Source organism: Chryseobacterium antibioticum, from assembly GCF_012927325.1.
Classification (GTDB): domain Bacteria; phylum Bacteroidota; class Bacteroidia; order Flavobacteriales; family Weeksellaceae; genus Chryseobacterium; species Chryseobacterium antibioticum.
The window spans coordinates 1-57151 of sequence record NZ_JABBGI010000001.1 but is presented as its reverse complement, the minus strand read 5'-3'; the positions used below and the strand labels follow the sequence as shown (position 1 = coordinate 57151).

Here is a 57151-nt window from a genome sequence, read left to right as displayed (position 1 = left end):
GTTTAAACTGTTCATCACTCATTGCTTTCAATGTATTGATGGTTGAGGTACAGTCATTATTCTCCTTAGACTTAAAATTGGGATCCGACAGTGCAGCCAGACACGGAAGGGCGTCTACAACAACTATTTTTGAAACCAATTCAGGATAATCTGCCGCTAATGCCATAGCCAGGCTACCTCCCATACTATGTCCGATGATAATAGGGTTTTCAATTTTCTGATCCTTTATATACTCAGCAATTCCTTTTTCCCAGTCTTTAAAATTGGCATCTGCCAATGGTTTTACTCCGGCAAACCCTTTCATTGTTAATACATAGCAGGAGAATTTCTTGTCAAACTGAGTGACGGTGTCATTCCATACCTCTCCGGAAGAAGCAAATCCAGGAATAAAGATGATAGACTGGTTACCTTTCCCTGTCTTTTTTACTTCAAAAGGATAGGTTTTTGTTTGTCCAAATATATTGCATACGGCTGCAAAAACTAATACCAGAATAAAGAAGATTTTGTATTTTTTCATTGTATAAAATTTTAATGTGAATCTGCCTTTTAGAGACGGTCTTTTTTAAAATGTTACAAAATGTTTTAAATTATTTTATAAAAGTATGTTTAAATATAATGGGACAAGAGTTTTGTTATTTTGAAACTGTCGCTAATCCACTGTTATTGCAAGGAACGAAGTGATCCACAAAGATCAATTTCAAATCCCGAAAATCACCATCAATATTTTTCTTCCTCTTGCTGAAAATTTTTAATTTTCTTGTGCTTCAAAACGCGATACCATGAAAAATCATTGCGACATTGCGCCATTTCAGCAAATTTTCCATCAATTTTCCTGATCATATTGAACTAAAGCAACATATCCCAATGGTTTATCCTGTTCAAAAGAAGATTTGTTTTTTTCGATTGTTTTTCCTGAATTAATCGGCTTTTTAACTAGATTTTCTCTACAATTTTATTAGCTTTAATTTATTTTATTATTCTCAAAAAATGTAAAATCCTTATGAAAATCGAAAATTTGATAAAAAAATAGCATTTACCTGATGGTTATATTGAAAAATTCACTAATTTTATTATAAATTTAGAACATGCCCCAGGCGAATGAAGGGTGTAAAGTGTAAAGTTGAATTTTTTAACTAAAAATCCAAAAATATAAATGAGCAATATACAAGATGAATTTAAAGTCTTTAAAGACGAACTGAAAAAACTGAATATCGATGTACAGAAAGTAGTGAAAGTAGGAAACGGAAGTATGGATTTCCATGAGGTTTTTTACAAGTCACCAAGATATCAGGATGTGAAGAGTGTATATGTCCAGCGTCATAATCTGGATAGCATGGTGGAGAAATTTAAAAAGGCTTACCATTAAAAATAAAACTGGGCGCCGCAGATTTTCTGCGGCGCCCAGTTGTTATATCTATTAACCTGATTAAATTTGATAGATTAAGGTTAAGAGAGTTTAAAGTCGGAAGAACGGTGAGGTTGGACGTTCCTGTTGATATCCTTGTCAAGGTTTTAAACCTTGACAAGGATATTCCTCGATACTTTCCTGGGAGTCATTATCAAACTTCCTGACATGATTAAAAATAGAAATATCTTATCATGAACTCAGGTTATTTATTTTAATCTTTATCCAGTGAGGAGTTGTCTTTGGTATCCTTCATCCCGGCATACACGATCAGAGAAAATAAAATACATCCCGTGATATACCAGTAAAAATATTGTTCTGTTCCTGATTGTTTGAACCATAGAGCGATATATTCTGCCGTTCCTCCGAAAATAGCTACCGTAAGAGCATAGGGAAGGCCTACTCCCAGGGCCCGTATTTCAGAAGGGAAAAGTTCTGCTTTTACAACGGCATTGATGGAAGTGTAACCGCTGACAATGATCAGGGCTGCCATGATCAGGAAAAATGCAGTCCACATTGAAGTTGTGGTACTTAAAGTCGTAAGAAGCGGAACCGTACATAGCGTACCCAGAATTCCAAAACCTAAAAGTAACGGTCTCCTTCCGATCTTATCAGACAGTGCTCCGAATACAGGCTGCAGGCAAGCAAATATAAATAATGAGATAAATGAAATAAGGGTAGATTGCTCTTTGGTAAGATGCACGGTGTTCACTAAAAACTTCTGCATATAGGTCGTATACGTATAAAAAGCCAGAGTTCCACCTAGTGTCAGGCCGATTACGGTAAGCAGGGCTTTAGGATGCTTGAGAAGTTCTGTAACCGTTCCTTTTTTCTTATCGCTCACCTCTTTTTTGTTCTCAAAAGCTTCCGTTTCATGAAGGTTAGCTCTTAAATATAGGGCAATCACAGAAAGTAATGCTCCGATCACAAAAGGAATTCTCCAGCCCCATTCTTCGAGCTGAGTTTCCGTTAAAAGAAGTTTCTGTAGAATCAACTGAATTCCCAATGCAATCAATTGCCCGCCTATAAGCGTTACATATTGGAAGCTTGAATAAAAACCTCTGCGATTTTCGGATGCCATTTCGCTCAGGTACGTTGCAGAAACACCGTATTCTCCGCCGACACTTAGTCCTTGTAATAATCTGGCAATCAATAGTAATGCGGGTGCCAGAATCCCTATGGTTTTATAAGTGGGAGTCAGTGCAATAAGAAGAGAACCGAAAGACATTAACAAGACTGAAAGGGTCATTGCTTTTTTTCTTCCGACCTTATCAGCAATGCTTCCGAATATCCAGCCTCCGATAGGACGCATCAGAAAGCCGACTGCAAATATTCCTGCGGTATTCATCAGCTGGGCATTCAGATCAGAATCCGGAAAAAATGAATTGGAAAAGTAAATAGCAAAAGCAGCGTAGGCGTACCAGTCGTACCATTCCACGAGGTTTCCTACGGAACCGCCCACAATGGCCTTGATCCTTTGAGCAGTTGTAATTTGAGTAGTATTCATATGAGTAAGATATTAAATTTTTTAAAGTACGATTTGAAAAGACAGCAAAAATTCACCTTTTCTGTCAAAAACTGTTTTGGATGCGGGATCATAAAGCGGTCTGCTGCTGTATTGAGCAACGATTCTTGCATTTTGACCATACAGATAAAAATTGGCGCCGATGTCATAATAGCTTCCACTTTGATTGAGCGCTTTCATATCTTTAAGTGCATAATTGAAAAATGGCTGCACCTTCAGGATAGTACTGAATTTCGGAAGAACAAAACCCACCTGCGAGAACCATATGTTTCCTGTTCCCATCAAAACCCTGTTATTTCCGGCTCCTTCAAGTGCTTTTTGTCCCGTAAAGTCTGAATCCGGAGTACCGGGATTCAAAAGACCGCTTACTCTTAAATAGTCTGGGCCATAGTTGTAATTGTAATAAACGGAATACAGCGTAAGCCCCATTTCTTTACTTTTATCTCCTACCGGAAGTTCTGTATAAACATCTGCTCCAAAAATATTGACATCATGAGATTCAAAAATATTTTCCGACGGCTGAGATTGGGTGCCATTTTTGTTTGTGTAAAAACCCGCTCCCAGATTCAGAACTTTTTTTGTAGCTAAATTATTTCCGGGAAGGAAGGAAGTCACCGTCGTTTCTTTGTTAAAGAACTGATAGAATGCATATCCGGAATAAGATAGTTTTCCGCTTTGGTTATTGTCTACGGCTGCACCTCCTACATTAGGTTTTAAATTGGTGGCAAAAGGTTTGTTGACACTGAAACGGTAATTAATCCGATCCAGTTCTCCATGTACAAAAATTCCCAATTGTCTTGAAAACTGGTCGGCTATTTCTATCGTTGGAAAATTAAAAACAGGAATATCACCTGCAAGCATTTTGGTGGTACTTGCATTGGTTAATCTGCTTACCCCATTCCATGAATGCAGTCCTGCTCCTAAGTAAAGGTTATTTTTGTTCGGTTTTCCCGTCTGAAAATCATTTCTTGGAATAATGGCCAGTTCATTATACGCATCATGAAAAAAGAAAGGCGCTTTTTTTCCGGCTCCATTGTTTCCGGTACCCGTTCCACCACCTGAAATAAAACTCTGATTATTAATTCCCACCTGTAAAAAAACAGAATAAAAAGGCGTAACCTGGCTCTGAATGATTAATCTCATTCTCCGGATCCCGGCATCATAAGTTTGTTCCTGAGGAACTCCGTTAACCAATGTTCCGGGGTTGTTATCCATACTGCGGAGCCAAATCTGACTGGAAATCCCGAATTTAAGCCATCTGTCCCCTTTAGAGTTGAGGTTTATTTTAAGTTCTCCCACATCTAAAGGATTTTTTTCAGAAGAAACTTCTTCAGGGCTTTTATTTACATGTACGGTATCCTGTCCGTATGCATATTGTATAACTGCTAAACTGAAAATAATTAGTAATTTTTTCATTGGCGCTTTTGTTTGCACCTAAACAATACATAAATTCTGAAGAAATTCTGAAGTTTTCATGAAATTGAAACATTTGATGTTATGTTTTTGAATTTCAATGTTTTATTTTATGAAATTGATCCTTATAGTGTGTATATTGTTTTCAAATTGATAGAAGATTTCGGTGTCATAAATCTCCAAAATTTTCTTCACGAGGGCCAAACCTATTCCAATGGAGTTTTGGTTGGGGTTTCCACGCTTGAATCTTTTGAATAATTCTTCAGTAGGAATAGTGGGAGGATTGCCCGTATTGGAAATTTGGAAGTAGCTTTCTGTAAGCGTTACAGAGATTTTTCCGTTTTCTATATTGTGTCTTTTGGAATTATTGATGAGGTTATTGATAACGATCGTTGCCAGGTTTTTATCAAAATTAAGATAGATCTCCTCTTGAATTTCTTTTGTCACCATAAGATTCTGAATTTCAAAAATATCCTCAAAATAATGAAGCCTTGCCTGAAGTAAGTCAGAAAAATTAATAAGCTGTGAATCGTTTTTTTCAAAATGTTCCAGCTTGGCGAGGAGAATAAGGGATTGATTAATCGATGAAAGCCTGTCCAGTTCATCATTCATTGAAGAAAGAGTGATCAGTTGGTTTTCCGAAAGCTCACTGTCCATCAGCAATTCTATTTTCCCTTTGATGGAAGCTAATGGCGTTTGTAATTCATGAGACGTGTTTTCCGAAAGTTCCTCTAAGAGGTTGTAGTCTTTTTTGGAGCTTTCGGTCATTTTTAGTAAAAATGTATTCAAGGATTTGAATTCTTCGGTTTCTGTTTTCATCAGATCCATGGAACGGTTATCTCTCAGACTGAATTTCTTTATTTCGTCTATCGCGTGGTAAAATGGGTCAAGAATTTTTTTAGAAACCAGAATACTCACGATAATGGTCAGAATGATAAGAAAGACCATGATCCAGGCAATGACCATAATGATGCTCATCAGGAAATTATTTTCAATGATCGTAATGTATCTTACACTGGTGATGGCATACCTTTTCTGCTGAATTAAAGGATACGTGGTTACTGTGATCCTGTTCATGTGTGACTGGATGCTTTTATTCCAGATGTATTTCTCTTCAATGATTTTTTCCTTAAAATTTTTAGAATCTACAGGAAGAATTTTCACCTGAATCTGCCTGTGGTGAAATTTTAAATAATCATAAGCGGAATCACTTTCCAGTCTACGTGCTACGTAACTGTTTAAATCCTCAAGTTTGAGAATGGCAGAACGCATCGTTGCCCTTTCAAACGCGAAATAGAGAATAGCAAAACCTGTGATAAGAACGAAAAATACCAATACAGTGAATGCTCGGGCAAAACGGAAACTTAAATTCATTTATCAATCCATTTATAGCCCAATCCATAAACGGTCTGCAGATAATCTTTTCCACCGGCATCTATAACTTTCTTTCTCAAGTTTTTTAAATGCTGATAAACGAAATCCACATTGTCAATGCTGTACGTATAATCACCCCAAAGATGACTTGCAATAGCCTGCTTGGAAAGCATCCTGTTCTGATTGTTGATAAAGTAGATCAGCAGGTTCAGTTCTTTTTTGGTAAGATTGATCAGTTGGTCGCTGATCCTGCATTCTTTAGATTCCAGGTCGATTTTAATTTCATTAAAGCTTAAAATACGGTTGGCTTCAGGTGTTTTTCTTCTGAGAACCGCTTTTATTCTGGAATGAAGTTCGGGTAAAGAAAATGGTTTGGTGATATAATCATCAGCTCCGTCATCTAATCCAGTCAGTTTTGTATCTAAAGAATTTTTTGCTGAAACAATAATGACACTTGCTCCGGGAGTATAGTTTTTAATATGCTTCAGAATGTCCAGTCCGTTTCCGTCAGGAAGCATAAGATCCAGAAGAATACAGTCGTACTCAAAAAGTTCTATTTTTTCTAAAGCTTCTTTCGCATCAGAAGCTACTTCACAAACGTAATCTTCCTTTTTAAGGTAGTCCGTGATGTTGGCTGCAAGGTCTTTATGGTCTTCTATGATGAGAATTTTCATGCGAACGTATTAAAACCGGATAACAATTTATCCGGTTTAAAGATATAAAAAAACCGTTCAGAAAATCAAGAATGGTATTTTTTAATGATTTAAAACCTGTACCCAATCGACAGGCCGCTTCTGAAACCTGCCCAGGGCCCGTCTACTTTTACTTTAGCACCATTGGCATTGGTTTCTACTGTGTAATCTACAAAAGGGATGTCCAGATTTTCAATTTCTTTCTTAAGCTGAGCCTGCATTTCCGGTGTCAGGACATAGTCGCTGGTCATCGTGAAGTCGCCTTTTCCGCTTCCGTAATGAGCGCCGGCGATCCAGAAATCAAGGACCAGATTCTGGCTTCTGGTCAGGAAAAACTGTACACCCACCATCAGCCCGCCGCTGTTTCCGCTGGTGCTTCCCTGTCCTTTAAGGGGAATCTGATAGGTATTTCCGTCAATGGCATCGTAATCGTAATAGAAATCAAAGCTGTTGGAAGAAACATCGGAATACCGGTAATATGGGGTAAAATAAAATCCTTTTCCGTAGCCTTTCCCAATGTAGAATCTGGGTTCAATGGTGAAGTTCGTGGCCTTTACCTTTAGGTTCTGGAATCTTTTCTCATCTTCATCTTTCAAAAAGGCATTGATGAAGGGTACTTTACCCTGCGTCATAGTTCCGAAACCTATATTTACTGAGAACCATTGGTTAATCGCTCTTTCATAAGACAGGTTGATGTTTCTGAATGCATAAGCTGTAACGTTGGTTTTAATGATATTCATTTTATCGACGGGAACAGCCTGGACTTCCTGTGCGTCTGCCTCTGAAAAGAAGAAACAGGGTATTAAGATGAGGAGCTTTTTCATGATGTTATATTTTGTGGTGTAGAAAGGTATCAGCAAAAAGTGGGCAAAAATTTAATAATATTTCAATATGAATTGATTTTTAACTTAAAAATAATGATATGGTTGTTGTTTTTTTTTTTTTTTTTCTGTTGTGGATGGCGAAATATTGTTATTCTAAAAAAAAATCGGAATGTAAAGTGATTGGAGTACTATGCAAAATCAGTGAAAGATGCACATTATTGTATACAAAAAGCCGTCCTGACGCAGGACGGCTTTCTTGGTTATTGATAAAAAATTACTTTTTGATAAACTTAGTATTTTTCTTTGTTTCAGAATTTTTTCCTTTAATTTCTATAAAATAAGAAGCTGGCGGAAGTTCCGAAATCTGTACGTTCCCTGCTTGTATATGTGATGTTTTGATCAGTTTTCCATCTAGGCTATAGATATTGGCAGTTGTATAGTTTTCTGTATTTCCTTTAAATCCGATAAAATCCTTTGCAGGATTAGGATAAACCATAAAATCTTCTTTTTTTGTAGTGTTGGCAGTTGCTAAAAAGGTTTCACCCAATGCTGCTGCACTTGAACTAGACTGATTGATTCCCAGTAAAGGAACTGTGATATTTCCACTTGCAGAACTCAGCAATGCGTATCGGTGGCTGCCATCATAATAAGAATAGGCGGTATTGGTAAAAGTGCCGATAGGATTTGAATATGTGATATCAAATGATGAGTACAAATTAAAATTTTGTGTAAATTTTACTCTCAATACATTGGTGTAAGTCTTGTTGCCGATGATCAACGTTCCGTATGCATCAGCCAGTGTGCCCATTGTTCCGCTGAAAAGCCCATTGGCAACTGATGATGTGAAAGTTCCTTTAGCGTTATCACTTTGAAGTACTCCGAAAGCGGTAGGATAATTCATATAAGTCCCATTATCTACAGAAAAATTTAGTGTAGCTTCAGGGTTTATTACTCCGGTGATTTCCAGTTTTGTAGCAGACGTTTTATAAAAAATAGTGGTTCCTCCGCTGCTCATTTTGATTGTAGAGCCTGGAAATGTTGTGATTTCAGCAGAAGAAGGTGTTGAATAAGTCGTTGGAGAAGCTGCTCCCTGTGCCAAACTACCATTTGAAAAGGTAGCATTAGCTCCTGTAGCAGAATTGTCTACCGTTCCTGTTATCGTGTAATTGTTTGCAGTGTCACCGGCTAAAGGATCGTTGGCCCCTTTGGTCAGTGTGATTTGTGCGGAAAGTACGCCGGAAATACCCAGCAAAAAAAGTAATGATTTTTTCATAATCGAATTTTTCACTAATATAAATAAAAAATCATTAGTTTTTAACGTTAACTTATTTTTAATGAATTATTTAAATAAGAAAGCCGCCCGGTATGATCGGACGGCTGTTCTGTGCGTTATATATAATTTTTTAGTTGCTCATTATTTTGCGGTAGGCATAAATATCTTCAATCGTTACCACGCTCATTTCTTTGAGGGACGCAAATTTCACGATCTCCGGAAGTCTGGCCATAGAACCATCTTCATTGGTTAGTTCGCAAAGTACGGCATCGTCACCGAGATTAGCCATTTTCACAAGATCTACACTGCCTTCCGTGTGGCCGCGTCTTTCGAAAACACCGCCTTCTTTGGCAATCAGTGGGAAAACGTGTCCCGGACTTGCAATATGACCAGCCTGCGCATTTTCTGCCACGGCAGTTCTTATCGTTGTTACACGGTCTTTAGCAGAAACACCAGACTCAACGCCTTCTTTGGCTTCGATAGAAATGGTGAATGCGGTTTGATTTTTAGAGTTGTTGTTTTCCACCATCGGACGCAGATTAAGGTGCTTGCTTTTCTCTTCGGAAATGCATAGGCAGACGATGCCGCTGCATTCGCGGATCAGCAGTGCCATGTCCTTTTCTGTAATGGTAGATGCGGGAAAGATGATATCACCTTCGTTTTCTCGGTTTTCATCATCTACTAAAAGAATACCTTTTCCCTGTTGTAGTTTTAGAAGTGCATTTTCTACACGTTCTGTGGAGGTTGCTCCAAATTGTTCTAATAATTTTTCCATGTTATTTTACTTTTAAAAGTTAAAATAGTCTTCGGTACATGGAAATGAAACACGGCACAATAAGCCCGTAAGGAATCTTACTGACCGCTTCATTTTCTTCTCCCATCCAGACTTTAACTGTCGGTTTTGGAATTCCACCAAATCAGTCCCTTCCGAAGAAAGGAGTCGCGGACTGTAACCGCCGGTAGGGATTTTCACCCTGCCCCGAAGAAAACTTATACTAAGTTTTACTGTATGTTTTGATTTAAAATTTTATTTCATTGATTATATTTAACGCACAGATGGCAAATTTCGGGAAGTTTTTTGAATTGGAAAAGGGATTTTTGATCGTTTTTATTGATTACTTTACAAATTCAAAAATAAACGACTCCGATTTGAAATGACTTTATTTTTTGTGAGATTCTGATAAGCTTAACTTTTGAAAACTATAGATCTAAAGAATTTGTTTTCCGTCCTTATAGTTTTGAATTGTTTTTTCCTTTCCATCTTCATTATACATTTCCCATCTTCCATCATATACTCCATTTTTCCAGTTTCCTATGCTCCGAATATTCCCGTTTTCATACCAGTATTCATGAGTTCCGTTTGGTTTACCGTTTATAAATTCTCCTTTACGGGCTTTTTGACCGTTTGGATGCCAGTATTCCCAAATTCCGTTTTCTTTTAAATTTTCCATCTTCCCGCTTGAGTATAATGTTCCATTTAAATAATAAGCCTTTTTAGGTCCATTAGTTATTGGTTTAAATTCAATTGTTTTTGCCTGATTTTCATTTAAATTCTGACCATTTTTAATGAAGTTATGTTTAGCAATCAAGGTATTTCCAAGATAAATTTCATATTCGTCTAAGTTTACATTTTGGGAGTGCAAGTTTTTGTTTACAAAAATTATTAGAAATAGGGTAAGGAGTATTTTATACATGGGATTATAATTATTTTCTTTTAGAACCTTTCAAACAATTAGAAGGTAGCAGGTTTTAAATCTTATGATTCGTATTCGTTTAAGTACGTTACCATTTTTTTCTCTACAAAATCAGATAATGAGTTCGCGATTTTTATCACTTTTGGAGGGCTATGTTCATGGGCAAAAATATAGATATTTTGATTTTCCAAACTGTACAGCAATTGGTCTCCATCGCCATACAGCCAGAATTCTCCAAGGATCAGGTACTGCTTTTTCTCAATTGTTTCCGTACTTAATTCCTGAAAATCGATGTCTATACCTTCCAGCTTTAGGATGGATACATTTTGGTACCATGTTGTCAGATCTTCAGGGATCTTCATAGAAAGTTCTTTTTCTTTATTCAGAATAAATTCCTGCTGTACGCCCGCTTCAATAATGTCAGAATCACTGTACGATCTGGTTAATTGCCTGAAAAACTTTGGATAGTGGTCTTTTAAATATCCGAATTTCTTTTCAACGTCTTTCTGAAGCTGTTTTTCTTTTTGTTTTTCGGCTTTACAGAAATCTTCAAATTCTTTTTCCCAGCCTTTTTTATAGAGGTCAGAAAAAGTAGTGTTGATTTTCACAGATTGTAACCATTCAAAAGCGCCCAGTTGCCCGATGTATGCATTTCTAATAGCACTGAAACTTTCTTTGGTTTTTATTTTAAGAAAGGCAGTTCTTCCGCATATTTTTTCTACCGTATCTTTATGATCCGTGAACCAGTCCATCCATTCCTGTGCGGTGAGTTTTCCTTCTGAGAGGCTGATGAATTTTTCAATAAGTTTTTGTAGTATCATCTATCAAACGGATTATGTATCACATGAAACATCATCCCAATCCTGATCCATATAAGTGATCAGCCAGTTTAAGGCATAATGTCTTTCATAAACGATGCCGGGATCTATCGTGGTCATTTCAATACTGTTGATACGGGCATCAACACACGCCCAGTCATATCGGTAATACAGGTCCGCTGCATCAAGTATGTCTGATTTTGAACGGAGTTCATGAGGGGCATGAATGAAATCATTAGGATCAACATCTCCGGCAACAGGATAGTTTTCTGTCGGAATGTCATTCAGGTCACACAGTTCATTAGGAAAGGGTAGGCTATCTACTTTTTTTAATGCCCATAATAAAACCCAAATACATTCACATTTCCAGCTTTCCTGGAATTTTTTGTATTCTGTAGGATCATTTAAAAAATCTTTTTCACCAGGAGTCACATAGTCCCAAAGATTACAGTCTTTAAGATAATCAATAGCTTCTTCCGGTTCCATGGAATCAAAAGCAATAAGGTTGGTCACAGCAAGAACAGTGACTCTTCTGGCTATTTCTTCAGCGGTCCGAATTGTCGTTTCCTCCTCAGTTTCTATGTGGGGGAGGTTGAAATTAATCTTTATGTCTTCTTTTTTGAGAATTTCTTCACTTTTTTCTTTTCGGGAGAACTCTTCCTTTTTGGTGGAAATATTCAGCATGATAATGGATAATTGTGAATCGTCTAGATAAGTTCTTTGATCGTTTGTTCAAGTAATTGATTGAATTTTTCCGGATTTTCCAGCATAGGATAATGACCTGTTCCGGCTATTTCAACATAATTATAATCTTTTAAATACTTTCGGTTGTTGTCGGCATTGGTAGGAAAGTTATCTGAATTGATAGCTCTTACCGGTACCTGAACTTTTGATGCGGCTTCCCTGAAATCTGTTTTATACAAAGGTCTGAGCAGTTCAATGGCTGCTTGTGATGTGTTTTGAAGGAATTCATTCTGTAATTGCTCTCTTACGTCCGATGGTGTTTTTTCCGTGAAAAGATATTGAGGAAGAATATGTTCAACCGCATTTTTAAAATCATTACGGTAATGCACAAATAAATATTCCTCGGCTTGTTCGTCCGTAAAGGTTTCATCGAGATCTTTTATCGTGTCTATCAGAATAAGAGCCTTTACCTTGGGGATTTTCAACGAGGCTTCAAGAACGTAGGCTCCCGACATCGAGTGTCCTACCAGAATAATCTCCGATGAATCGATCTGATCTGCTACCGCTTTGATATCCTCTGCGTATAATTCGCTTGACCATTCTTTTCTGGAGGCATCCGATTTTCCGTGTCCAGCGAGACTCATTTGTACAATCTGATATTTTTCTTTGAAATATTCCTGCTGGTTGTTCCACCATTCTGCATTACCGAGCCATCCGTGTACGAATAGGATAGAAGTACTTCCCTGACCGTTTTCTTTATAGTGAATGTTCTGTCCGTCTAAAGATTGTGCGTATTTTTCCATGAGTTATTTTTATCCCGATTTATAATTGTGATTTTTGTGAAACTAAAAATACAAAAAGTACAGTGAATACTATTGTATTTTCTTCATTTTCACTTAATAAAAAACGTCCTGAAACTAGAACGTTTGTAAATTATTTTATGATCTTACCACTTCCATATCTGAGGTTCATCTTTCCATATCAGCAACCTGAATTCCTCATAATGATTTCCGTTTCCGATGGTGTGAGTATCTCTGCGGCCCTGGTCTAATTTAAGTTTGTGCAAAATGCCTGAATGAGCAGCTACCCAAAGTGTTTTTCCATCATCTGAAAGGGTCATTCCGGAGATGGTGGAACCTAAAAAGTGTCTCCAAAGTTGCTTTCCTTCTTTATTGAAGGCTTTGATGTATCCGTAAGCATCCCCCAAAATGTAATGATCTTCTGTGGCTGTACCTGCGTACACTCTCATTTCTTCATCGATAATAGTATAATCATTGCTTTCAGTATAGGCTTCAATATCAGCACCTACATATTGCTCAGCATGGATTCCAATGGTAATTCCGTTGTAGAAATGGCAGGAATTGGTGATCAGCTGGCTGTCATCTTTAGCAAACAGGCAGAAATGCGGGTATGAGGACTGTGCTCCGATGGAACCTAAAGTATTGCCTTCCGGATCTAAAATCCTGTGGTCATAACTCTGATCTCCTACCAAGATATAGGAATTGTCATTGGAAAGCGTGGCGTTTTCCATATCGATATCCGGAGTCCAGTCTTCCTCATTATCTTCATTGAGAGGATGAATGAGTTTTTCCTCATTTTTAGAAATCAGATAAATCCCGAATGAAGTAACCAGAAGGACTTTGCTGCCATCGTTGAACGGAATAAGCTCTGTAATTCCTAATTCTTTGATTTGCTCGAGCTTAAATTCGTTGATGAGTTCTCCGTCCCAGCCTTTATGAACGGATATTTTACCGGGAGTCGCCATGGCAAAAACAAGGTTCTGTTTTGATTTTCCAATGGCCTGAATCGTTTCGTCTAGTGGGGTCACCTGATCATGATCCAGCAGATAAGCCTGTCTTTTTTCATAGGAAGTACCGGTCATGAAAACCATCTTTTCACCAGAAATGAAGTGAAGCTGTTCGATACTTTGGGATCTGTTTTCCAGTAAAGGAATGATAGGCGTGTGAGCTGGCGGAAATTCTGCTCTGAAATTTTCTGTATCTCCGTTCTGGTTGGCTGTTTTAAGCAGGTTGAATACAGCTTCAGCAAGATTGGATCTTGTATCTTCAGGCTCTTTGCCCTCCCAGTTTCCCCAACCGTTCTTTTCACCGAAATCAACCATTTCATTAATTTCTTTAGCATACTGTTCTCCTTTTGAGAACCATTCTTTCTGGATTGTTGTGTTTTGCATAATTGATGATTAAATAAAAATTGAAATATTCTTCACAGGAATATTCTATTTAAAATTAAGTTTAACGTATTATTTGAAGTTTACATGTTCGTCGTGATAGCCATTGATCTTGATGCTGCTTCCTTTCAGCAGTTGAGGATTCACGGTTCCGGTTTTTTCTGCAGTGAATTCAAATCCCAAGATACTAAGTGTTTCGCCGGGTTTGGAGAAATTTTCTTTTTTTAAGGTGTAATTTCCTGTAGGTCCAATTTTTATGGTATCTCCTGGCTGTTCCATAAATGTCTCAATATTACTTTTCTCTTTAGTGTTTACTTTAACACTTTTGGATAAATACAGCCTATTGACATCCTGAAGACCGGACCAATGGATGGAAAAATCCTTGCTTAAGGGGGCTTCTTCGTCATAGATAATATTTCTGGAACTGCTTAGTTTAAGAGAGGGAACGCTGCCCAGAAAAAAGTTTTTCCCGTTGGCCAGTTGGATCTGAAATTCGTACTTATTATTTTCCGGAGCTATCTTCTCTGTGTGGTACAAATAGCTTTTGGTATAATATAATCCTTGTATAATTCTGTATTCTACTTTTTTGCCATTGACAGATATCTTCACTGAATCATTGCCAAACATTTTGCCTTTTCTGTCATACAAGCTGACAGAAATACTGTTGTCATTTTCATCCGTTAAGCTCTGATAAAGATCAATTTCAGCTTTTATATCGGAAATATCTGTAATCCTGGATGCAGGAACGGGTCCTGAACAGGAAGTGAACATAAAATAGAGACAGCATAGCATAACAGAAAGCCTTGTTTTTATGGAGCTGACGATTTTCATAAGGTGATATTTGGTGTGGCGGAACTCTTTTCCGGTGTGTTAAATTACAAAAAGAAATAGAATAGGGGTATCTGTGATAAAGGATTAATTTGCAAAAAGTAAAATGTATTCATGTAAAATGACTTCATGAATACTTTATACAAAATACACTAAAATATTTAAAAATGATAATAATTCCTGAAGTCTTTTTTTTCAATGATCTTCCAGTTTTTAGCAGTAAAATGCACCGCTGCGCCCTCACTTATTTCACCATCTACATTGAGTTCATAGAAATCACAGCCCCAGCCTTTATTCATCATCGTATAATGAGACCTGACAAGATATTTAAACCCGTAAATCTTTTTTGCAGGCTCATTTTTTATTTTTACAAACACGGTATCTGTTAAAAGCATTTCATTTTTCACCAAATAATTTCTCTGGTTTCTTAAAGAATCAAAAATAGCGGTGGGTATTTTGTCATGATAATTTTGAATGATCTGATTTCCTCTTTTTATCTGAATATGGACAGAGTCTGCATCTTTTGGAAAGTATCCGAAGAAGGAGACATTGAAGCCGTCAATTTTAGTTTTAGTAGCACATTCTTTTTCAACTTTTGCTAGTTTTTCTTTGTCGCTTTCGCAGGAGATTAAGCAAAGAGCCATTAATACAAAGATCAGATTTTTCATATCAGTTTTTGAAGCAAGCTTCATCGATATTTCCTTCAAATTCATTGGAAATTATTTTTTTAATTGGTATCTGAATTATCTTTTAATAACTTGTAAAGGCCTTTTTTGGGATAACGACCAATGCATCATTTCAGCATCCTGCTTTGTTTCTATAAAGCTTAATTTTTTCAGAAAGTTAATGGAATTGGTATTTTCCAAGAGACATCGTGCTGTAATTTCAGATATAATCCCGGTAGAAAAAGCCCAGCGTATCAATTCTGTCACGGCTTCTTCGGCATAACCCTTTCGTCTTTCTTCTTTGGAGATTCCATATCCGATGTCGATGTTTTTTTCATCATCATTATATCCTTTAAATCCGGCATCCCCAATGATTTCGAAAGTGTCATTTTTAATAATCATCCAGGATTCAAACCCTGTAGGTTCTTCAACTTTTGAGAGATTATCGATGATCCTTGGCAGTGTCTCTATCACATCGGGATAGGGCCAGCCTTTTCCCTTTTTTAATCCCATGGCCAAAAGACCGCCGAAATCATCTTTCAGAATATCCTCACAGATTTTTGTTGTAAACGGAACAAGAATCAACCTTTCTGTGGTAAGTTTGTCAATGGATAGTTTTTGAGCTTTCAAAATGATTAGTTTTTTATGGAGTAAATCCTGTACAGTTTTTATTCAATCAGTTTTTTTGAATAATTATACACAGATTTATTATATCTCGGTAAATGTTTAGATAGTGATTCAAGAGCTAATGATAACGCTTCTTTATCATTGTTGATCGAAGACAATGACAATGCAAGAAAAGCATTGACAGCATCATCCAGTTCATCAGAATAGTTTTTCTTTTCTTCTCTCAGGATCTCAATACTTTCATGTATTTTGCCATTATTCCGCAATGTACTTGCCAGCTGGATTCTTGCTCTTCTTCTACGCAATCCTGTAAGACCTAACTGTAAAGAAGATCTGTAAAGGGGTTCTGCATTTTTTTCAAAACCAGTTGAATCATAGGCGCAGGCTCTTTCAAAATCTGCAATAGCATTGGGTTTTCCAGCAGAGCTCGTTTCTGTATGTACTTTTATCTTTTCAATGAAATCATCGTTGGAAATGAGTCCCAATTGATCCCATATTGTTTTTAATTCTGTCTCCCAAAGTTCAAAATCTGTCATCTTTAATTGTTGGTTTTATCAGTCTTCAATGGCTTCGATGCCTTGCTGTTTCAGCTTTTCAAGATGATCTTTCATTGTTTTCAGCTGCTCCGGTGAATGTCCCTGCCAATCTGTAACTTCCCCAACTACTTTAAAAGGATGTTGAGAACGGTAAGATTTTGTAGTATTACCGGGAAATTTTTTGTCTGTTAAATTAGAATCATCTTCAATTGGGCCTGTAGGTTCTACGATATAAATTCTTTCTTTTCCCTCTCCGAAAGCCAATTCTGCGCCCCATGTTGCTGCTTCTAAAGTAGCCGAAAGATAGATGTATTTCGCTTTTCTCTTGGTGCCATAGTTGGAACTGAAACCGACTTCGATGAGGTCTCCTGTTTTGAGATCTGCTTTAGTACCATGGTAATAGATAGGAGCTTCTTCAATAGGGTCTGAACTCATGATGTTGTACTTTTTAGTAAAATATGGATGATCTTTATTTTCTTGTTAATTTAAAACTTCGTTTGGTATTGTATATAGATTTACATACTCCAGATACTCCATTTTGATTGTATGGCAGAAGGGTTTAGTTCTTCAATTTTCCGATAAAATTCAAGAAAATTTTTATTCCAGATGGTATAATTGTGTGCAAATTTGAAGACAACTTCTTCGTTGTTGTTATTAATTTTTACCTGCCAGATGCGACTGTTATTAATTTGAACAGATGTTTTACTTATTTCACTAATATCTTTTAAATTGAATTTTGCTGTCTGATGATTGGTATTAATGGCGTAAAAGTTTTCATGATCAAAATAAAATTCATGATCTGAAATTATTTTCTTTTCAAGTCCAAACAGAAATGGTTTTGTTGAGATTTTATTTAAATGTTGAAAATTTAAGTTTCTATAATTCAACTTATTATTTTCTTGTTTGATCCCGGAAATGTTTTTTTTGTAAACTATACGAACAACCAGAAAAGTAAAAATGAGGCTTAAAATAACTATTACAATCAAACAACCATCATCTTTCTGCGACATTGTCAAAGTAATTGCTGTCATCAAAAATGCATAAATAACAGATAGTATAAGTATATTTTTTATCATCTATTGATTTCTAAGTTAAATTTGAAGCCTATTTCGTTCCTCAATTTTATTATGCTTTTGAAGCTTTATCTACATTCCAGAAATTGTAATCCGTCATGGGAGCATCAGTAATTCCAACATTTCGCCCCATTGTTACAATTTGTCCTCTGTGATAAGTTCCATGCACGATCACATGCTGGATGTACTCATATTTGGAGAAATCACACTGGAACCAGGGAGATTCAATTTTTACATTTTTTATTAAATCCTCTTCTGATAAACTTTCTACGTAATCCATCAGCTTCTGAGAATTGTTTTTTATGCCTGCGAAAATTTCGTCTTTAGTGGCTGCAGCAGAAATTTTATCAAAATCAAAATCGGAATTTTCTGCAATATAGCCCCACCAGTATTCCTGCGTCTGCCAGATGTGGTGCAGGGTTGCTAAGATCGTCGGGAAGCTTGAAATAACTTCCTGGTTAAGCTGTTCATCAGACTTGTTTGAAAGCCAGTCAATGTATTTGTTGACCACCCAATTATTGTACTGAACACTGTGATTGATTAATATTTTTAAATTCATGATGATTCATATTTTGTTTAATGATTTTGGTGATATAAAAATAAATAAAATATGAATTGCTTCAGAAAAAATGATACTCTCCAAAAATAAAATGCTCTTATATCTAAACTGACTGGAAATAAAAAACCACTCTAAAATATAGAACGGTTTATCTATTTTATAAAAATATTTACCCTTAAACTGATACCGGATTTTTTTTCTCAGTGGCTTTTACATTGCCTTCCGGATCTATCATTTTTAAAATAAAGGTTCCCCATTGAGATCCGTCGTCAGCACTTCACTCATATAATCAAAAAATGGTCGCATCGCTAATAAAGTGAGAACGGCTTCTTTTTGAAAACTGGCCGATATAACTTCCTTATCGGTAAATTTCCGCATGACGACATATTGCTTTTTTCTGATAAGATCAATGGCTGGATGATTTTTATCAAAACCTCTTGGAGCCGTTTTTACAGCTTCACCTTCGATATTTCCGAAGTATTTCCTGAAAGTTTCATCAGAAGTAATCTTTTCTATGACTGTTGTACTGAGTTCGAATTCTTTACGGATGCGAAGCAAATCTTTGGTATCAGGACCCCAAAATCCGCCGCCCACAAAACTGTTATTGGGCTCTATCTGTATATAATATCCGCCTCGTAACATCGGTTTTGAACGGGAATAGCCAACCCCGAAATTGTTTTTATAGGGTGTTTGATCTTTTGAAAATCGAACGTCTCTGTAAATCCTATACATATGGATTCCTTTTAAATTATCGTGTTCCTGAAGGTCAGTATAGATCTGATCAAAAAAAACTTTGTTTTCTTTCACAATCAAGTCATATTCCGGTTTGTGCTGGGCAAACCATTCCCTGTTGTTATTTTTTTCCAGGTTTTTAAGGAATTCAAGTGCTTTTTTCATGTCGTGGTATGAATGTTAGAAGTTATAGGTCTGGATAAACCCGGATGCTTTATTTTATATTGTTCAGTTGCTGATCATAAAGACCTATTAACAAACTGTTTCCCATTTTATCGATTTTTACTCCACCATATTTTGCTGCTTCATACTTTTTAGCTTGTCCTTCCTGAAAAAAGAAAGATTCTGCTCCGATATTGATATTCCATTGGTCGGGAGCAGTGTATTTAATTAAGTATTCATCTTTATTCAAAGGGGTTGTTTCTTGTTGGAACCTTAATCTTTCTGCGACGCCTTTGCTGTCGAGACGTATAACGCAATATCCTCTTTTGGGAAGATGTTCAGCATTGACATTTTCCGATAGTCTGTACCGTAAGCTCATGTAATCACCCTGCATCAAAGAACGGGGATCTACCGGGGCCAGTTGCAAAAGAACAAGTTTCCCGTCCTGGAGAAGTTCTTCCTTTTTAGAAACGGAATAGTTGAAATACACCAGTAAAATAACAAGGTTAGCTGCGATAATGATCCATTTATACTTTTTCATTCGATGTCAGTTTTTTACGGGTTAATAAATAAAGCCCCAGGAATAAAATACCAGACGAAAATAAAAGAATGGATTTGGTCAGCAGGGTAAAATGAAGGTCATAATAATATCGTGAAACAAAATAAATGAATGCCATAATGCCAATGGCCAGACTGGTTTTGTAATTCACTAAAAAGCTTAAAAGAATAATTAAAATAGCTCCCGATATGGCCGGGGATAGAATAGTAGGCAGTAGTAGGGCTACAATCACGATATAAATACCTGCCTTTTGTGTAGTTTGGGAAATGTTCAATACTTCAAAAAGCCTTGAAAGGACATACATAATGGTGAGTATAATAACCACAGATGATATCCAAAGGTAATCCCCGGATATCTCAATAAAATCATTCCCAAGAAAAATCAATCCTGCAAGGAATGAAAAAATAAGCCCGATGCGAACCGGATCATATAATTTTGAAAATGCGGGATGCAGAGAAATTATTTTAGCTTCTTTCAGGAACACGGCGGTAACCATGATAGCCAGAAGAGAAGTATACAGGTGAATCAAATCAAAATTGTGGTTCGATGCAATCAGTGTTATAATACCTCCACTAATGATTAATACAGAAATAAAGGCAATGATATAGCTGCGGACAATCACCAGTGATACAGCCGCAATCAGAATACAGATAAGGCTGACCGTATTTTCAGTCATTTCCATCTTAAATAAGCCGAGTGCTAAAAGGACCAACCCAATAGTATGTGATGAAACACTTACGGTATCAAAGATGATGGTATTATACATTGTATTGATGAACATTCCACCTATAATTAATAACATTCCAGATATCAGTAAACCTGAAGTTGAATCATATAATCCCGTAATGAAAAGGAAACCCAAAAAAGCAAGGCTTGCTAAAATACCTCCGAAAACAGAAAGAATTTTTACGGCTAAGGATTGATGATCATCCCTTTTTTCATAAGCGACAAAGATAGCTTCTTCGTCAAATTTTAATTCTTTATTTTCCGGGGTCCGGAAATAATCCAGCATTTCTTTGATCTCTTCTCTATTTCTCATGGTTCCATTTTTTTTGAAGGTTGATCAGATTCATAATTACCAGCGTAACACTTACGATGATAAAAAGACTGACTAGTAAAAGCATGCCTCCGCCTTCTGATATTCTGAGGAGTAAAGCTGAAATAATGATAATGATGCTCAATGGAATCACCGAAAGATAAAACCCATTTTTAGATTGGATACCGTGCCAGATTCCTAGCCCAAAAACCAGTAAAACAATTGGAATTAAAACCGGAAATACAGGGTCGTATCCATCAAGAATCCCAAAAATCATTCCTGCCGTTGCGAAGACTACTGAGCCTAAAGCCAGGATATAGGTAAACCACTTAGGGACGCTTTCAATTTTTTTATCCTTATCCAAAAAGAGGAAAGTAAGGAGTATGGCTGTATTGAACAGAAAAAGTAGTGTAATGACCAATAATGCCGGCCAGTCTTTGGCGACCTGCTCTGTGTATAAAAAGAATGTCGTGTTAAGTAAAACAATATACAGCAGCCACAATGGAGCAAAGTTGGAAACTACCACCCAAAGCGTTATAAAAAGAGTCCAGGCCAAAAAGAAGTCGTAAGCATTAGCGCCTGTCTGATAAATCTGTCCGAATACGGCAAACAGAACCCCAACCAAACATGATGAACCCGTCAGAATGATATTTCTGGTCGTGCTGTTTATTTTGGGAAGTAATACGATGATGGTCGTAGCAATAACGAGAATTTCGGTTAATCCTAGCTTTACAAATTTATTCAGGTCTGCCCAATTATAGGCAAAAAAGAAAATAATTCCCGCAGTAGTAAAGCCTATTCCGAGGGTGATAAAAAACAGGCGAAGGAATTTCTGCCACATGTCTTTATCATGGTAGATGTTTTCTTTCAGGGCTCTTTGTATGCCCTGTTCCGTCACATTGCTATGGCGGCTGATGATATGGAGGTCTTCCCGCTGGAGATTTTTCATGGATGGTGTTTTTTAATAAGTATAATGAAATACGATGTTTCATCAGGCTTCAAGAAACGAAGCTACAAAAAATAAGAGGAAGTGAAATAGTAGTTTTTTTCTGAACAGGAAACCTCAAATAAAATATAATTTGTTTGCGACTTTAATTATTTGTTTTCTAAAAAAGTATTATAACTGGCGTATATTTTTGAACTTAAAAGTGTCTTGGTCTATTCGTAGGATGTTAAAGAACTTATTCACAATTTTTTAATTCTGTCATCATTTCGTTCGTACAATTTTGTTTTTTTTAGTCCGTAATTGTTGATTCTTATAGTAGGGGAATTGAATTGCCAATCTGGAAGATGATTATACAGCTCATTGGTTAATTTTTCGATTCCAGGTGTGTGTCTGCCAAGTTCATAACTGCCTTTGTCCGTAATTATTTCCAGACCTTCTTCTTTTGTATGTTTTGAAATTGGAATACTAAATGAATGTACTGAAATGATTTCATCCCATTTTATAAATTCCAATGGGGTTTTCTGCTTATTGTAAAATCCTTCATTTGTATATTGGAAATCACCATCATATTTCTCTAATTGATCGGCTTCTTTTTCAACGGAATCATAATCCTCTTTATCATTGGGGAAATATATTTTTGCACCTGAAAAACAAATAACAACGAAACAAGTGAAAATAATAAGATAAGATATTCCTTCGCTGTCAAAAACAGGATAGTTAAAAAAAATAAGCACTACAATTATACAGCTTATTACAATTATTTTTTTCATTAGAAACCTCTGTTTGTAATTTTAAATCTCCTTTTTCAATAGTAAAATTATTAGATTGCATCTTTGCTTACACCCGAAAAGCAGATCAAAAAATTAAGGAACCGGAACACCCGCACTTTCTGACCAAAGCGCGAACCAATCCTGTAACTCCATATTAACCGTGGTGGCTTTCATTAGGTTGGCTAATCTTGACGGATCAGCGGTGCCACAAACCGGTAAAATCCCGGCAGGATGTTTTAAAATCCATGCGAGAAGAAGAATATCTGCTGGAGCATCATATTTGATAGAAAGATCTCCCAATATCTTTTTTAAACGCTGCGTCTCATCATTATCCTGTTTAAAAACAATACCCAAGGGTGACCAGCACATCGGTGTAATACGGCGAGTCTGCATATGATCTAAACTTCCGTTGGTCATCGCATCAAAATCGGTGATAGAAAAGCTGATTTGGTTATAATTGACTTTGATTTTTGTTTCAATCAGATCCGTTTGTAGTGGCGTAAAATTGGAAACACCAAAATCCAGAATTTTCCCGTCCTGTTTAAGTTTTTCGATGGCTTCTGCAATTTCATCAGCGCTCATTAACGGGCTGGGACGATGCAGCAACAGTAAGTCTAAATAATCCGTTTGCAGGTTCTTCAGTGACTGTTCTACTGATTCAATAATATATGAAGCAGAATAATCGTAATGCTTTACGGAGTTATTTCTTTTGTCGGATTGCATTTGAATACCGCACTTAGAGATCAGCTGTATTTTGCTCCGATCGATCTTACTTTCGTTGAAAGCTTTTCCAAAAGCCAATTCCGTGGTATAGTCTCCGTAAATATCTGCATGATCAAAAGTTGTGATGTTATTTTCCAGACAACAGTTCATCAATTCGATCATCTGCTGAGTGTTGCAGTTTTTACCCCAAACTCCCCAGGTCATGGTACCGGCAATAATCTTTGAAAACGGTATTTTAGTCATGTTTTAATTTCATATAAATTTTTAACTCTCTTTTTCAATCATAAAACCATGAGACTGCAGATATTCATCAATATCAACGTCAAAAGGAACATCAAAGCCATTATTTAAGTCATACAAACCGGCTCCGGTCTCTGAGGATTCTAAAAATCCAAGAATTTTAGACTGCGTTTTTTCTTTGGCGTTTCTCCAGCAGCTCATTAAGAAATCACTTTCCAAACCGAACTGGTTTTCCCAGTAATGAGCATAATCCAAATGACCATCTTCATCCAGATAGGCCGAATAATCAATATTATTTTCCTCCAAAACTCTTTTACAGAGTTCCTGAACGTCAGTGGAGGAGTAGTCTTCCAATGAATGCTCTTTTAAATGGAGTTCTGCAATCTGAATGGTTTTGTCCGGAGAATAATATTCATAATTGGGTAAGGCAAATAAAAAGCTTAAAGGACTTGAAGCGTAATAATATAAGCTGATTACTTCAATTTTTTTATCATCCTCCCTGAATTTATATTTAGAGCTTAGAACATCAACTAAGAAATTGGTAACTGCTTTTTCTCTGGGAAGCAGGAAAGTGTTTTTAAAGGCTTCATCAATTTTTTGTTCTATTTTCTTCATGTCTTGTTCACTTTTTTTTGTGGGTGTAAAAATAAGGAAACCCTTCTGGAAAATAGAACGGCTTAATTTTATTTGACATATTTTTTTTGATGGGTTACAAGCGGAATGCTTTTTAGTAGAGTAATTATTGTCTAAGTTCCTTATCGTAGTGTTTTTGTGTTCTGTAATACCATAGTGAAAATCCGACAACCATTAATACAATCCCTATGATTGATAAGATGAGTATAGGAATAGCTGTATAGACTTTAATATTTTCTTGATTTTTCTTCAGGTTTTTCTCAGTATGAAAGGCTGTATCACCTAATAACAAATTATCTAGTTCAAATTCTTTTAGTTTTTCATAATCTCTTTCAAAATCCTCTTTGTTATTTATTTTTGAATATTCCGATTCAGAAATTTTTAATGTATTTTCTATCCCATAATTGACTTTTATTTTTATTCTACGCATTTCAATTTTCTCATCAAGAATTATTCTTTTCGAATCATTCTGGGATTTTTCCAACAGAATTTTTGAATGACTTATGTTACTATTATTAATGCTATTCTCAAAGGATTGTTGATTATTTACGAGAATATAAATAGATAGTGAGAAAATTGCTAATCCAAAGATAGATATGAATTTGTATAGATTGTCTGTTGGTATGTCTGGAGTCTTAAACATTACGGTTGTAGTTTTTATTTGCAGTTAAAACTCAAATTTAAACATTGTACAAATATCAAACTTATACAATTTTTCTAATCTTGCATATTTTAATAAATTATCAGATTTATATTTAAAACTGTAAATTTATTTGTGAGTTGAAGCTATCACATCATTCTTTGAACATAAATGATGAGACTCGTGCTAGCTCGGAGTGAATATTTTAATTTTCAAATTTTTCTTCGACATTTGCTAAAATTTCACAGTCACAGTAGCCTCCGTTTTCAGCTAGCCAACTTAAAACATTTTCAGCATTTATAATTTTATTCTTTTTCAAAAATTCTGTTGTTAATTTCGGAGTGTCATCACAGCCCATTTGTTCTAATTGATTATCCAGATAGTCAAATAAATTCTCAAAATACTTTCTATCTATAGGTAGGCTTTTTTCAAATTCTTCCTTCTGTTTTTGCCTCAACTCATTCAGGATTTGTTTTCTTCGTTCTTTTTCGTTTTTGTCCATATCTGTTAATCGTAATTTGGTGTTGATCACTTTTTTCATCGATAGTTGTAATATTTCGGAGACCTTACAAATTGAAGCATTACATCAGCATAATAAATTCTCGCGTCAGCGCGAGTTAGCTTTTTATTTATACAATTCTCTTTCAATGAAATTATTAGTCTTTTTTAAAGTTTCTTCTGCCATTTGTTCTTTTCTTATAATTAAATCTTGTTTTGTTAACGGGCTTCCATTTTCATCAGAAAATATCGTTTCTGACATTTCTGAAGAACTATGAATAATTTTTATATTCTTTGCCGGGTCTTTTTTATATTCGTTCCAGAGTTGATTAAATTTTTCATGAGTCAGAAAAATTTCTTTCATTTTTGAATCCATCAATAAGGGTTCATCATTGAGTTTTTTACTTCCAACCAGGTTGAAAACATGATCCCCTTTTTCGTCTCCGATATTTAAGATTAAACCGGGAAGGCCACAAAATTTATAAGGTCCATCCTGTATTTGGATATCATTGGTGAACCAGGCAATCCAGTTCCTTCCGCCAAAAGCGGTGGTTGCTTTTTGAACTTTAAAACCTTCAATGGTTTTTGTTTCAGGAAAAATAGTCCAGTTTATTTTATGATTTTCTTTTAAAGCGACGTTGCTGGCGTTGAGAGAAGTATGGTAAATGGTTTCCAAATTAGGATAGGCTTTAGAAACCCGGAAATTAACTTTTGCTTTTTTAATTTTTCTCATATCAATGACCATAGATTGTAAAGCTTTTCCTTTTTCAAATTCTGTTTTAAAAAGGGAATCTCTGGTGATCAACAAAGCACTATAGAAGTTGGAACCCCCTTTTGTAATGTCAAGATTCATGATTTCTTTTTCAACGTTTTCTTTGTGTAAAGAATCCATTTTAAAAGAATATTCATAGGTAAATCTTTGATTTTGAGCAAACAAGAAAGAAGAGGCGAAAATGAAAATTAAAAGGATAGTGAGTTTTCTCATTTTTTGATTAATGGGTTTTAAATGTAGTTTTTTGTTTGAATTACAACTGATACCCAAATTTAAGCATTGCATTGAAATTAGACACAAACAAATCGCTTTACAAAAGAGCGATTTATATATTATTTGAAATAAGTATTTCTTTGGTTTTTGGTTGGAAATGAGCAAGATACTTGCTTTGAAGGCAGGCTGCTGTTAAATATGTTATTTCTGCTTCTTATCTAGAGTTATGGTTAGCTTATTTTTCTTTTGTTCTATGTTCACCATTTGTCCTTCTTTAAACCAGTTTATCAAGCCATTTTCCCTTGAGACGTATCTCCAGAACAGTTTTCATTTTGTAATTACCTGTCTGATATCTTGTATGAATTTTAAGTCTTCTTGAATTAATCATTGTCATGTAATTATATGACAAATTTGTCAACAAATTAGCTGACATTTGATTTATGACCAGAGAGAAGTTAAAGATAGAATTGGGTAAGCAAATTGTTATGCTTCGTCAGCAGAAGGGCTGGAGCCAGTCTGATCTTGCCCGTGCCTGCAATAAAGACCGCCAGGCTATTGAAAAACTGGAAAATGGTAAAGTAAACCCCACTCTTTATACTTTGCTTGAAATAGCAACTGCTTTGGAAGTTTCTTTGCCGGAACTGGTGGATTTGGTTTGATATATAAAATTTCCTAATTGCTTGATAATGGTAATTGCAATGGATAGAATTGAATTTAGAATAGCTTTTGGTAAAAGAGTTGAAAATTTATAAAGAAGATGGAATTAAGCTATCGGGAGTTAGCTCAAAAATGTGATGTAGACCATAGTAATATCAGCAAAATTGAGAAAGGAGAAGTTGATTTAAGAATTTCAACAATACAGGAACTAGCTAAAGGCTTAGAAGTACATCCTCAAGAATTATTTAATTTCAAAATAGATGAGAAATCCTAGCGAGAGTTGGGATTTGTCTTAGAATAAAAAACCAAGTTCGGAAGGGATTATAGTTATTTACAGTTGGAAGACTATACGAAAAGGGATAAAGCTAAGTTTTGAATATTTTTTTTAAAAAATTATCAACTGATTATCATTTGTTTATGTTTTATTCAAAAAATATTTATGCAGATTTTATTAACTGTGAGTAATTTTTTCATATATTTGCATCAGTAGTTCTTTGAAAATGTTTTTAAAGTTAATAACTGAGTAGAGTTTATTTTTATTTAATGTGAATTAAATACCTCACAATTGAGGCTTTTCAGACCAAACCTTTCCGCCCTCTAACCCTTTCCTCCAATCATCAGGAAATAGACATTATCAATTATTTAATTGTTAACTTCTAGATTAATCCATTTGATAATCAGGATAAGATTTAATTGAGAATTAGGTAGAAACGATTTTAGTTTGATATATGCTTTCATCTATTTATGGAAGCAGGGAAGTTAAAGAGTGCATAGAGAACATTGCTTACGTATTCGGTTATTGGCTATATATTGTTAAGAATTAGCAGGGAGCAATAGTGCCCCAATAATTTAAAAACGAATATTATGTCTAGATTAAAAAGACTTAAAAACATTGATGGTTTGATTGAAAATTTACAAACTATCATTTCACAGAGCCAGTGTTCTCTTTCGGAGATTGAATTGAATTTGTTAAACGAGGCTATTGCCAAGTTAATGATGTTAAGAAGTAAAAAGGGCTTAACTGATAAGCAGTATCAGATTGAAATATCTGATATTTTAGAGTTAATCTATAATTTCTTAACAAAATAATTTAAGTTATGAATTCAATACAACTATTTAGTAATCTTCGACACTTCTTTAAACTTTTTTAATACATTGATTATGGATTTAGGTACTACAATACGGAATATCAGAAAGCAAAGGGGGCAAACTCAAAAAGAGTTTGCTACTTCTTGTGGTATTACACAAACTTATTTATCCCAAATCGAATCAAATTCTAAGGAACCTAATTTATCAAAACTAAAAGAAATTAGTGCTTGTTTAGATATGCCATTACCTATTTTATTTTTTCTTTCATTAGGTAATGAAGATGTTAAACCAGAAAAACGTGATGCTTTTAATCTAATCAATCCATCGGTTAAATCTCTGGTAAATGAATTCTTTAAAGTCTAGAATTTGTTCACATTTTCCTTCTATAGTGAGATTCCCAGAAAGGGAGCTTAAAGAATTGATGGTTTTTTTGGATAGCTATTATGATGAATGGGAAATTGTTAAAAATGACAAAGCTACTGGACTTCCAAAAACTTATAAGGATGGAACTGTTAAAAAAAGATATATTAGACCGTCTATTTCAAAATTAAAAATTTTACAGGGTAGGATAAAAATTAATATTCTTGAGAAAATTGGACTTCCAAGTAATGTTCATGGTGGGGTTAAGAAAAAGAATAATATAACTAATGCTAAAAAACATCAAGGAAATAAGTATGTTCTTACAACGGATTTACAAGAATTTTTTCCGTCGGTTAAATCTACTATAGTCCATCAAACATTTATAGATTTAGGATTTAATAAACAATTTGCATTTTATATTACAAGATTTGTTACCTGGAAAGGGGAGTTGCCACAAGGAGCATCAACTAGTACACACATTGCAAATATTGTTTTTCTTAAAATTGATAATCAATTAATCACATTTTGCGAACAGTATAATATTACTTATACACGATTCGTTGATGATTTAACTTTTTCTTCTCAACAAGACTTTCAACATGTTATTTCTGATATTTTAGAGATTGTAAAAAGTTGTGGTTTCAAACTAAGTATGAGAAAAACTAAATATTCTGGTAATCAGATTATTACTGGAATAAAAGTTTTCAATCATAAAATTGATGCTCCTGAAAAAATTATTGAGAAAGTTGAAATTGAGAAACAACTTCCAGATGAAATTCCAAAATATTTAACATTATATAGAGAACGAATATTAAAAACTAATAAACGACGTTCTAAATAATATTCTTACTTTGCATAAACATCTGAAGTTTTTTAGTTATAAAAGTATCTACAATTTCTCTCTCTAAGCTCTGGTGGATCTGGAGAATGTTTTAAAACTTTTATTTTATTGATGTAAAATTTATACTTTTTATGCAGTTGGTTTATATTTTTTGAATATAATATTATCATAGATTTATTCTTCAATATCGAAATCAAATATTTTATAATTGGGTTTTTTAAAATAAGGATAATATATATTTATCATTTTTTGTTGATTTCCCTCTTCAATAAAGAACGTAAATGATTTATCAATAAAAGTATTTTCAATCAATTCTCGAAACCATTTTAAGGTGTATATTCTAAATTCATTGTTGTACATAATGAATGTTGGTGTATTGATGAGAAAAATTCCTTCTACTACATCTGGTATTACGAATGTAGAGTTATTATTAATTACCTGAAAATGCTCTTGCAGAAATGATATATTCTCCGTTAAAAATTTTATTTTCCTTTTCATTGTTTTATTATAATTTCTTTTATTTGTTTCAAAATAAGCATAGTCATTTTTGTAATTATTCATATCGTATCTGCTTACCAAATGCTTACTATCACAAATGTAAATTTTGTTGTTTGTAATAAATACAAAATCTAATTCTCCACAATCTGCATTATCAATATTAATATTTTGATTATTCCATTTTTTTAGATTTTTAATATTTCTATCGAAAATAATGTTATTTTTTTTCAAAATTTTTTCTGCAGCATTTTCCAAAATTTTATCATTTTTCACATATACTGACTTTACATAACTTTCAAAACAATCATTTTTCCACTCATCAGGACATTTATTCCATCCAAATGCATTTGTTGTAAGGGAAACCATACTTTCAACAAAAGATTCTCTACTAATAATCGAATATGGATTTCCATCAATTTTCCATACTAGTATTGGTCGATATAAGAATTTATTAATATTATGAGGTTTGTAAACTTCTTCACTTACAGTCATTTTGTTTTCTCTATTTAAGGTTAATCCACTGAAAATTTTATTTCCAGTTTCAATAGGGACATTAAAAAAATGATTAAGATTTATTGCAAAATATTTCCATTCAATGAAACCATATTTCCCAGAGTCTAACGAATCATGAATTATTTGAAATGTATTTGGGATGTTGTCAAAGTCTGTGTTAAAACATTTTTTAAAGGCTTCTTTAAATTCTATAATGTGGTTTTCATCAACCACTGCGTCTTGTAGATGTTCAGGATGTTCTTTTCCAAATTCTTCTAAAATAAGCTCATAGTGATGTTTATGGTCAAAATAGAATAAATCTTGTTCAGTGAATTTTAGATCAATACAGTCTTCCACAAGATGTTGTTCTGCTAAAAGATTAGAAATTGAAAACATAAAATTACCTAAGTATAGAAGCTCATCAATTGTATTTTCTTTTTCTTTCAAATATTCTTCACTGCCTTGAATTGTTGAGTTTAGATCTAAATCACAAGCTTGTTCTAAACATAATTTTAGTATCCTTCGATAAACCGCAAAATCTTGATTTCTCATTTGTTTAATCGGTGAATAATTAGGATTTTCAGCATGAAATAAACAAGAGAAATCATGTAATAAGAACAACCCAAGATAGAATGAAGAGTCAGTTTGTGTCTTTAAAAGATTTAGAAATTTATTTTGAAACCAGTCTAAAGAGAAAAATAAAATTTCTTTCATTTCTTGTTCAGAATAATCTTTTTTTCCAAATTTTTCAATTAAATCAATTGATATTATAGGTCTAATTTTATTAATTGTTGCTTCCGTATACCAAGCAATTAATCTTCCGTTTGGAGTGAAATATATAGGCATAGTTTTTTATAAGTTTGTAGGTGTTGACCAAATTTAGTTATTGCAATTATGCATTTATGTATAATAATGTTGTTTTTATATTAGTTTTTGCTAGATTAAAATTTTATCATAATATTTCCTTACGGGAAACCATAGTCCAAACAAAAAACCGCCCTGTAAAATAGAATGGTTAGTATATTAAATTGCCTCGGTCGCTGACCGTTACATCATTCCTGGCATTCCACACACATTGGCATAGCAGGTTCAACGCTCTTCACTTCAGTGATCTGCTTTAAGCATGTGAACAGATGTTTTATTTTGAAGATTTAGATTTTTTACTATTCAATGCTTTTTGTTGTATCCATTGTACAGCAGTATCAAGAGGAGCTGTATCATTGCTGGAAGAAGTATTGTGCCCCAGTTTAGGAAAAGAAATATATTCGAAAGGTTTTCCTTGTGCTTTAAGGGTGTTCAATTGTTCTATACACAACTTTACCGGAATCTGTATGTCTTTTTCACCAAAAAGCCAAAGCCCGGGAATTGAAAGGGTGCTTAGATAGGTTTTTGGGTCAGTCGCTGCAAATTGGTACCTGTCCGGATCATTTTTGGTATGTTCAATGGCATCTGCTTCTGTATGATTTTCCCAAAAACTATTGTTTCCATTGGTATAAAACTGAAATCGAAGTTGTTCCAGAGTGGTAATGGTAGGCCCGCTAAATAAAACCATAAATTTAATTTGCGGATTTTTGCTTGCCGCCATCGGGATGATCCATCCTGCCTGGCTAAACCCGACTAATCCAATGGGTATTTTTTTATCTTTCAGATAGGTTCGAAATGTTTTTACTGCTGCATTGGCATCGTGAGCCAATAAATTAAGATTAACAGTGTCGATATTATTCGTGCCAACAGATGGCCCTACATACACACCACCAGATTCTCCAACTCCACGTTTGTCATAGGTCAATACAGCAATGCCTTCTTTGGCAAGACGTTTTGCGAAGTCCATTTCTCTTTTTACCGGATCAGATCCGTGAACAATGACAACTGCTGCAAAGGAGTTTTTAGGTAGTAAAATTGAGCCTGCGAGAGTGATACCCTGACTTTCAAACTTTACATCCTGAATGGTAAAGTCGGTCGATTGTGAAAATACCATTTCTGGTAAAGCTATTAATAGCAGCCAAATAAAGACGTTAGAAAAAAAGTTGATTTTCATGTGTTATAGTTACTCATCAAATATAATAAAAAACCGCCCTATAAAATAGAACGGTTTATATATTAAATTGTCTCAGCGACACGCTGCGCTATTACATCATTCCTGGCATTCCACCTCCCATTGGCATAGCAGGTTCAGCGCTTTTCACTTCTGTGATAACACATTCAGTTGTTAACAACATTCCTGAAACAGAAGCTGCATTTTCAAGGGCAACTCTTGTTACTTTCGTAGGGTCAATGATTCCTGCTTCAAGCATGTTTACATACTCGTCAGTTTTCGCATTGTATCCGAAGTCTCCGCTGCCTTCAGCAACTTTAGCAACGATTACAGAACCTTCACCTCCTGCGTTAGCAACGATTTGTCTTAATGGCTCCTCGATCGCTCTTTTTACGATTTTGATTCCTGTAGTTTCATCAGCATTAATACCTTGAAGATTTTCTAAAGCAGAGATCGCTCTTACAAAAGCAACACCACCACCTGCAACGATACCTTCTTCAACAGCTGCTCTCGTAGCGTTTAATGCATCATCAACTCTGTCTTTTTTCTCTTTCATTTCAACTTCAGAAGCTGCACCTACGTAAAGTACGGCAACACCACCAGCTAATTTAGCCAATCTCTCCTGTAGTTTTTCTCTGTCGTAGTCAGAAGTAGTAGTTTCCATCTGAGCTTTGATCTGGCTTACTCTACCTTTGATCTTGCTTTCGTCACCACCACCGTTTACAACAGTTGTATTGTCTTTATCGATAGATACTTTCTCAGCAGTTCCCAACATATCTAGAGATACGTTTTCCATTGTGAAACCTTGCTCTTCAGAAATAACCTGTCCACCAGTTAAGATAGCGATATCTTCCAACATTGCTTTTCTTCTGTCTCCGAATCCTGGAGCTTTTACAGCAGCAATTTTAAGAGAACCTCTTAATTTGTTTACTACTAAAGTTGCCAAAGCTTCACCTTCAACTTCTTCAGAAATAATTAATAAAGATTTTCCGCTTTGTGCGATTGGTTCAAGAACTGGAAGTAATTCTTTCATGGAAGAGATTTTTTTCTCTACTAAAAGAATGTAAGGGTTTTCAAGTTCAACTAACATTTTTTCAGGGTTGGTCACGAAGTATGGCGACTGGTAACCTCTGTCAAACTGCATACCTTCTACAACATCTACTGTTGTATCGATACCTTTAGCTTCTTCTACAGTGATAACGCCTTCTTTACCAACTTTTCCGAAAGCTTCAGCGATCAAAGATCCGATTGTTTCGTCATTGTTAGCAGAAACAGAAGCTACTTGCTTTACCATTTCTGTAGAATCACCAACTTGCTTAGACTGCTCTTTAAGGTTAGCAACAACAGCAGCTACTGCTTTGTCGATTCCTCTTTTTAAGTCCATTGGGTTGGCACCGGCAGCTACATTCTTAAGACCTTCTCTTACGATAGCCTGTGCTAAAACAGTAGCAGTAGTAGTACCATCTCCTGCGATATCATTAGTTTTGGAAGCCACTTCTTTTACCATTTGCGCTCCCATATTTTCTACTCTGTCTTCAAGTTCGATCTCTTTTGCAACAGACACACCGTCTTTAGTTACGTGAGGTGCACCGAAAGATTTTTCAATCACAACGTTTCTTCCTTTTGGTCCTAACGTTACTTTTACTGCATTAGCCAATGCATCAACCCCTCTTTTTAAAGCGTCTCTTGATTCAATATCGAATTTTATTTCTTTTGCCATTTTTATATAGATATTAGATGTTAGACGTCAGATGTTAGACGCCAAGCATTATTTAAAAATTATTTTTTTTATTCAGTTTTAAGTCTGAAATCTGCTGTCTTGTATCTGGAGTCTTATCCAATAACTCCTAAAAGATCTCCTTCCTTAACGATTAAGAAATCTTTTCCGTCTAATTTTAATTCAGAACCTGAATATTTTCCATAAAGAACTTTGTCACCTACCTGAACAGTTGTAGGCTCATCTTTTTTACCTGGACCTACTGCTACTACAGTACCTTCCTGCGGCTTTTCCTTCGCAGTGTCCGGAATAATAATACCTGAAGCTGTTTTAGTTTCTGCAGCGATAGGCTCGATAAGAACTCTGTCTGCTAATGGTTTAAAGTTTACTGACATAATATATTTTATTTTTTTATTAATTCTCCATTATAAATCTCTAAATGTATGCCATGAGGCCCTGATGGATGAAATGGCAGAATTTTGATTCCCAGTGTGAAAATTTGGCAGAAAAATGAAAAAATAAAGCCGGAAACTTCCGGCTTTTGTATTGAACTCTAATGATTCGTTGAATTATGGGCAGTGCTGTCCCGGCCCGATCCATAAAGTACATTTTCCCTGATCGTCGCGTTCGCAACAGACCAATCTCGCCGCTCCTCCCATAATGGATTTTTGGGCGTCTCTGCTTAATGATTTAGCATTTTTCATAGGTAATATTTTGTTTATTGTACGTGCCTGAACATTTAATGTCAATCAGGATTTTGACGATTTGATGTGATAGTGTATGTCAAAGATAAAAAAAATCAGAATCATATTATACACTATTTGTAGATTTATTTGTGGAGTTTGTATTTTGATAATCAGTATTTTAAATGCTGTATTGTAGAAAGGTCGTAGTAATGGGTTATTATTAATTTTGAACATTAAAAAGAAAAAGTTTACCATTACGGTAAACTTTGCAGATTCATTATTGAATGGTTTCCAGTGTCATTTTTTTACCACCGAGGTCCATATCCTGTTTCAGGATCTTTCGGGTTTCTGTATCGATGTAATACGTAACAATCGTTGTCTTGTCTCTGATATCGTCGGTTGTTTTTACGGCCCATACTTTTTTTCCGCTGTAATCTGTTTTCTTTACATCCAGTATATAGGCTTTGATGAGTCCTTTCTTAGCATCCGGATTATAATCGAAAATAGAGAGGTCTGTAGTATAATTTTCTTTCAGGGGAGAAAACCTGATGAGCATAGGATAGCTGCTGCTGTCAAAATAATCTGCAGCATCCATTTCGATATGGTCTTTTTTCTGTGATTTTTTGTCAAGATAATACCCTGTTATTTTAGTCTTACCCGATTTTAGAACCATATCTCTCATCATATTAAAAGACGAATGATAGACGGGCTGGAAATTAGCAGTTTTTACAATGGTAGAATCTGTCCACTTAGCATCCGGTGCCTGTTTCAGCTTTACAGTAGTTTTGATGAGCAGATCGGTTTTGTTTAATTTTTTGAGTTCTGTAATAATGCTTCCAATCTCTATTTTTGTGCCTGCATTTTCTGCGTACCAAACAGCTTCCGATGTTTCATCTTTGATTAGTTTAGGATCAATAGTGCTGTTGGCTGGGGTGAGCAGTTTTTGTGAAAATAAATTAATGCTGCTTACCAATAAAAGAACAAGAAATGGTTTCATGGTTTTTATCATGATAAGTAGATTGGGTTCTCAGAATGTTACATTTATTGGTTTTCTTTAAGATTTGATTGAGATATTTCCTGTTCTATTGAAAACATTCCACATGTAATTTTATTTAGCTGTCTTGAATTCCCCATCAATTTTCCATAATCTGTATTCGACAGTCCAATTTTTCGGGATAAAAAAAGTTGTGGTAAAATCTCCATTATAATCCATAGAAATTTTTTGAGAGCTTACAATCTTTTTTACTGTTTTTTCTTTTTTACCACAGTTATCTTTGTTATATACGTCAAAGATTTCTACGGGTGTATCCTCTGCAACTGAATAATATCCATTCCTAGAGCTAGGCGATCCATTTTCATATTTTAAATTTTGCAAGCTAAAAGTAAAATATTGAGGATCTTCACATTCTGAAACATTAACTTCTAATCCAAAACGAACTTCTACTTTATAATTTTTTTCATTTTCGATTTTTGGAAGTTTTAAATCTATTCTTTTTGTGTTTGCAGTCAATTCAGGATGTGTTGGCTTCTCTTGGGCATTCAATAGTATTGCAGAGGTAAGTAAAAATGTACTTATAATCTTTTTCATGATCATTAATTATTTTGACCTCAAATTTATGGATTTAATAGATATCACTTTAGGTCATTATTTTTTGAAGACTGATTGATCTTTGAAATCACCGCCCCGGAAATAGCAATGCTGATAAAGTTGGTCACAGATCTCGCCTCGTTCATAAAACGGTCTACGCTGTAAAGAAGGGCAATATCCGTTAAAGGAATTTTTCCAAACCTGTTCAACGTAAAAATAAGGGCAAGAAATCCAGATCCAGGAACGCCTGATGCCGTTTTTGAGGTCACAGAAATAATCACGAAAAGCCAGAGATAATCACTGACCGTTAATGAAATGTTATAAAACTGAATGAGAAAGCAGCATGTCACAGAAATATAAATGCATGCGCCGGAAAGATTGAAATTATAGCCTAAAGGAATGACAAACCTTAAAATCTTTCTGCTGTAGCCTTCCGATTCCATTTTTTCAAAGATCAGCGGAAAAGCTGTCTTGGAAGAGGATGTGGTAACCACCAGAATAATTTCCTCCTTTAAATCAAGCAAAAATTTCCACAGACGGATTTTAAATAGATAAGAGACGATTCCCAATATACCAAAGATAAAAACTATGTCAGCGAGATAAACCGTGGCAACAACTTTACTGAGGGGCAGAAGCGTATTGATGCCATATACTGCAACTCCATAAGCGATATTACAGAAAATAATAACAGGAAGAATGAGGTAGAGGTATTTGATCACTGTATAAAAAACCTTGAGGCCCCGGTCCAAGAGATTCAGGAATTTTTCTCTTGCACTGGAAAGATTCATGAAAATCCCGGCGACAATGGAAACGATAAGAAAAATGCCGTGCCTGTTGAGATACAGACTACCAGATAAACTGCTGTCATTGATTTCAAATGTTTTGGGAAGCGTTTTACTGATCCTCGCGGTATCAATTCCGGTATCGGCACCGGGTTTTACAGCAAAACCGAAAATAAACCCTAAAATAATAGCCACAGAAGTGATGATCAGAAAATAAAGAATAGTCTTCCAAACAATGCTGCTGGCATTCCTGATTCCTGATAGCTGGCAGATTCCGTACATGATCGCCATGAAAATAATCGGAAGGATGAGTATTTCCAGAACCATGAAAAAATAGCGGCTCACAATTCCCAGCTGAATACTTGCCTCAGGTGCATAATATCCCGTGAGTACTCCACCGAGAATTGCGGCAAATACATATAAGGTGAGATTTTTTAAATATCTTCCCGTGAATGTTTTCTTGGTTTCAAAAAGGTTCATCTGAAAAAAATATGCTGTCCGTATACATCATAACGAAATACCGGGAGGTTTTTACACCCCTGAAATATAATAATAATTTATATAACTCCAAGAATCAACGCTGCGATTAACATTACGACAGAAGATCCCAACGCCCATTTTAAAGTATATTTCAAATGGTCCGAAAACTCCACTCCTGCTAATGATACTAATAAATAGGTTGATGGAACCAATGGACTCAAAAGATGGGAACCCTGCCCAATAAGACTTGCTCTTCCAAGGATTTCCGGTGAGATTCCCAGCTGATGCCCTGTAGCCACAATAATAGGTAAGATTCCAAAATAGTAAGCATCATTGGAAAGGAAGAAGGTAAGAGGAATACTGAATACAGCGGTAACGATATTCATGTATCCACCCCAGCTTTTAGGGACTATTTCTATCATACTGTTTCCCATGGCCTGCATAATGCCGGAACCATTCAGAATTCCGGTGAAAATTCCGGCCCCGAAGATCATTCCAGCCACTGATAAAGCATTACCTGCGTGCTTGGAAATAATTTTCTGCTGATCTTTTAATTTGGGATAATTGATAATGGAAGCGATACAAAAAGCGATCATAAAAGCAATTCCCAATGGAACAATATCCAGGATCATCACAACCAGAAGTGCGACTGTAAGAGCGAGATTGATCAGGATCAGTTTCGGACGTCTAAGCTTAAGATCTACTTCACCGATGATATCGTTGGTGTTATACTTGGTATATTTTCCATGTTTGGCGATTCTTATTTTTTCTCTTCTTCCTAAAATATAGGCAACGAATATTACCCAGCCAATTCCTATAGCCATAATCGGGATCATAGGGACAAAAATTTCGGTATGCCCCAGTTTCAGAGAACTCATTACCCTTGCTGTAGGGCCTCCCCAGGGAAGAATATTCATAATCTGTCCGGCAAGCATGATGATACACGTAAGAATCAGTGGATTCATGCCCTGTCTTTTATATAGAGGGAGCATGGCGGCCACCACAATTAAATAAGTGGAGGAACCGTCGCCATCCAGTGAAACCAAAGCCGTAAGAATCGCGGTTCCTATCGTTGTTTTGATGGGATTGTCCCCAACTGCTTTTAAAATGATATTCACTAAAGGCTCAAAAAGTCCCGTGTCGATCATTAAACTGAAATATAAGATGGCAAAGATCAGCATAACGCCGGTGAGAGCTATTTCTTTGACTCCGTTTTTCATCATTTCACCAAGTTCAGGACCAAAACCCGCAAAAAGAGCTACGGTTACCGGTACGATGACCAAAGCCGTAAGCGGAGTCAATTTTTTATTCATGATCAGAACCATGAAGATCAGAATCATGAGAAATCCAAGGAATGTAAGCATAGATGATTTGATTTATAGTTATTTATTTTTGTTTTTCTTTCTCCAGTCGAAACTGTTTCTGTAGCCAATATAGGCGTAGTTGCTTGTAGATTTGGTTTCCAGCTGATTGATAAAAGCGACTTCGATCGCTGAGTTTTTCCCCACTTTAATTCCAAGCCCTGCTGTTAATCGGTTGCTGTCAAACGGATCTTCTTTCACCAAGTTCATTCTTAATTCATTTTTCAGAATGCCGTATAGTTTTTCTTTTTCTCCCGCTCTGTTAAAAGGAATTCTAAGGGAAATAAGGTATCGCAGCCTCACGATAAACTCATCGGGGTTGCTTATAAAACGTTCTTCCACACGGAAACGGTGTGACACGGAAGTTCTTCCGATATTACCTCCTAAAGTCACCTGTTGGAAAGGTCTCTTTTCATACCGTTCTTTTTTTGAATTGTCAGATTTATAAGAATCCAATACCAGGAACATGAATCCGGCGGCGGGTTTCACATCATTGGCTACTTCATAATCCAGATAGGCGGATACCAGAAAAAGTCTTGTGTCATACGCGAGATCAAAAGAACGATACTGCGAAAGAGCGGTTAGTGTACTCTTATCTGTCAGTTTTGCAGACATGAGATACTGGAACCACATATTGTACTTGTCACGGCTTTGTGCGTTTGCCTGACAGATTATTGTCAGCAGTAAAATGGTGGTTAATGTGAATTTAATTTTCATGTAATATTGAGTTAATATCCTGATGTTTCAAATATATTTATAAGAACCAGCCGCGGATTTATTTTTCAATCAATGACAGTTTTTATCAGTGAACTGCAGGATGGGATGAAAAAGATGGTATATTTGAAAGATTGAAATTTGGATTTTTTGATGTTTTTAATTATAAATATTATATTTATATTGTTGGTTTTCAGGGTTTTGTTTAATGCAAAGGTTTTGAAAAGACTGATGGAATACCACTGGGGACTTTTATTGAAGTTCCAGCATATTTTCTTCTTTTTGATCTTCTTTATCATCACTTTTTTTACCGAAAACTACTTTTTGGATGTTCCGGAACTCATCTGGAGTGTTTTATCTGTCATTATTTTTAATGTTGGAATTTACAGTCTCGTCTATTTTTATCTGGTTCCGGAGTTTTACCTTTCCAATAAATATCCTGAGTTCATTCTCTATGCACTCATCAGCTTTTTGTTCTCGAGTCTTTTCAGAATTTTACTCGAGCCGGCAGTTTTTAATATGCATTTTAATGAAACGCTTTCCAATACCAAATTTCTGTACAATGTGTATACAGCGCAGGGAATTGTAATACTTGTTGCTTCGTTTTTAGGAATTACCAAGGACAAATTTCTTATCGAACAAGATTTTAAAGATTTGGGTGAAGAAAAGGACCAGCTGTATCTGGATCTTTTGAAATCTAAAATGAATCCTCATTTTTTGCTGAATACCCTTAATAATATTTATTCCAAAAGCTTTCAGCCATCAGAAAATACATCAGAGTCTATATTACAGCTTAGTAAACTGCTTCAGTATGTGATTTATGATACCCATAAGGAGAAGATCAGCATGGCTCAGGAATTTTCTTCCATCAAATCTCTGGCAGGACTGTACCAGCTGAAGTATAATAATGTGCTGGATATCACTTTTGATATTCAGGATGAGGAAACCCTGGAATTAATTGATGTTCCCCCTTCTGTATGTCTCACTTTATTTGAAAATGCCCTGAAGCATTCTGCGGTGGGGATAGAAGCAGAGAGTTACATCCATATCAGTTATAAAATACAAGAGCAGGATCTTTTATTTGAGATCAGAAATTCTGTGTCGAAGAAAAAGAATCTTGTTGGGAATATGAATGACAGTGGCTTGGGAAATGAAGCCGTCATTCATATTTTAGAGAAAAATTATGCAGGCAGATTTACTTTTATATCCCAACCTGCAGAAGACAACAATTATCAGACTATTTTAAAAATCAAATTGTAATGGCTAACCTGACAATCGTAAGTGTAGATGATGAATATCCGGCACTCCAGCTTATCCAAAAGTACTGTGAGCAAATGGAAGATGTGGATCTGCTGAAGGTATTTCAGGATCCGGAAGAAGCATTGGGATATCTTCAACAGAATAGGGTAGACCTGGTGATTCTGGATATCAATATGCCCTACATCAACGGAATTGAACTCTTACGTCAGCTTCCCTACAAGCCATTGTGCATATTTCTTACCCTTGAAACTCAGTATGCAGTCAAAGCTTTTGAACTGGATGTCGTACATTATCTGGTAAAACCTGTCGACTTTGAAACGTTCAGAAAAGCGATTCATAAAGCCAAAGATTTTCTGCAGTTTAAAAACTCTGCGGAGAATCAGAAGAAGGAAGATTTTATCATGTTCAAATCCAATTACTTGACGCATAAAGTTCTTCTGGATGAGGTACGTTGGGTACAGGGATTCGGGGAATATATTATTTTGGTGACTCCTCTTAAAAAGTATATGATCCTTGAGCGGATGTCCAATTTTGAAGAGAAATTTCAGAACCTTGGGTTTATTAGAATTCATAAATCCTATATCGTTCTGTCTTCCCATATCAGTTCGTATGATACGGCTCATGTATATCTTAAAGACGGGGAGAAGCTTCCGCTGGGCAGGACGTATAAAAATTCCTTGAAAGCTTATCTGAATTAATTCTTCGGGCTTAAAAATCTCTCGCAGATTTCCACGGATTACGCAGATTTTTTTATTTTAAAATTTCAATAGGAGCGGCTTTAGCCCTCAACTTACCGTATGATGACTCCCGCAGATCACACGGATTACGCAGATTTTTTTGAGTTTAATATTTAAAAATTCAATAGGGGTGGGCTTTAGCCCACCTACCATTTAATGAGCATCAGAAACTGGCTTTAGCCAAATCATTAAGCTGTTGATTACAAGAAAAAAGGTTGTCTCAAATATGAAACAACCTTTCTTAGCTTTTTATTTTTTATGATTTCTTTCCGGCGGCCTGCATCGGATTTACTTTTCCGTTGGCGCCTCCTCTTACCGGACCACCTCCCTGTTTCTGTTTAAACAATTGGAATTTTGAGACCTGAGTATCTGTTCCGGTACTGCTCCATAAGTTATTGGAAGTATCAATATCAGCAGTTTCTCTCATAGGATCAAGCTGTATCGACTTTATTTTTTTGTCAAAATAATACGTTTTGGAAACCTTCTGCTCATTCTGTCTCCAGATTTGTGCAGATGACTTGTCATACAGTTTAGTTCCGTCTTCAAAAGTAAATTCAAGGATGATTGGCATCACCAGTCCGCCTTTATTGACGAAATCAATCTGGTAGCCTGTCAGGTTTTTGAATTTCTCCTGATCCTTAGCATCTAGTGGAAGACCGGCTTCTGTTTTTACAGAATATTCTTTGTCAGCATCCGGTTTCTCCGTACCTCTGTCATACCTGTAATAGAAATCCTGAAGATCCTTATCCTTATCTACATAGAACGTGATGTTCTTATCCTCTTTATTTCTGATTTTTGAAATATCTTCAAATGTATTTTGAAGTGGTTTTTCCACTTTGTATTTTGTTTCTTTTGCTTCCTTTGGAGGAGTGTTGAGATCCGGGACAGCAACCGTCACTTTATCAATCGCAATATCTACAGGATCTGTTCCGTAGAACCATCCTCTCCAGAACCAGTCAAGATCCTCACCACTCGCATCTTCCATAGTACGGAAGAAATCTGCAGGTTCAGGATGTTTGAATGCCCATCTTTTTGCATAGGTTTTAAAGGCCTTATCAAAAAGTTCTCTACCCATGATCGTTTCACGAAGAATATTGAGTCCTGTAGCCGGTTTTGAATACGCATTCGGCCCAAACTGAATAATGTTTTCAGAATTACTCATGATAGGTTCCAACTGATCTTTTGGCAGTTTCATATAATCTGTGATCGTCCATGCAGGACCTCTTTTCGATGGAAATTTATTGTCCCATTTCTCTTCGGTAAGATATTCTGTGAATGTATTTAATCCCTCATCCATCCAGCTCCATTGTCTTTCATCAGAATTGATGATCATTGGGAAGAAATTATGTCCAACCTCATGGATCACTACACCGATCATTCCATTTTTAGTTCCCTCAGAATAGGTTCCGTCTTTTTCCGTTCTTCCAAAGTTGAAGCAGATCATTGGATATTCCATTCCGTTAGCTGCTTCTACAGACTGAGCTACGGGATACGGATAAGGAATCGTGAATTCAGAATAGGTTTTGATGGTGTGAGCAACAGCTTTTGTTGAATATTTTCTGTACAGACCGTAAGCTTCTTTTGGATAGAAACTCATGGCCATTACTTTATTATTGTTTTCAGGAATGGTAACGCGCATTCCGTCCCAGACAAATTTTCTGGATGAGGTCCAGGCGAAATCTCTTACATCAGTCGCTTCAAAATTCCAAGTTTTTCTTTGTTTAGAATGATTTTTCTCCGCCTTTTTCGCTTCATCTAATGTTACGATCTCAATAGGTTCGGAAGCGCTTTCAGCTTTTCGGTATCTGGACATCTGATCAGACGTTAAAACCTGATCGTAATTTTTACATTCACCGGTTCCGCCAATAATATGATCTGCTGGTACATTCATAGAAACTTTGAAGTTTCCGAATACCAAAGCGAATTCACCACGACCTGTGAACTGATGGTTCTGCCATCCGTGGAAATCACTGTATACACACATTCTTGGATACCATTGCGTCATGGTGTAAAGGTCATTTCCGTCTTCAACGAAATTTTCATAACCGCCGCGGCCACCCATTTTTATTCTGTTCGGGATATTATAGTTCCAGTCTACCTTGAAGACCAGTTTTTCTCCTTTCTTTAAAACTTTCGGCAGATCGATTCGCATCATCGTCTTGTTCACCGTATATTTCAGCGGATTTCCTGAAGCATCCGTTACTTTTTCCAGATTAACACCATAGCCGTTATCTTTTTCCTGAAGATCAGTGACTTTCAGCTGCTGATCATTGGAAGAAGCCGGAAGAGTAGATGGGAATTGAAATCCCGCGTTTTTCACGGTGGATTGTTCATTCTCGTCCAACTGAAGCCAGATATAATCCAGGTCATCCGGAGAATTATTATAATAGGTAATGGTTTCTGAACCCTTCAGATTTCTTTTGTCTTCATCAAGGTAAGCCGTAATATCGTAATCGGCTCTGTTCTGCCAATATCCTTGGCCGGGAGCTCCCGAAGCCGTTCTGTAAATATTGGGAGTTGGGAGAATAGTCCCGAGCTGCTCGAATCTGTTTCCGTGGTTGCTTCCAGGATTGTTCTGGATATTTTGTGCGGTGAAACCTGTATAGGCTAATACAGAAAATGAAAATAGGACTGCTTTTAGTTTCATTACCGAAAAGATTTAATAATTATCAAAGATAATAATAAGTAGTTGAAAAATTGAAAATGTTTCAAAGTTAAAAAGGAATTCTTTCCAAAGTCATTTTTAGGGCTAATGCAAATACTCCGGAAGAGACAAATAGAATCCAGTCTTTTTGATTCACCTTAAAAATTTTAAGCAGAATAAATAAAAGGATAAGAATAGCCAGTACGATGACAATTTGCCCCAGTTCCAAACCTATATTAAACCCTAATAAAGGAATGGCAATGCTCTGGCTTTTGGCTATCATCACCCTTGCGGTATTGGCAAACCCCATTCCGTGGATCAATCCGAAGATCAGGGTCAGATAATAATTGGCCCGCATCAGTGTCTGCTTTTTATTTTTCATTAAAATATTATCCAGAGAAGTAAGAACGATGGTAAGCGGAATTAAGAATTCTACCCAGTCAGACGGAACCCTGAAAACATCAAGAATACTTAATGCCAGAGTAATGGAATGTCCTATTGTGAATGCAGTGACAAGGATAAGGATCTTTTTCCAGTCACTGTAGGAATATACAGCGATAAGAGCCAGAACAAACAGTTGATGATCCAATGCGTCCAGAGAAATAATATGTTCCCAGCCAAGGTGTAAATAGAATAGAAAATCCTGCATCATAACGTAAAAATTTAATGCGTACGAAAATAATGATTAATTTCGAACAAATTTTAAATGTCAGAACTTATGAAGAATTTATGGCTGTTTCTGCTTCCTGTATTTTTTTTATTCTCTTTTTCAAAAGCGAAACACCCTTACCATGTGGGTTCTGTAGAAATTAATTATAATTCCAGGTCAAAATCTTTCGAGATTACCGGGAGGTTTTTCCTTGATGATCTTGAAAACGGACTGAGTAAAAAATACGGAAGCTCTTTTCATTTTAATGATGAAAAATACAAAGCGAAGCTCAATGAAGCCCTGGAGAAATACTGTGTGGACTATTTTAAGTTGAAAGCTGACGGCAGATTTTTAAAAATAAATTATGTGGGTTATGAAGAAGACAGCGAGTCTGTCAATATTTTTCTGGAATCGGAAACAGTAGCCACTCCTAAAAAATTAGAAGCTGCGGTCAGCTTTCTGTATAATCTTTTCGATGATCAGATCAATATTGTTCATATGATTGTGAACGGACAAAGACAAAGTGAAAAGCTTACTTATCCGAACCGTTACCTGTATCGAATGTTTTAAAATTATCATTTTGAGTAGTGTTTTTTTTAAAATAGGAGCCTATAAAATGTATAAAAAGAAAATAAATCCTTGCTTTATTTTGATAAATAAATTAATAGGGATGAACATTTCATTGTTAACTCTATAAGGTCATATCTTACTTCCTATATAAGTTTTAAGCAAATTGCAAATAGGATTTTTAATCCCTAATATGTGATTTGTTATTTAAATTATTAATTTTAGTTAATAGTAGCTTGCTATGTAAATGAAAATAGTTATATTTGATTTAATATGGATGAGTTTTTTTTATATAAACATTGATTTTTAAGTAAAATTTGAAATTATATTTTATTATAGTTGTATTGTTAATATGTTTAATTTCTATATAAAAAATAAATTTTTAAAAATAACTTGTATGAAAAGTAAATTTTATTACCCATTTGTATTCTTTCTTGGTTCAGCTTCTTTAGTTATGGGACAAGTAGGGATTAATACGTCAGCTCCTCAATCTACCTTAGATGTTGTAGGAAATGGTGCTTCCACGACTACTAAGGACGGGGTGATGACACCCAGAATTACCAGACAGCAACTTGCGGCAAAAGCTGCCGGCACTTATGCCGCAAGCCAGTCAAGTGCTATAGTATATGTAACTGATGCTACAACTCCCACTGGAACTATCCCCAGTGTGGCTCAGACTGTGGAGATTACGGTTCCTGGATATTATTTTTTCAACGGAACGCTTTGGAAAAATGTAAATGATGGTGCTTTGAATCTTTACAATTCTGATGGAACACTTACCGGAATACGCACGGTAACACAGGGAGCAAACCCGCTAACCTTTACATCAACAGTTGTCAACGGATTTTCTATAGATGGAACCACATTTTCTGTAGATGCAGCTAATAATAGAGTAGGGATTGGCTCTGCTGCACCACAGACCAATGCTCATATATTGAACAGCGGAACGGGTGGGACCGCTGTAACGACTGCCAATACGGCCAATATGGCGCTACGACTTGAGAACAGTGGTAACGGCCAGGCTGTGATCCAACACCTTTTGGCAAAAGACGCTTCCGGTACCGCGAAGCAGACGGTAATGGGAATTAATCCCACGACTATTGGTGGAAATGGTATTTTCCTCCTTACCCGTACCGGGGGTAATGACCTGGTAATGGATCTGGTAAATGGTAATTTTGGAATGGGTGATCTTCCCACCGCCACTGAAAAGCTTTTTGTTAGTGGTAACACTGATGTGAGGAGCGGCGGAACGGGCGGAGCTGCTGTGACAACCAGTAACACGGCCAATATGGCGTTACGGCTTGAGAACAGTGGCAACGGCCAGGCTGTGATCCAGCATATTTTGGCAAAGGATGCTTCCGGTACCAACAAAGAGGCAATAATGGGGATTAATCCTACCACCGGTGGTGGGAATGGCATTTTCATTCTTAGCCGCACTGGAAGTAACGATCTGGTAATGGACCTAGTTAATGGTAATTTTGGAATGGGGACTACTCCCATCGCCACTGCAAAGCTTTCTGTTAATGGTAACACAGGTGTAACGAGCAACGGAACGGGTGGAACTACTGTAACAACCAGCAACACGGCCAATATGGCGCTACGACTTGAGAACAGTGGCAACGGTCAGGCTGTGATCCAGCACCTTTTGGCAAAGGATGCTTCCGGTACCACCAAGGAAGCAATAATGGGGATCAATCCTACCGTTAATACGAATGGCATTTTCCTACTTAGCCGCACCGGAAGTAACGATCTGGTAATGGACCTGGTTAATGGTAATTTTGGAATGGGGACTACTCCAACAGCTACTGCAAAGCTGAACGTTGCTGGAAATATCGTAGCATCAGGTACGATTACACCATCAGATATCAGAATAAAAAAAGATATTGTTGATAATACTTATGGATTAAAAGAAATCTTAAATCTTCGCACTATTAATTATAAGTATAAAGATGAGAAATTGAGTAAAGATAAAAAGATAGGATTTATAGCGCAGGAGGTTAAAGCTGCAATGCCGGAGCTGGTAAATGTTGATGATGATGAGATGAAAACATTAGGGGTAAACTATGCAGAAATGACGGTGGTTCTTACAAAAGCGGTTCAGCAGCAGCAGGAAACGCTTAAAAAGCAGGAAGAAATGCTTAAAAGACAGCAGGAGCAGATCAATTCCCTAAAAACGCAGATCAAAAAGCTTAAACCTAATTCATAGTTTAAAATAAAATTCCTAGGGTAGAAAGTTCCACTCTACCAGAATTAAGGTAGCGGATTCTAACAACACAAATTGTTAAAAAAGCACTTACGTTCCCTGTAGGTGTTTTTTTTATTTGTTGTCCAGCTGGATTACTGCATTGATGCCTTTGGCGTGAGCAAGGAGATCAGGAAAAAAATCGTTATAACATTCCTGTAGAAAAGGTTTGTTTTCCAGAAAAGCTTCAAAAACGGGGATGTCCGGTTCCAGGTATTTGGCTTTATTCAGCACATTCCGCATGCTGAATTGGATGCCCCAGTCTTCACGGTAATTATACAACCAGTCGTCCACCTCCATTTTAGCCAGCATTTTTTTGAAATTGTCAGGAAGCCATTCTTCATGCTCATTCAGGACTCTGTATACCCTCAACGAATGGGCTTTCCATTCTGGTAAAGAATGAAGACTGAGGTCAGTAGCTACAAAATAATCCATAGCAACATCTACAAAAGCCCCTGCGTACAGCCTAACCAAAGGGGAGAAAACTTTTTTAGCCTCATGAATAGCAGGATGGGAATCTGTAAATGTATCAACAGCCCTGTGCATGGTAATTCCATCCTGGATCTCTTTCGGAAAAGAATAACGGTCTTTGTTCCGGATAAAATCTTCCAAAAATTGTCCTACGATTTGTCCATCAGAAAATGTGAGAAAAGAATGGGCGAGTAAATTCATTGGTTGTTTTGCTATTTACAAGAATTGTTTTATTTATGAGTTGCAAAATATCTATCTAAATGTACAAGATTTATCATTAACTTTTTACTTAAAAATTTGCATATATTCTTTAAAAATAAAACCAGAGCAGAATTTTTCTGCTCTGGTTTTAACTATTATCTTATACTCGCTTTTTTAGAACTTGCATTATAAGATTATTTACCGGCATTCAATTGATCTTGCCAGTTTTTCAGTTCTGTCCATTGGTTTTTATAAGCCATTTCACTTTGTTTCGGCCAAGTTCCCGGATCATGGATTTTGTAATGTTCTCCACCAGAATCCAGAATCGCTCTACATTGGTCTTGTGAAAGTTCCGAAAGTTGTTTCCAGGTTTTGATTCCTGCATTATGGAAGAGTTCTTCTATTTTCGGACCAATTCCTTCTACTATTTTTAAATCGTCTTGTTTCACGACATCTCCAAATGCCAATTTAGCATTGTCTCCGGCAAAAACATAAGTAGAAACTACACCTGCTTCTAGTGTTGCAATTCTTGCTTTCAGGGTGGAGTTTTCAGATTTTAAAGCATTTAATTCCGTTGAATTATCTGTAGCAACCGCTGCTAAAGGGACTGCTGCGGCGGCAGTTTTCAAACTATTTACTGTAGACACAGAAGCATTGTAATCGCTTTCTAACTTGGCAAATTTTAGTTTCCACGTATCATTATCTGCAACAGAAGTGTTATATTTTGCTTCCCAATCTGCATTGGCAGAAGTAGAAGATTTTAATGATAAATAATCTTTTTCAGTAGAAGAAAATTTGCTATTGCAGGCATTCAAATCTGCAGAAAGCCTTCTGTTTTTTTCTAATTCTGCGTCTAATTCTGCTTTGAAATTATTGCCACCTCCAAGTAGTTTGCCTAGTAAATATCCTAAAAGTGCACTGATTAATCCTGTTAATATTGGTATTAAATAACACATATTTTTTATTTTTTAATTAAGTTTTTATATTATTGAATTTGAACAACTGTTCTTCTGTTTTTTGTCTTTCCTTCTGCAGTTGTATTGTCTGCAATTGGCTCGTTCGGACCTTTTCCTGAGGTTGTTATTTTTTCTGCAGAAACGCCATTAGAACCCAAATATTTTGCAGTAAAATCTGCTCTTTCTTTGGAAAGTTGAATGTTTTTATTGGCATTTCCTACATTATCAGTATGTCCTGTAATTGCAATTTTTGCATCTTTTACATGGTCTATATACCGTACAATTTTTGCCACCTTTTGTTTTTCTTCATCCGTCAAATTGATTTCAGATTGGTTGGTTTCGAAATACAAAATTAAAGGACTTGCATTGATCTCTTCTTTTAGTTTTCCAAAATCTTCTGCAGGTGCATTTGCATTAACATCAGAAAGAGTGTAGTTTATGGGTCCATAGAAAGTTTTATCTTTCGGGATGAGGTCTTTCACTTCGCCATTAATATCTAATTTTTCTGAAGAAATACCTTTGGAAATCAAATAATTCTTTACTTGATTAGCTCTGTCAAACCCAAGATTTGGAAACAATGCAGATTTTTTCTCAGCAGAGGTGCAATATCCTGTAATCAATAATTTTTGATTAGGATTTTTTTCCAAATCGGCTTTCAATTTTTCAATTCCCACATCTACACATGCATCAACTGGTGCAATGTATTGTAAATCATTTTCTTTGAAATTAAAATTTTCTTCGCATTGGTAATCCAAAGAAGAGCCTTTTAAAACCATTCCATTTCCTGTATTGGCGACAATACCAGAAGTGGGTTCTTTGTCTGCGCAATTACAGCAAAATTTACTATAGAGAAAAGTGCCCAATAAAATGGTAGCAAGAATCCCTAAAATCAAACCTGTTTTTTTACTCATATTTGTATGTTTTTATGTTTTCCAAATATATATATAAAATGATTCCGATTGTCAGGTTTTACTATTAATGCTAAATTTTATCTCAAGGTTCGCTGAGATATTTAATTACTGAATCTTTTTAGGCGTGCATCTTAGCAAAGGGCATAAAGGTTTTTCAATTATTACAAATGATGAATATTCGTAAAAATAGTAGATGACATTGTCAGTATTGTATAGCATTGTTAAGGTTTTGAGTCTTAATAATGTTTCCTAAAAAAGTCTCTCATGGAAATCCTCAATTTTGCTCACTTCTTCAATCTTTATTCCAAATTTTCTTTTAGGAATTTTGTTGAGGTTCGAGACAAATATTTTTTCATAGCCTAATTTTTCAGCTTCCGTAATTCTCTGTTCAACCTGTGCTATTGGACGGATTTCTCCGCTTAATCCAATTTCTCCGGCAAAACAGAAATGTTCAGAAATAGCAATGTCTTCATTGGAAGACAAGATGGAAGCTACCACCGCAAGATCCAATGCAGGATCATCCGTTTTGATTCCTCCTGTAATATTTAAAAAGACATCTTTAGCGCCCAGCTGGAAACCCGCACGTTTTTCCAGGACAGCCAGAAGCATATTCAGTCTTTTGGCATCAAATCCGGTGGAACTTCTCTGCGGAGTACCGTAAACTGCTGTGCTTACCAAAGCCTGAATTTCAAGCAACATCGGTCGGTTTCCTTCCAAAGTGACTGCCACTGAGTTTCCGGAAAGTTCTTCAAATTTCTTGGTGATAAGGATCTCAGACGGATTTCTGATCTCTTTTAACCCTTGGGAAACCATTTCATAAATCCCGATTTCAGAAGTAGATCCGAAACGGTTTTTATTGGCTCTGAGCAATCTGAAAAGATGATTTCTGTCGCCATCAAAATTTAAAACCACATCTACCATATGTTCCAATACCTTCGGTCCTGCAATCTGGCCATCCTTTGTGATGTGGCCTACCAGAAAAACCGGGGTATTGTTCTCTTTCGCATATTTAATGATCTCATTGGAGCATTCTCTGATCTGGGAAACCGTTCCCGGCGAACTTTCGATTAATTGAGACTGTAAAGTCTGAATGGAATCGATGATCATAAAATCCGGTTCCAGTTTTTTGGCTTCATGAAGAATCTTTTCCAGTGAAGTTTCGGTAAAAAGAAAACAGTTGGGGTTCTGAACGTCTGTCAACCTATCCGCCCTCATCTTGATTTGTGAAGCACTCTCCTCCCCGGAAACATAAAAGACTTTTTTCTTCATCTTTAAAGCCAGCTGGAGCAAAAGGGTAGATTTCCCGATTCCGGGCTCACCACCAATCAAAGTTACTGAACCCAATACAATACCTCCTCCCAGAACCCGGTTCAGTTCTTCGGAAGGTGTTTTTATTCTTGGCTCTTCGCTGGTCACCACTTCAATAATGTTGATGACATGCTGTTTTGATTTTGAAAAAGGTGGAGTTTTAGATGAGGTTTTTTCAACAACTTCTTCTACAAGGGTGTTCCATTCTCCGCAGTTTTTGCATTGCCCCATCCATTGGGAATATTGGGTTCCGCAGTTTTGACAGAAATATGCTGTTTTCAGTTTTGCCATACTGCGAAGTTAAAAAAAATGAATCTCCTTTCGGAATTTTAATTAATTTTCAATCATGAAAAATATTTTAATGAGAAGCTTAGCCATATTTATTGTGATGAGTCTTCTTAATGCCCAATTCAGCGAATGGACATTGCGTTTTTTAAAAGAAAAATCAGGCGGAATAGCCATGGTTCCAGTTGGTGTTTTGGTGGAATGCCTTATCGTAACGATTGTTAGTTTTATTACAATATTACTATTCAGAAAGAATTACAGTTCAGTTTTAAGAATTGCGGTTTTATTTGAAATTATTTATTTAATCACATTAGTCATTTCAGGAACAAATCCACTTGAATATTTTTCAAATAAAGGAGATGCAGGACTTCTTGCTTTATTCCTTTATGTAAATTCAGTCGTCGTATTTCTGATCATATTAGTCTTCGACTTGTTATATTCTAAAATAACTGCATCCAAAATTAAAAACTAACCTACATCAAGAACTGGATGGCCAATATGTATTATCTTTAACTCAACTAAAATAAGTTATAATGAAAAAAGTACTTTTATCTTTCGTTTTTACGCTGTTAAGTGTTCTGAGTTTTGCACAAACCGAATGGGCGGTAGATCCTATGCATTCTTCGGTGAACTTTAATATCAAGCATATGGGAATCAGCTTTGTACAGGGGCGATTTGATATATTTAAAGGAAGAGTAGCTGCTGAAGGGGCTAATTTAGATAATGCCACTTTTGCGTTCGAAGTAGACGTAAACTCAATCAATACAGGGGTAGAGATGAGAGATAAGCACCTCAAAAGCGCCGATTTTTTTGATGTTGATAATTATCCTGCTATGAGCTTCCACAGTACTTCTATCACGAAGGATAAAAATAATTATATAGTAAAAGGGACCTTGAAGATTAAGGAAACTGTAAAAGATGTTAGTATTCCTGTAACTTTTGGAGGAGTTACTAAAAACCAGCAAGGTAAAGAAGTAATGGGTTTCCAGGCGAAATTCACGGTTAACCGTTTAGACTACGGAATCAAATATGATCCAACCGGCGCGGGCGTAGCTAAAGATGTAGATGTAAGTTTATATTTTGAACTGGTAAAACAATAGTTTTATATATCATTTTTTTAAAGAAAGGTTTTTCAAGTGATTGAAAAACCTTTCTTATTGGGATTTGATTCTCGCTGATCTTGTAGATTTAATTGCAACGCAAACATCTGTGCCATCTGCTAAATCTGCGGGAGATTATATTTTAAAAAAATTAAGAATTAATCTTCCCCGAAGACACAGTGAAAATACCATAATCATCGATCAGCATATTTTCCTTTCGAATACCGCTGTATTTCATAACTCTGTCAAGTTCTTTCTGCGAGCGCCTCCTCATGATCCAGTTTTTATGCTGATAGTTATTCAAAACATAAGCGATCATTTTCAGTTGAGGATGCCAAGGCTGTCCGGTGTACACTATAAAAGAATTTTTTTCAGAAATAGAAGCTGCTCCCTGAATTGCTCTAGCGGCCATTTCGTTATCTCCGAAAAGTTCAAGAATCCCTGAAACAATGGTAATATTAGGCTCAAAATCTATCTTTTTATACGTTTCAGGATCAAAACAGTCAAAATTAGTAAAACGGATATTCTGATAATTTTTCTCTTTGATTACTTGTTCTCCGATTTCAATATTGGACTTAACGAACTCATTGATAACGATCTCGGCATCGGGATATTTTTCTTTAATATCAAATAAATAATTTCCTGTCCCGCCAGCAATATCAAGAATTTTAATTTTTCGGCCTTCCTTCTTAAGATTTTGAATATTCTGCTCCAAAAGCTGGATCAAATGTTCCTTACGGATACGGATTCCTTTCCAGCCAATCGCGTTAAGATAATTTTTATCCATCATTTTCCCAAAACCGAATTTTCCTTTCGGCTGGTTCTGATAAACGTAATGCAGTGAAGCACCGGAATCAAAGCCGTATTTCAGGCCGATAGCCATTCCGTTGCTTATTTTTCCGATGTTATTGAGTGAAAATTTCTGAAACTTAAAATTCAGATTGTTCCCGATATTATTCTGAAGATCTTCATATTCCTTTATGGAGAAACGGTCAGGATGTAGGGAAGCTGATTGATGTGTTCTGCTGAAGCATTTTTCAGCAAAATCCACTATTTTGTCGTATACTTTCTCTTTTCCGGTATCAAATAAAATACCATGGAAGAAGCCGGATAATACTTCATATTTTTTTAAATCCGTATCAAGCTTATCATAAAAAGCTTTTTGTTCCTTATTGAAGACCACATGGTCCTTTTCTGCCGCCAGAATCAAAGCCGGTGTACTAATAGCTTCAGCATCTTCTACCAGACGTTTTCCTGCTTTTGCAAGGTCGATGAGAAGTTCAGCGTCTATAGATCTTGTGATCAGCGGATCGGTATCATAAGCTTTTTGCTGCTCCGGATCATGGGTGAGCATTTTAGATTTTACATAGCTTTTGATGATCAGTCCCTTTTTAAGTTTTGTTCCAAGCGTGATCATTTCGTTGGCCAGCGGAACGATAAGATTAATTTTAAAAGCAGGTGCTAAGAGAGCCATTCCAGCAATGTCAGGCGCGAAATCGTGAGCCCAGGCTGAAGCGACAACTCCTCCGATACTATTGGCCAAAACGAAAATGTCAGAAATCTTCACCGCGTATTTAGACCCCAAAAATTTGGAGAAAGAATCCAGATCCCTCACATAATCCATGAAAATAGAAGAAGTTCCCGTCTCTGTATGTCCGTGTCCGCGGAGGTCAAAAGCGAAAATATTGTACTTCAAAAACTGTGGCGATTGTGCAATATCATTCAGTCTTTCTGAATGCTCATGACCGCGATGGATGATGATGATACTTTTTTGTTGAGGCTGATAATTCCATTCACGGTAGAAAATAGTACTGCCGTCAAAACTCTTAAAATGTCCGCTGTTCATAGTTTAAATTTTTTTCAAAAAATCCTTCAGGTAAGGATGGATTACTGCATTCTTATGAATGCCTTTCATGAGGTCTGCTGCTTCGTCTACAGGTAAAGATAGAATATTTTTCATTACTAAAATACCGATAACAGAGCTTCTTGTCAATCCCATGGTGCAGTGAATGAAAATTTTTCCATCTGCTGGAAGCTTTCTGTAGTTCTCTGTGATTTCCGTGACCAGCTTTTTCGTTTCATCAATATCCAAAGTTCCAATATCAAGAAAAGGAACTGAGTGATAAGAACACTTCTTTTTTAAATCCGGTGTTTCCTCAATTTCTGCTGAGAGATCATAGATTAAAGTATTTCTGTCTATTCCAAAATAATGAACATCTTTATGGTCGGGTCTTGAGGAAATGTAAATTCGGGGAGCAATTTCAACTGGTTTTTTATTCTTTCTTAAAAATTTCCAGAAGCTCCAGTACATCATCAGGTATGGTGTATAAAAGATCTTTTTCCACAGTGAAATATTTCCGTTTTTATCCTTTAAAAAATGAATGTTATTCTTTTGGTAATGATATCCGATGATGATAGACATTCCTGCTGGCCAAATCAAAATTAGCCATAAATGGCCACAAAATTTATTGAGAAGAATTGAAGCTGAGACCAGAATCCATCCAAAGAGAAAATAGAAATTGGCAATATGGAAGTTTCTGTATTGGAAATCATTTTTCCGGTAGGGGAAGACCATAAAACTGATATGAGCAAGCACCGTTCCTGAAAGGATATCTATGAAATGATGTTGGTAGGTCGTCAGTGTGGAAATTCCCAGTACAATGAGCCATACCATTAGAAAGGTTCGGAAGGTTTTTAAGCTCCTGAGAACGGCCCAGAAAATAAAGGCATAAGCGATGTGAAGGGACGGGGACTGGTTAAAAGGCGAATCAAATATCTTTAAAAACTGAAAAGAGTAGTCTAAGATGGAGCCGTCTGTCCTAGGTTTTGTTAAAGAAAACTGCAACGGAAATGCAATGAAACAAACACCCGCTGTTAAAGTAGTAAAAAGCATTCTCTTTGTTAAAACTCTAAGCTGTTCTCGCTCTTTACACATGAAAAATACAGAACAGAAAAAAATACCGCTGGTCATGTATGGGATAATGCTCCACGGTAGAAACGGAATGTATTTTTCAAAATCAAATACAAACGACGGTACTTTTTCAGCCTTTGAAGTGTACCATGCTGCAAAATTGTAAACAATCATGAATACAAATGTGCAGAGGAAAAAAGCATAGATCTGCTGTTTTAAGGTTGGTCGTCTTTCATCCATTGGGCTTTTCTGAACATGATTGTATTTAATAAAAAGGATGGAAGTACAGATAGTGATTTCATCATCCACTTCATTTTTGCAGGGAAAATCACCCGTTTTTTCTGTTTTTCAATAGCTTCTGAAATATGAATGACAGCTGTTTCCACATCGGTAAGGAAAGGTTTTTTGTGAAGATCATTATTATTGAGCTGTCTCAACTTTTCAGTATCTACATATCCAGGAACGATGGTGGTGACGGAAATTCCAAACGGTTTCAGGGCACGACGGTAGGCATCCGCAATTTGTATCACTGAACGTTTTGTTTTGGTATAAAGACTTGAATTTTCGTAGTCTAAAATTCCGGAAACAGACGCAATAACCGCAATGCTTCCTTTTTTCTGTCCCTTCATTACTTTTCGGGCTGTTTCAAAACAGTTTACTGTCCCTAAAATGTTGGTTTGAAGCATTTCCTCGGCTTCTTCGTAAGAAATTTTCCCCGCTACATCTTCAGCATAACTTCCTGCACAGTTGATAAAGATGTCAAGGTTTTGGCCACCCGTTAAAAAAGTATGCACTGCCGTGGCAATAGCATTCATGTCACAAACATCTGTCTGGAATGTTTTTACATTTTCTAAATTATTTTCAGAAATCTTTGCCAGGTTTCTGCCACAGATCCCCACATCATATCCTTTTTCCAGATAATGCCGGGCAAGAGCATAGCCGATACCGGAAGTTCCGCCTGCTATAAAAACATTCATGAGATTCTAGTGATTTGAATTTTGTGTAAAAATAGATTTTAAAACTGAAAGTTGAAGGATTAGGTGAATTTTTATCAACCACAAAAGAGACAAAAGTTTTTAAACACTTTAGTCATTTTTTTAGGTTTAAAGGTTTGTGAATAGAAGGACACATTAGTTTTTTTGAAAATCTTTGATTTTCAAGGCATGAATAGGAACGGGCTTTAGCCCAATGTCATTAAGTTATGGATTTAATACGTTGATTATCAGTTATTTTAATTGTTTTTTTGGTTTGTTTTTTGTATATTTAACAGTGAATCAAGCAGTTAAATCGAGAAGAAAAAAAGTAAATGATATTCTTACTTCTCTTCAAATTGAAATTTCTCATAGCTTTACAAAGAAAAAATTTGTATTTGATGTACGAGATTTCAGCAGAAACAGAAATCTTTCTTTTTCCGTAACTTTATTATTTATGATTAATTTTTTAACCAAAAGTTTGTCCCTTGAAATTGTTAACTTCTTAAGTTTTCTCAAGAGAAAAGAAATACCTC

62 protein-coding genes and 1 riboswitch (1 of these 63 cut by a window edge) are annotated in these 57151 nt (G+C 35.9%); of the genes, 13 read left to right on the top strand and 49 right to left on the bottom strand.

Annotated features, from left to right (window positions below; translation table 11 throughout):
* A protein-coding gene (locus HHL23_RS00300; RefSeq protein WP_169232865.1) for an alpha/beta fold hydrolase crosses the window boundary here: on the bottom strand, positions 1 to 517 show its 5' portion. Its footprint begins 335 nt before the window's first position; the window shows 517 of its 852 coding nt (coding positions 1-517); its start codon is at positions 515 to 517; the stop codon falls past the left edge of the window.
* Between the two features lie 636 nt (positions 518 to 1153).
* On the opposite strand from HHL23_RS00300, the gene HHL23_RS00295 reads away from it, so the two are divergent.
* Entirely contained in the window at positions 1154 to 1366 is a 213-nt protein-coding gene (locus HHL23_RS00295; RefSeq protein ID WP_169232864.1) for a hypothetical protein, read from the top strand.
* Between the two features lie 253 nt (positions 1367 to 1619).
* On the opposite strand, the gene HHL23_RS00290 is transcribed toward HHL23_RS00295, so the two are convergent.
* The 29 genes from HHL23_RS00290 to HHL23_RS00150 form a co-directional block, all read right to left on the bottom strand.
* Positions 1620 to 2912, bottom strand: coding sequence for an MFS transporter (locus HHL23_RS00290; protein ID WP_169232863.1), 1293 nt, complete (start codon positions 2910 to 2912; stop codon positions 1620 to 1622).
* 21 nt (positions 2913 to 2933) lie between these two features.
* Complete coding sequence (locus HHL23_RS00285; RefSeq protein ID WP_169232862.1) at positions 2934 to 4346, bottom strand: porin; 1413 nt, start codon at positions 4344 to 4346, stop codon at positions 2934 to 2936.
* A 102-nt stretch (positions 4347 to 4448) separates the two neighbouring features.
* Positions 4449 to 5717, bottom strand: coding sequence for a sensor histidine kinase (locus tag HHL23_RS00280; protein WP_169232861.1), 1269 nt, complete (start codon positions 5715 to 5717; stop codon positions 4449 to 4451).
* On the bottom strand, positions 5714 to 6391 hold the full coding sequence (locus HHL23_RS00275; RefSeq protein ID WP_169232860.1) for a response regulator transcription factor: 678 nt from the start codon (positions 6389 to 6391) through the stop codon (positions 5714 to 5716). Before HHL23_RS00275 ends, HHL23_RS00280 begins: the two co-directional genes overlap by 4 nt.
* An 89-nt stretch (positions 6392 to 6480) precedes the next feature.
* Positions 6481 to 7233, bottom strand: coding sequence for a DUF3575 domain-containing protein (locus HHL23_RS00270; RefSeq protein WP_169232859.1), 753 nt, complete (start codon positions 7231 to 7233; stop codon positions 6481 to 6483).
* A 274-nt stretch (positions 7234 to 7507) separates the two neighbouring features.
* The gene (locus HHL23_RS00265; protein WP_169232858.1) at positions 7508 to 8506 is read right to left on the bottom strand and encodes a T9SS type A sorting domain-containing protein; all 999 of its coding nucleotides are present in this window, start codon (positions 8504 to 8506) and stop codon (positions 7508 to 7510) included.
* A 130-nt stretch (positions 8507 to 8636) separates the two neighbouring features.
* On the bottom strand, positions 8637 to 9281 hold the full coding sequence (gene ribB / locus HHL23_RS00260; RefSeq protein WP_169232857.1) for a 3,4-dihydroxy-2-butanone-4-phosphate synthase: 645 nt from the start codon (positions 9279 to 9281) through the stop codon (positions 8637 to 8639).
* Positions 9282 to 9371: 90 nt separating this feature from the next.
* A riboswitch (FMN riboswitch) is annotated at positions 9372 to 9497 on the bottom strand.
* 217 nt (positions 9498 to 9714) lie between these two features.
* Positions 9715 to 10200 (bottom strand): toxin-antitoxin system YwqK family antitoxin, encoded by a 486-nt coding sequence (locus HHL23_RS00255; RefSeq protein ID WP_169232856.1) that lies wholly within the window; start codon positions 10198 to 10200, stop codon positions 9715 to 9717.
* Between the two features lie 62 nt (positions 10201 to 10262).
* Complete coding sequence (locus HHL23_RS00250; RefSeq protein ID WP_169232855.1) at positions 10263 to 11021, bottom strand: SMI1/KNR4 family protein; 759 nt, start codon at positions 11019 to 11021, stop codon at positions 10263 to 10265.
* Positions 11022 to 11033: 12 nt separating this feature from the next.
* A complete protein-coding gene (locus tag HHL23_RS00245; protein ID WP_169232854.1) occupies positions 11034 to 11702 on the bottom strand; it encodes a DUF4272 domain-containing protein in 669 nt (222 codons plus the stop codon).
* A gap of 23 nt (positions 11703 to 11725) precedes the next feature.
* The gene (locus tag HHL23_RS00240; protein ID WP_169232853.1) at positions 11726 to 12505 is read right to left on the bottom strand and encodes an alpha/beta fold hydrolase; all 780 of its coding nucleotides are present in this window, start codon (positions 12503 to 12505) and stop codon (positions 11726 to 11728) included.
* Positions 12506 to 12648: 143 nt separating this feature from the next.
* On the bottom strand, positions 12649 to 13893 hold the full coding sequence (locus HHL23_RS00235) for a hypothetical protein (protein ID WP_169232852.1): 1245 nt from the start codon (positions 13891 to 13893) through the stop codon (positions 12649 to 12651).
* A 69-nt stretch (positions 13894 to 13962) separates the two neighbouring features.
* A complete protein-coding gene (locus HHL23_RS00230) occupies positions 13963 to 14721 on the bottom strand; it encodes a hypothetical protein (RefSeq protein ID WP_169232851.1) in 759 nt (252 codons plus the stop codon).
* A gap of 158 nt (positions 14722 to 14879) precedes the next feature.
* The gene (locus tag HHL23_RS00225) at positions 14880 to 15431 is read right to left on the bottom strand and encodes a hypothetical protein (protein WP_169232850.1); all 552 of its coding nucleotides are present in this window, start codon (positions 15429 to 15431) and stop codon (positions 14880 to 14882) included.
* A 30-nt stretch (positions 15432 to 15461) separates the two neighbouring features.
* Positions 15462 to 16013, bottom strand: a complete 552-nt coding sequence (locus HHL23_RS00220; RefSeq protein WP_169232849.1) for a GNAT family N-acetyltransferase — start codon at positions 16011 to 16013, stop codon at positions 15462 to 15464.
* A gap of 38 nt (positions 16014 to 16051) precedes the next feature.
* On the bottom strand, positions 16052 to 16546 hold the full coding sequence (locus HHL23_RS00215) for a tetratricopeptide repeat protein (RefSeq protein ID WP_169232848.1): 495 nt from the start codon (positions 16544 to 16546) through the stop codon (positions 16052 to 16054).
* An 18-nt stretch (positions 16547 to 16564) separates the two neighbouring features.
* Positions 16565 to 16981 carry an NAD(+)--rifampin ADP-ribosyltransferase gene (arr, locus tag HHL23_RS00210; protein ID WP_169232847.1) on the bottom strand — a complete coding sequence of 139 codons (417 nt, stop codon included), beginning with the start codon at positions 16979 to 16981 and terminating at the stop codon, positions 16565 to 16567.
* An 80-nt stretch (positions 16982 to 17061) separates the two neighbouring features.
* Complete coding sequence (locus tag HHL23_RS00205; RefSeq protein ID WP_169232846.1) at positions 17062 to 17622, bottom strand: hypothetical protein; 561 nt, start codon at positions 17620 to 17622, stop codon at positions 17062 to 17064.
* Positions 17623 to 17671: 49 nt separating this feature from the next.
* Entirely contained in the window at positions 17672 to 18178 is a 507-nt protein-coding gene (locus tag HHL23_RS00200) for a DinB family protein (protein WP_169232845.1), read from the bottom strand.
* Positions 18179 to 18415: 237 nt separating this feature from the next.
* The gene (locus tag HHL23_RS00195; RefSeq protein WP_169232844.1) at positions 18416 to 19075 is read right to left on the bottom strand and encodes a DUF2461 domain-containing protein; all 660 of its coding nucleotides are present in this window, start codon (positions 19073 to 19075) and stop codon (positions 18416 to 18418) included.
* A 49-nt stretch (positions 19076 to 19124) separates the two neighbouring features.
* On the bottom strand, positions 19125 to 19613 hold the full coding sequence (locus tag HHL23_RS00190) for a GDYXXLXY domain-containing protein (protein WP_169232843.1): 489 nt from the start codon (positions 19611 to 19613) through the stop codon (positions 19125 to 19127).
* Positions 19600 to 20670, bottom strand: coding sequence for a DUF4401 domain-containing protein (locus HHL23_RS00185; RefSeq protein ID WP_169232842.1), 1071 nt, complete (start codon positions 20668 to 20670; stop codon positions 19600 to 19602). The genes HHL23_RS00190 and HHL23_RS00185 overlap by 14 nt, the downstream gene beginning before the upstream one ends.
* The gene (locus HHL23_RS00180; RefSeq protein WP_169232841.1) at positions 20660 to 21616 is read right to left on the bottom strand and encodes a DUF2157 domain-containing protein; all 957 of its coding nucleotides are present in this window, start codon (positions 21614 to 21616) and stop codon (positions 20660 to 20662) included. Before HHL23_RS00180 ends, HHL23_RS00185 begins: the two co-directional genes overlap by 11 nt.
* A 236-nt stretch (positions 21617 to 21852) precedes the next feature.
* Positions 21853 to 22383, bottom strand: coding sequence for a hypothetical protein (locus tag HHL23_RS00175; RefSeq protein ID WP_169232840.1), 531 nt, complete (start codon positions 22381 to 22383; stop codon positions 21853 to 21855).
* Positions 22384 to 22476: 93 nt separating this feature from the next.
* The gene (locus HHL23_RS00170) at positions 22477 to 23349 is read right to left on the bottom strand and encodes an aldo/keto reductase (RefSeq protein ID WP_169232839.1); all 873 of its coding nucleotides are present in this window, start codon (positions 23347 to 23349) and stop codon (positions 22477 to 22479) included.
* Between the two features lie 21 nt (positions 23350 to 23370).
* Entirely contained in the window at positions 23371 to 23961 is a 591-nt protein-coding gene (locus HHL23_RS00165) for a hypothetical protein (RefSeq protein WP_169232838.1), read from the bottom strand.
* A 124-nt stretch (positions 23962 to 24085) separates the two neighbouring features.
* Complete coding sequence (locus HHL23_RS00160) at positions 24086 to 24622, bottom strand: hypothetical protein (RefSeq protein WP_169232837.1); 537 nt, start codon at positions 24620 to 24622, stop codon at positions 24086 to 24088.
* Positions 24623 to 24824: 202 nt separating this feature from the next.
* Positions 24825 to 25121: a DUF2695 domain-containing protein gene (locus HHL23_RS00155; protein ID WP_169232836.1), complete on the bottom strand. Its 297-nt coding sequence runs from the start codon at positions 25119 to 25121 to the stop codon at positions 24825 to 24827.
* Between the two features lie 123 nt (positions 25122 to 25244).
* Positions 25245 to 26102: a GLPGLI family protein gene (locus tag HHL23_RS00150; RefSeq protein ID WP_169232835.1), complete on the bottom strand. Its 858-nt coding sequence runs from the start codon at positions 26100 to 26102 to the stop codon at positions 25245 to 25247.
* 440 nt (positions 26103 to 26542) lie between these two features.
* Between HHL23_RS00150 and HHL23_RS00145 the strand changes: the two genes are divergently transcribed.
* The 5 genes from HHL23_RS00145 to HHL23_RS00125 all read left to right on the top strand — a co-directional run bounded on the left by HHL23_RS00145 (position 26543) and on the right by HHL23_RS00125 (position 29049).
* Positions 26543 to 26761, top strand: a complete 219-nt coding sequence (locus tag HHL23_RS00145) for a helix-turn-helix domain-containing protein (RefSeq protein ID WP_169232834.1) — start codon at positions 26543 to 26545, stop codon at positions 26759 to 26761.
* Between the two features lie 98 nt (positions 26762 to 26859).
* Entirely contained in the window at positions 26860 to 27033 is a 174-nt protein-coding gene (locus HHL23_RS00140) for a helix-turn-helix domain-containing protein (protein ID WP_228464518.1), read from the top strand.
* 590 nt (positions 27034 to 27623) lie between these two features.
* The gene (locus tag HHL23_RS00135; protein ID WP_169232833.1) at positions 27624 to 27848 is read left to right on the top strand and encodes a hypothetical protein; all 225 of its coding nucleotides are present in this window, start codon (positions 27624 to 27626) and stop codon (positions 27846 to 27848) included.
* A 72-nt stretch (positions 27849 to 27920) separates the two neighbouring features.
* Positions 27921 to 28211, top strand: a complete 291-nt coding sequence (locus HHL23_RS00130; RefSeq protein ID WP_169232832.1) for a helix-turn-helix domain-containing protein — start codon at positions 27921 to 27923, stop codon at positions 28209 to 28211.
* Entirely contained in the window at positions 28192 to 29049 is an 858-nt protein-coding gene (locus HHL23_RS00125) for a reverse transcriptase family protein (RefSeq protein ID WP_169232831.1), read from the top strand. The genes HHL23_RS00130 and HHL23_RS00125 overlap by 20 nt, the downstream gene beginning before the upstream one ends.
* Positions 29050 to 29223: 174 nt before the next feature.
* On the opposite strand, the gene HHL23_RS00120 is transcribed toward HHL23_RS00125, so the two are convergent.
* From HHL23_RS00120 to HHL23_RS00080, 10 genes are all read right to left on the bottom strand, one after another.
* Entirely contained in the window at positions 29224 to 30885 is a 1662-nt protein-coding gene (locus HHL23_RS00120) for a hypothetical protein (RefSeq protein WP_169232830.1), read from the bottom strand.
* A 292-nt stretch (positions 30886 to 31177) separates the two neighbouring features.
* Positions 31178 to 32077, bottom strand: coding sequence for an alpha/beta hydrolase family protein (locus tag HHL23_RS00115; RefSeq protein WP_169232829.1), 900 nt, complete (start codon positions 32075 to 32077; stop codon positions 31178 to 31180).
* 91 nt (positions 32078 to 32168) lie between these two features.
* Positions 32169 to 33794 (bottom strand): chaperonin GroEL, encoded by a 1626-nt coding sequence (gene groL / locus HHL23_RS00110; protein WP_169232828.1) that lies wholly within the window; start codon positions 33792 to 33794, stop codon positions 32169 to 32171.
* Between the two features lie 113 nt (positions 33795 to 33907).
* The gene (locus HHL23_RS00105) at positions 33908 to 34186 is read right to left on the bottom strand and encodes a co-chaperone GroES (RefSeq protein ID WP_034723531.1); all 279 of its coding nucleotides are present in this window, start codon (positions 34184 to 34186) and stop codon (positions 33908 to 33910) included.
* Between the two features lie 174 nt (positions 34187 to 34360).
* Positions 34361 to 34495, bottom strand: coding sequence for a hypothetical protein (locus HHL23_RS22700; RefSeq protein ID WP_262484382.1), 135 nt, complete (start codon positions 34493 to 34495; stop codon positions 34361 to 34363).
* A gap of 259 nt (positions 34496 to 34754) precedes the next feature.
* Positions 34755 to 35474 (bottom strand): DUF3108 domain-containing protein, encoded by a 720-nt coding sequence (locus HHL23_RS00100; protein WP_169232827.1) that lies wholly within the window; start codon positions 35472 to 35474, stop codon positions 34755 to 34757.
* A 111-nt stretch (positions 35475 to 35585) separates the two neighbouring features.
* Complete coding sequence (locus HHL23_RS00095) at positions 35586 to 36065, bottom strand: ecotin family protein (protein WP_169232826.1); 480 nt, start codon at positions 36063 to 36065, stop codon at positions 35586 to 35588.
* A gap of 44 nt (positions 36066 to 36109) precedes the next feature.
* Positions 36110 to 37327 carry a dicarboxylate/amino acid:cation symporter gene (locus HHL23_RS00090; RefSeq protein WP_169232825.1) on the bottom strand — a complete coding sequence of 406 codons (1218 nt, stop codon included), beginning with the start codon at positions 37325 to 37327 and terminating at the stop codon, positions 36110 to 36112.
* A gap of 77 nt (positions 37328 to 37404) precedes the next feature.
* On the bottom strand, positions 37405 to 38691 hold the full coding sequence (locus HHL23_RS00085) for a CitMHS family transporter (RefSeq protein ID WP_169232824.1): 1287 nt from the start codon (positions 38689 to 38691) through the stop codon (positions 37405 to 37407).
* Between the two features lie 18 nt (positions 38692 to 38709).
* A complete protein-coding gene (locus HHL23_RS00080) occupies positions 38710 to 39405 on the bottom strand; it encodes a DUF2490 domain-containing protein (RefSeq protein WP_169232823.1) in 696 nt (231 codons plus the stop codon).
* A 228-nt stretch (positions 39406 to 39633) separates the two neighbouring features.
* Here HHL23_RS00080 and HHL23_RS00075 point away from each other — a divergent pair, with 228 nt between their 5' ends.
* Positions 39634 to 40662 (top strand): sensor histidine kinase, encoded by a 1029-nt coding sequence (locus HHL23_RS00075; protein WP_169232822.1) that lies wholly within the window; start codon positions 39634 to 39636, stop codon positions 40660 to 40662.
* Complete coding sequence (locus HHL23_RS00070) at positions 40662 to 41360, top strand: LytR/AlgR family response regulator transcription factor (protein WP_169232821.1); 699 nt, start codon at positions 40662 to 40664, stop codon at positions 41358 to 41360. Before HHL23_RS00075 ends, HHL23_RS00070 begins: the two co-directional genes overlap by 1 nt.
* Before the next feature lie 295 nt (positions 41361 to 41655).
* Here HHL23_RS00070 and HHL23_RS00065 read toward each other — a convergent pair whose 3' ends face one another.
* Entirely contained in the window at positions 41656 to 44046 is a 2391-nt protein-coding gene (locus HHL23_RS00065; protein ID WP_169232820.1) for a M1 family metallopeptidase, read from the bottom strand.
* A gap of 67 nt (positions 44047 to 44113) precedes the next feature.
* Positions 44114 to 44692 (bottom strand): HupE/UreJ family protein, encoded by a 579-nt coding sequence (locus HHL23_RS00060; RefSeq protein WP_169233055.1) that lies wholly within the window; start codon positions 44690 to 44692, stop codon positions 44114 to 44116.
* A 69-nt stretch (positions 44693 to 44761) separates the two neighbouring features.
* Here HHL23_RS00060 and HHL23_RS00055 point away from each other — a divergent pair, with 69 nt between their 5' ends.
* Both HHL23_RS00055 and HHL23_RS00050 read left to right on the top strand, forming a co-directional pair.
* Positions 44762 to 45262, top strand: coding sequence for a DUF6702 family protein (locus HHL23_RS00055; protein ID WP_169232819.1), 501 nt, complete (start codon positions 44762 to 44764; stop codon positions 45260 to 45262).
* Between the two features lie 394 nt (positions 45263 to 45656).
* Complete coding sequence (locus HHL23_RS00050; RefSeq protein ID WP_169232818.1) at positions 45657 to 47465, top strand: tail fiber domain-containing protein; 1809 nt, start codon at positions 45657 to 45659, stop codon at positions 47463 to 47465.
* A 111-nt stretch (positions 47466 to 47576) separates the two neighbouring features.
* Here HHL23_RS00050 and HHL23_RS00045 read toward each other — a convergent pair whose 3' ends face one another.
* The 4 genes from HHL23_RS00045 to radA all read right to left on the bottom strand — a co-directional run bounded on the left by HHL23_RS00045 (position 47577) and on the right by radA (position 51639).
* Positions 47577 to 48173 carry an acyl carrier protein phosphodiesterase gene (locus HHL23_RS00045; RefSeq protein ID WP_169232817.1) on the bottom strand — a complete coding sequence of 199 codons (597 nt, stop codon included), beginning with the start codon at positions 48171 to 48173 and terminating at the stop codon, positions 47577 to 47579.
* A 194-nt stretch (positions 48174 to 48367) separates the two neighbouring features.
* Positions 48368 to 49129: a hypothetical protein gene (locus HHL23_RS00040; protein ID WP_169232816.1), complete on the bottom strand. Its 762-nt coding sequence runs from the start codon at positions 49127 to 49129 to the stop codon at positions 48368 to 48370.
* Between the two features lie 29 nt (positions 49130 to 49158).
* Positions 49159 to 50040, bottom strand: a complete 882-nt coding sequence (locus HHL23_RS00035; protein ID WP_169232815.1) for an OmpA family protein — start codon at positions 50038 to 50040, stop codon at positions 49159 to 49161.
* Positions 50041 to 50289: 249 nt separating this feature from the next.
* On the bottom strand, positions 50290 to 51639 hold the full coding sequence (radA, locus tag HHL23_RS00030; RefSeq protein ID WP_169232814.1) for a DNA repair protein RadA: 1350 nt from the start codon (positions 51637 to 51639) through the stop codon (positions 50290 to 50292).
* Between the two features lie 55 nt (positions 51640 to 51694).
* Between radA and HHL23_RS00025 the strand changes: the two genes are divergently transcribed.
* Together HHL23_RS00025 and HHL23_RS00020 are read left to right on the top strand one after the other, a co-directional pair.
* Positions 51695 to 52105 carry a hypothetical protein gene (locus tag HHL23_RS00025; protein WP_169232813.1) on the top strand — a complete coding sequence of 137 codons (411 nt, stop codon included), beginning with the start codon at positions 51695 to 51697 and terminating at the stop codon, positions 52103 to 52105.
* Positions 52106 to 52166: 61 nt separating this feature from the next.
* Positions 52167 to 52733 (top strand): YceI family protein, encoded by a 567-nt coding sequence (locus tag HHL23_RS00020; protein WP_169232812.1) that lies wholly within the window; start codon positions 52167 to 52169, stop codon positions 52731 to 52733.
* 151 nt (positions 52734 to 52884) lie between these two features.
* Here HHL23_RS00020 and HHL23_RS00015 read toward each other — a convergent pair whose 3' ends face one another.
* Genes HHL23_RS00015 through HHL23_RS00005 form a run of 3 tightly spaced genes read right to left on the bottom strand, consistent with a single transcriptional unit; the run spans position 52885 to position 56621 of the window.
* Positions 52885 to 54579 (bottom strand): bifunctional alpha/beta hydrolase/class I SAM-dependent methyltransferase, encoded by a 1695-nt coding sequence (locus HHL23_RS00015; protein WP_169232811.1) that lies wholly within the window; start codon positions 54577 to 54579, stop codon positions 52885 to 52887.
* A gap of 3 nt (positions 54580 to 54582) precedes the next feature.
* On the bottom strand, positions 54583 to 55884 hold the full coding sequence (locus HHL23_RS00010) for a phosphatase PAP2/dual specificity phosphatase family protein (RefSeq protein WP_169232810.1): 1302 nt from the start codon (positions 55882 to 55884) through the stop codon (positions 54583 to 54585).
* Entirely contained in the window at positions 55860 to 56621 is a 762-nt protein-coding gene (locus HHL23_RS00005) for an SDR family NAD(P)-dependent oxidoreductase (protein WP_169232809.1), read from the bottom strand. The genes HHL23_RS00010 and HHL23_RS00005 overlap by 25 nt, the downstream gene beginning before the upstream one ends.
* A 211-nt stretch (positions 56622 to 56832) precedes the next feature.
* Between HHL23_RS00005 and HHL23_RS22385 the strand changes: the two genes are divergently transcribed.
* Positions 56833 to 57151: hypothetical protein (locus tag HHL23_RS22385; RefSeq protein WP_228464516.1), on the top strand; the 319-nt coding region annotated here is incomplete at its 3' end.

Coding starts and splice junctions, on each gene's coding strand:
- HHL23_RS00120 (WP_169232830.1), bottom strand. CDS start 30,885: ATGCCTATATATTTCACTCCAAACGGAAGATTAATTGCTTGGTATACG.
- HHL23_RS00135 (WP_169232833.1), top strand. CDS start 27,624: ATGTCTAGATTAAAAAGACTTAAAAACATTGATGGTTTGATTGAAAAT.
- HHL23_RS00185 (WP_169232842.1), bottom strand. CDS start 20,670: ATGAGAAATAGAGAAGAGATCAAAGAAATGCTGGATTATTTCCGGACC.
- radA (WP_169232814.1), bottom strand. CDS start 51,639: ATGGCAAAACTGAAAACAGCATATTTCTGTCAAAACTGCGGAACCCAA.
- HHL23_RS00255 (WP_169232856.1), bottom strand. CDS start 10,200: ATGTATAAAATACTCCTTACCCTATTTCTAATAATTTTTGTAAACAAA.
- HHL23_RS00045 (WP_169232817.1), bottom strand. CDS start 48,173: ATGAATTTACTCGCCCATTCTTTTCTCACATTTTCTGATGGACAAATC.
- HHL23_RS00180 (WP_169232841.1), bottom strand. CDS start 21,616: ATGAAAAATCTCCAGCGGGAAGACCTCCATATCATCAGCCGCCATAGC.
- HHL23_RS00055 (WP_169232819.1), top strand. CDS start 44,762: ATGAAGAATTTATGGCTGTTTCTGCTTCCTGTATTTTTTTTATTCTCT.
- arr (WP_169232847.1), bottom strand. CDS start 16,981: ATGAGTTCAGACCCTATTGAAGAAGCTCCTATCTATTACCATGGTACT.
- HHL23_RS00285 (WP_169232862.1), bottom strand. CDS start 4,346: ATGAAAAAATTACTAATTATTTTCAGTTTAGCAGTTATACAATATGCA.
- HHL23_RS00080 (WP_169232823.1), bottom strand. CDS start 39,405: ATGAAAATTAAATTCACATTAACCACCATTTTACTGCTGACAATAATC.
- HHL23_RS00070 (WP_169232821.1), top strand. CDS start 40,662: ATGGCTAACCTGACAATCGTAAGTGTAGATGATGAATATCCGGCACTC.
- HHL23_RS00250 (WP_169232855.1), bottom strand. CDS start 11,021: ATGATACTACAAAAACTTATTGAAAAATTCATCAGCCTCTCAGAAGGA.
- HHL23_RS00115 (WP_169232829.1), bottom strand. CDS start 32,077: ATGAAAATCAACTTTTTTTCTAACGTCTTTATTTGGCTGCTATTAATA.
- HHL23_RS00130 (WP_169232832.1), top strand. CDS start 27,921: ATGGATTTAGGTACTACAATACGGAATATCAGAAAGCAAAGGGGGCAA.
- HHL23_RS00005 (WP_169232809.1), bottom strand. CDS start 56,621: ATGAATGTTTTTATAGCAGGCGGAACTTCCGGTATCGGCTATGCTCTT.
- HHL23_RS00225 (WP_169232850.1), bottom strand. CDS start 15,431: ATGAATTTGAAGGAAATATCGATGAAGCTTGCTTCAAAAACTGATATG.
- HHL23_RS00165 (WP_169232838.1), bottom strand. CDS start 23,961: ATGAAGAAAATAGAACAAAAAATTGATGAAGCCTTTAAAAACACTTTC.
- HHL23_RS00095 (WP_169232826.1), bottom strand. CDS start 36,065: ATGAAAAAGATTATAAGTACATTTTTACTTACCTCTGCAATACTATTG.
- HHL23_RS00015 (WP_169232811.1), bottom strand. CDS start 54,579: ATGAACAGCGGACATTTTAAGAGTTTTGACGGCAGTACTATTTTCTAC.
- HHL23_RS00190 (WP_169232843.1), bottom strand. CDS start 19,613: ATGAAAAAGTATAAATGGATCATTATCGCAGCTAACCTTGTTATTTTA.
- HHL23_RS00280 (WP_169232861.1), bottom strand. CDS start 5,717: ATGAATTTAAGTTTCCGTTTTGCCCGAGCATTCACTGTATTGGTATTT.
- HHL23_RS00065 (WP_169232820.1), bottom strand. CDS start 44,046: ATGAAACTAAAAGCAGTCCTATTTTCATTTTCTGTATTAGCCTATACA.
- HHL23_RS00060 (WP_169233055.1), bottom strand. CDS start 44,692: ATGCAGGATTTTCTATTCTATTTACACCTTGGCTGGGAACATATTATT.
- HHL23_RS00140 (WP_228464518.1), top strand. CDS start 26,860: ATGGAATTAAGCTATCGGGAGTTAGCTCAAAAATGTGATGTAGACCAT.
- HHL23_RS00145 (WP_169232834.1), top strand. CDS start 26,543: ATGACCAGAGAGAAGTTAAAGATAGAATTGGGTAAGCAAATTGTTATG.
- HHL23_RS00100 (WP_169232827.1), bottom strand. CDS start 35,474: ATGAAACCATTTCTTGTTCTTTTATTGGTAAGCAGCATTAATTTATTT.
- HHL23_RS00105 (WP_034723531.1), bottom strand. CDS start 34,186: ATGTCAGTAAACTTTAAACCATTAGCAGACAGAGTTCTTATCGAGCCT.
- HHL23_RS00150 (WP_169232835.1), bottom strand. CDS start 26,102: ATGAGAAAACTCACTATCCTTTTAATTTTCATTTTCGCCTCTTCTTTC.
- HHL23_RS00215 (WP_169232848.1), bottom strand. CDS start 16,546: ATGACAGATTTTGAACTTTGGGAGACAGAATTAAAAACAATATGGGAT.
- HHL23_RS00265 (WP_169232858.1), bottom strand. CDS start 8,506: ATGAAAAAATCATTACTTTTTTTGCTGGGTATTTCCGGCGTACTTTCC.
- HHL23_RS00170 (WP_169232839.1), bottom strand. CDS start 23,349: ATGACTAAAATACCGTTTTCAAAGATTATTGCCGGTACCATGACCTGG.
- HHL23_RS00205 (WP_169232846.1), bottom strand. CDS start 17,622: ATGATAAAAAATATACTTATACTATCTGTTATTTATGCATTTTTGATG.
- HHL23_RS00160 (WP_169232837.1), bottom strand. CDS start 24,622: ATGTTTAAGACTCCAGACATACCAACAGACAATCTATACAAATTCATA.
- HHL23_RS00085 (WP_169232824.1), bottom strand. CDS start 38,691: ATGCTTACATTCCTTGGATTTCTCATGATTCTGATCTTCATGGTTCTG.
- HHL23_RS00050 (WP_169232818.1), top strand. CDS start 45,657: ATGAAAAGTAAATTTTATTACCCATTTGTATTCTTTCTTGGTTCAGCT.
- HHL23_RS00090 (WP_169232825.1), bottom strand. CDS start 37,327: ATGAACCTTTTTGAAACCAAGAAAACATTCACGGGAAGATATTTAAAA.
- HHL23_RS00035 (WP_169232815.1), bottom strand. CDS start 50,040: ATGAGTAAAAAAACAGGTTTGATTTTAGGGATTCTTGCTACCATTTTA.
- HHL23_RS00230 (WP_169232851.1), bottom strand. CDS start 14,721: ATGAAAATCGTCAGCTCCATAAAAACAAGGCTTTCTGTTATGCTATGC.
- HHL23_RS00025 (WP_169232813.1), top strand. CDS start 51,695: ATGAAAAATATTTTAATGAGAAGCTTAGCCATATTTATTGTGATGAGT.
- HHL23_RS00040 (WP_169232816.1), bottom strand. CDS start 49,129: ATGTGTTATTTAATACCAATATTAACAGGATTAATCAGTGCACTTTTA.
- HHL23_RS00235 (WP_169232852.1), bottom strand. CDS start 13,893: ATGCAAAACACAACAATCCAGAAAGAATGGTTCTCAAAAGGAGAACAG.
- HHL23_RS00155 (WP_169232836.1), bottom strand. CDS start 25,121: ATGGACAAAAACGAAAAAGAACGAAGAAAACAAATCCTGAATGAGTTG.
- HHL23_RS00245 (WP_169232854.1), bottom strand. CDS start 11,702: ATGCTGAATATTTCCACCAAAAAGGAAGAGTTCTCCCGAAAAGAAAAA.
- HHL23_RS00200 (WP_169232845.1), bottom strand. CDS start 18,178: ATGAATTTAAAAATATTAATCAATCACAGTGTTCAGTACAATAATTGG.
- HHL23_RS00175 (WP_169232840.1), bottom strand. CDS start 22,383: ATGAAAAAAATAATTGTAATAAGCTGTATAATTGTAGTGCTTATTTTT.
- HHL23_RS00195 (WP_169232844.1), bottom strand. CDS start 19,075: ATGAAAAAAGCACTTGAATTCCTTAAAAACCTGGAAAAAAATAACAAC.
- HHL23_RS00020 (WP_169232812.1), top strand. CDS start 52,167: ATGAAAAAAGTACTTTTATCTTTCGTTTTTACGCTGTTAAGTGTTCTG.
- ribB (WP_169232857.1), bottom strand. CDS start 9,281: ATGGAAAAATTATTAGAACAATTTGGAGCAACCTCCACAGAACGTGTA.
- HHL23_RS00275 (WP_169232860.1), bottom strand. CDS start 6,391: ATGAAAATTCTCATCATAGAAGACCATAAAGACCTTGCAGCCAACATC.
- HHL23_RS00125 (WP_169232831.1), top strand. CDS start 28,192: ATGAATTCTTTAAAGTCTAGAATTTGTTCACATTTTCCTTCTATAGTG.
- HHL23_RS22700 (WP_262484382.1), bottom strand. CDS start 34,495: ATGAAAAATGCTAAATCATTAAGCAGAGACGCCCAAAAATCCATTATG.
- groL (WP_169232828.1), bottom strand. CDS start 33,794: ATGGCAAAAGAAATAAAATTCGATATTGAATCAAGAGACGCTTTAAAA.
- HHL23_RS00290 (WP_169232863.1), bottom strand. CDS start 2,912: ATGAATACTACTCAAATTACAACTGCTCAAAGGATCAAGGCCATTGTG.
- HHL23_RS00010 (WP_169232810.1), bottom strand. CDS start 55,884: ATGGATGAAAGACGACCAACCTTAAAACAGCAGATCTATGCTTTTTTC.
- HHL23_RS00295 (WP_169232864.1), top strand. CDS start 1,154: ATGAGCAATATACAAGATGAATTTAAAGTCTTTAAAGACGAACTGAAA.
- HHL23_RS00240 (WP_169232853.1), bottom strand. CDS start 12,505: ATGGAAAAATACGCACAATCTTTAGACGGACAGAACATTCACTATAAA.
- HHL23_RS00075 (WP_169232822.1), top strand. CDS start 39,634: ATGGAATACCACTGGGGACTTTTATTGAAGTTCCAGCATATTTTCTTC.
- HHL23_RS00270 (WP_169232859.1), bottom strand. CDS start 7,233: ATGAAAAAGCTCCTCATCTTAATACCCTGTTTCTTCTTTTCAGAGGCA.